At 51.7% G+C, this 57,671-nt stretch carries 55 protein-coding genes and 1 pseudogene (1 of these 56 running past the window's edge); 26 read left to right on the forward strand and 30 right to left on the reverse strand.

From position 1 onward, the window contains the following. Nucleotides 1-348 (forward strand): 2OG-Fe(II) oxygenase family protein (locus tag DB48_RS18235; RefSeq protein ID WP_041511623.1); only part of this gene is annotated, 348 nt, incomplete at its 5' end. A gap of 108 nt (nt 349-456) precedes the next feature. Then, on the forward strand, nt 457-1,398 hold the full coding sequence (ylqF, locus tag DB48_RS18240; protein WP_041511624.1) for a ribosome biogenesis GTPase YlqF: 942 nt from the start codon (nt 457-459) through the stop codon (nt 1,396-1,398). Between the two features lie 140 nt (nt 1,399-1,538). Here the strand turns inward: ylqF and DB48_RS18245 are convergent, their stop codons facing one another. Together DB48_RS18245 and DB48_RS18250 are read right to left on the reverse strand one after the other, a co-directional pair. Continuing rightward, complete coding sequence (locus DB48_RS18245) at nt 1,539-2,018, reverse strand: low molecular weight protein-tyrosine-phosphatase (protein ID WP_041511625.1); 480 nt, start codon at nt 2,016-2,018, stop codon at nt 1,539-1,541. A gap of 32 nt (nt 2,019-2,050) precedes the next feature. Next, nucleotides 2,051-3,061, reverse strand: a complete 1,011-nt coding sequence (locus DB48_RS18250) for a DNA ligase (protein ID WP_235375443.1) — start codon at nt 3,059-3,061, stop codon at nt 2,051-2,053. 226 nt (nt 3,062-3,287) lie between these two features. Between DB48_RS18250 and DB48_RS18255 the strand changes: the two genes are divergently transcribed. Together DB48_RS18255 and DB48_RS18260 are read left to right on the forward strand one after the other, a co-directional pair. Next, a complete protein-coding gene (locus DB48_RS18255) occupies nt 3,288-3,659 on the forward strand; it encodes a diacylglycerol kinase (protein WP_041511626.1) in 372 nt (123 codons plus the stop codon). A gap of 249 nt (nt 3,660-3,908) precedes the next feature. Continuing rightward, nucleotides 3,909-4,781, forward strand: coding sequence for a DUF481 domain-containing protein (locus DB48_RS18260; RefSeq protein ID WP_052813866.1), 873 nt, complete (start codon nt 3,909-3,911; stop codon nt 4,779-4,781). A gap of 359 nt (nt 4,782-5,140) precedes the next feature. Here DB48_RS18260 and DB48_RS18265 read toward each other — a convergent pair whose 3' ends face one another. Continuing rightward, the gene (locus tag DB48_RS18265) at nt 5,141-6,367 is read right to left on the reverse strand and encodes a nucleoside recognition domain-containing protein (RefSeq protein WP_041511628.1); all 1,227 of its coding nucleotides are present in this window, start codon (nt 6,365-6,367) and stop codon (nt 5,141-5,143) included. An 88-nt stretch (nt 6,368-6,455) separates the two neighbouring features. Here DB48_RS18265 and rsmF point away from each other — a divergent pair, with 88 nt between their 5' ends. Beyond that, nucleotides 6,456-7,895, forward strand: a complete 1,440-nt coding sequence (gene rsmF / locus DB48_RS18270) for a 16S rRNA (cytosine(1407)-C(5))-methyltransferase RsmF (RefSeq protein WP_041511629.1) — start codon at nt 6,456-6,458, stop codon at nt 7,893-7,895. Between the two features lie 559 nt (nt 7,896-8,454). Here rsmF and DB48_RS18275 read toward each other — a convergent pair. The 9 genes from DB48_RS18275 to apbC are packed head-to-tail and all read right to left on the reverse strand — an operon-like array spanning nt 8,455 to nt 15,391. Next, nucleotides 8,455-9,243, reverse strand: a complete 789-nt coding sequence (locus DB48_RS18275; protein WP_041511630.1) for a TatD family hydrolase — start codon at nt 9,241-9,243, stop codon at nt 8,455-8,457. 44 nt (nt 9,244-9,287) lie between these two features. Continuing rightward, nucleotides 9,288-9,614: a PilZ domain-containing protein gene (locus DB48_RS18280; protein ID WP_041511631.1), complete on the reverse strand. Its 327-nt coding sequence runs from the start codon at nt 9,612-9,614 to the stop codon at nt 9,288-9,290. A gap of 6 nt (nt 9,615-9,620) precedes the next feature. Next, a complete protein-coding gene (holB, locus tag DB48_RS18285) occupies nt 9,621-10,538 on the reverse strand; it encodes a DNA polymerase III subunit delta' (RefSeq protein ID WP_041511632.1) in 918 nt (305 codons plus the stop codon). A gap of 14 nt (nt 10,539-10,552) precedes the next feature. Further along, nucleotides 10,553-11,185, reverse strand: a complete 633-nt coding sequence (tmk, locus tag DB48_RS18290; protein WP_041511633.1) for a dTMP kinase — start codon at nt 11,183-11,185, stop codon at nt 10,553-10,555. Continuing rightward, complete coding sequence (mltG, locus tag DB48_RS18295) at nt 11,182-12,189, reverse strand: endolytic transglycosylase MltG (protein ID WP_041511634.1); 1,008 nt, start codon at nt 12,187-12,189, stop codon at nt 11,182-11,184. Before mltG ends, tmk begins: the two co-directional genes overlap by 4 nt. Further along, nucleotides 12,186-13,019 carry an aminodeoxychorismate lyase gene (gene pabC, locus DB48_RS18300; RefSeq protein ID WP_041511635.1) on the reverse strand — a complete coding sequence of 278 codons (834 nt, stop codon included), beginning with the start codon at nt 13,017-13,019 and terminating at the stop codon, nt 12,186-12,188. Before pabC ends, mltG begins: the two co-directional genes overlap by 4 nt. Beyond that, nucleotides 13,019-13,603, reverse strand: a complete 585-nt coding sequence (gene dcd, locus DB48_RS18305) for a dCTP deaminase (protein ID WP_041511636.1) — start codon at nt 13,601-13,603, stop codon at nt 13,019-13,021. Before dcd ends, pabC begins: the two co-directional genes overlap by 1 nt. Nucleotides 13,604-13,630: 27 nt before the next feature. Then, complete coding sequence (gene udk, locus DB48_RS18310) at nt 13,631-14,266, reverse strand: uridine kinase (protein ID WP_041511637.1); 636 nt, start codon at nt 14,264-14,266, stop codon at nt 13,631-13,633. Between the two features lie 12 nt (nt 14,267-14,278). Beyond that, on the reverse strand, nt 14,279-15,391 hold the full coding sequence (gene apbC, locus DB48_RS18315) for an iron-sulfur cluster carrier protein ApbC (RefSeq protein WP_041511638.1): 1,113 nt from the start codon (nt 15,389-15,391) through the stop codon (nt 14,279-14,281). A 159-nt stretch (nt 15,392-15,550) separates the two neighbouring features. Between apbC and metG the strand changes: the two genes are divergently transcribed. Next, nucleotides 15,551-17,572 (forward strand): methionine--tRNA ligase, encoded by a 2,022-nt coding sequence (gene metG / locus DB48_RS18320; protein ID WP_041511639.1) that lies wholly within the window; start codon nt 15,551-15,553, stop codon nt 17,570-17,572. Nucleotides 17,573-17,662: 90 nt separating this feature from the next. On the opposite strand, the gene DB48_RS18325 is transcribed toward metG, so the two are convergent. Next, the gene (locus DB48_RS18325; RefSeq protein WP_041511640.1) at nt 17,663-18,415 is read right to left on the reverse strand and encodes a Nif3-like dinuclear metal center hexameric protein; all 753 of its coding nucleotides are present in this window, start codon (nt 18,413-18,415) and stop codon (nt 17,663-17,665) included. 211 nt (nt 18,416-18,626) lie between these two features. Here DB48_RS18325 and DB48_RS18330 point away from each other — a divergent pair, with 211 nt between their 5' ends. After that, nucleotides 18,627-18,986, forward strand: a complete 360-nt coding sequence (locus DB48_RS18330; RefSeq protein WP_041511641.1) for a hypothetical protein — start codon at nt 18,627-18,629, stop codon at nt 18,984-18,986. An 80-nt stretch (nt 18,987-19,066) separates the two neighbouring features. On the opposite strand, the gene DB48_RS18335 is transcribed toward DB48_RS18330, so the two are convergent. Further along, nucleotides 19,067-19,558, reverse strand: a complete 492-nt coding sequence (locus DB48_RS18335) for a glycine zipper 2TM domain-containing protein (RefSeq protein WP_041511642.1) — start codon at nt 19,556-19,558, stop codon at nt 19,067-19,069. Nucleotides 19,559-19,610: 52 nt separating this feature from the next. Between DB48_RS18335 and aat the strand changes: the two genes are divergently transcribed. The 3 genes from aat to infA all read left to right on the forward strand — a co-directional run bounded on the left by aat (nt 19,611) and on the right by infA (nt 21,364). Further along, nucleotides 19,611-20,321 carry a leucyl/phenylalanyl-tRNA--protein transferase gene (gene aat / locus DB48_RS18340; RefSeq protein WP_041511643.1) on the forward strand — a complete coding sequence of 237 codons (711 nt, stop codon included), beginning with the start codon at nt 19,611-19,613 and terminating at the stop codon, nt 20,319-20,321. Then, nucleotides 20,311-21,015, forward strand: coding sequence for an arginyltransferase (locus tag DB48_RS18345; RefSeq protein ID WP_041511644.1), 705 nt, complete (start codon nt 20,311-20,313; stop codon nt 21,013-21,015). Before aat ends, DB48_RS18345 begins: the two co-directional genes overlap by 11 nt. A 130-nt stretch (nt 21,016-21,145) precedes the next feature. Next, nucleotides 21,146-21,364: a translation initiation factor IF-1 gene (gene infA / locus DB48_RS18350; RefSeq protein ID WP_011865366.1), complete on the forward strand. Its 219-nt coding sequence runs from the start codon at nt 21,146-21,148 to the stop codon at nt 21,362-21,364. Between the two features lie 329 nt (nt 21,365-21,693). Here the strand turns inward: infA and clpA are convergent, their stop codons facing one another. Together clpA and clpS are read right to left on the reverse strand one after the other, a co-directional pair. After that, nucleotides 21,694-23,952 carry an ATP-dependent Clp protease ATP-binding subunit ClpA gene (gene clpA, locus DB48_RS18355; protein WP_041511645.1) on the reverse strand — a complete coding sequence of 753 codons (2,259 nt, stop codon included), beginning with the start codon at nt 23,950-23,952 and terminating at the stop codon, nt 21,694-21,696. Between the two features lie 35 nt (nt 23,953-23,987). After that, nucleotides 23,988-24,296: an ATP-dependent Clp protease adapter ClpS gene (gene clpS / locus DB48_RS18360; RefSeq protein ID WP_011865364.1), complete on the reverse strand. Its 309-nt coding sequence runs from the start codon at nt 24,294-24,296 to the stop codon at nt 23,988-23,990. 244 nt (nt 24,297-24,540) lie between these two features. Between clpS and cspD the strand changes: the two genes are divergently transcribed. Next, nucleotides 24,541-24,747, forward strand: a complete 207-nt coding sequence (cspD, locus tag DB48_RS18365) for a cold shock domain-containing protein CspD (RefSeq protein ID WP_011865363.1) — start codon at nt 24,541-24,543, stop codon at nt 24,745-24,747. A 126-nt stretch (nt 24,748-24,873) separates the two neighbouring features. Here the strand turns inward: cspD and DB48_RS18370 are convergent, their stop codons facing one another. Continuing rightward, nucleotides 24,874-27,093 carry an NADP-dependent isocitrate dehydrogenase gene (locus DB48_RS18370; protein WP_041511646.1) on the reverse strand — a complete coding sequence of 740 codons (2,220 nt, stop codon included), beginning with the start codon at nt 27,091-27,093 and terminating at the stop codon, nt 24,874-24,876. 272 nt (nt 27,094-27,365) lie between these two features. Here DB48_RS18370 and rluE point away from each other — a divergent pair, with 272 nt between their 5' ends. The 6 genes and pseudogenes from rluE to DB48_RS18400 all read left to right on the forward strand — a co-directional run bounded on the left by rluE (nt 27,366) and on the right by DB48_RS18400 (nt 33,336). Further along, nucleotides 27,366-28,211, forward strand: coding sequence for a 23S rRNA pseudouridine(2457) synthase RluE (gene rluE / locus DB48_RS18375; protein ID WP_200890563.1), 846 nt, complete (start codon nt 27,366-27,368; stop codon nt 28,209-28,211). An 11-nt stretch (nt 28,212-28,222) separates the two neighbouring features. Next, entirely contained in the window at nt 28,223-28,672 is a 450-nt protein-coding gene (locus DB48_RS18380) for an NUDIX hydrolase (RefSeq protein WP_041511647.1), read from the forward strand. A 191-nt stretch (nt 28,673-28,863) separates the two neighbouring features. Next, nucleotides 28,864-29,979, forward strand: a complete 1,116-nt coding sequence (mnmA, locus tag DB48_RS18385) for a tRNA 2-thiouridine(34) synthase MnmA (protein WP_041511648.1) — start codon at nt 28,864-28,866, stop codon at nt 29,977-29,979. 3 nt (nt 29,980-29,982) lie between these two features. Then, on the forward strand, nt 29,983-30,600 hold the full coding sequence (hflD, locus tag DB48_RS18390) for a high frequency lysogenization protein HflD (protein ID WP_041511649.1): 618 nt from the start codon (nt 29,983-29,985) through the stop codon (nt 30,598-30,600). 32 nt (nt 30,601-30,632) lie between these two features. Continuing rightward, nucleotides 30,633-32,003, forward strand: coding sequence for an adenylosuccinate lyase (gene purB, locus DB48_RS18395; RefSeq protein ID WP_041511650.1), 1,371 nt, complete (start codon nt 30,633-30,635; stop codon nt 32,001-32,003). A 200-nt stretch (nt 32,004-32,203) separates the two neighbouring features. Next, nucleotides 32,204-33,336 (forward strand): annotated as a pseudogene (locus DB48_RS18400) (ribosomal protein uL16 3-hydroxylase). A 125-nt stretch (nt 33,337-33,461) separates the two neighbouring features. Here the strand turns inward: DB48_RS18400 and DB48_RS18405 are convergent. Further along, nucleotides 33,462-33,911, reverse strand: a complete 450-nt coding sequence (locus DB48_RS18405; RefSeq protein WP_041511651.1) for a DUF4826 family protein — start codon at nt 33,909-33,911, stop codon at nt 33,462-33,464. 256 nt (nt 33,912-34,167) lie between these two features. On the opposite strand from DB48_RS18405, the gene DB48_RS18410 reads away from it, so the two are divergent. Next, nucleotides 34,168-35,199: a Glu/Leu/Phe/Val dehydrogenase dimerization domain-containing protein gene (locus DB48_RS18410; protein ID WP_041511652.1), complete on the forward strand. Its 1,032-nt coding sequence runs from the start codon at nt 34,168-34,170 to the stop codon at nt 35,197-35,199. Nucleotides 35,200-35,448: 249 nt separating this feature from the next. Further along, nucleotides 35,449-35,793: a hypothetical protein gene (locus DB48_RS18415; protein ID WP_041511653.1), complete on the forward strand. Its 345-nt coding sequence runs from the start codon at nt 35,449-35,451 to the stop codon at nt 35,791-35,793. Nucleotides 35,794-36,238: 445 nt separating this feature from the next. Here the strand turns inward: DB48_RS18415 and DB48_RS18420 are convergent, their stop codons facing one another. The 4 genes from DB48_RS18420 to ppsA form a co-directional block, all read right to left on the reverse strand. Next, the gene (locus DB48_RS18420; RefSeq protein ID WP_041511654.1) at nt 36,239-36,655 is read right to left on the reverse strand and encodes a MarR family winged helix-turn-helix transcriptional regulator; all 417 of its coding nucleotides are present in this window, start codon (nt 36,653-36,655) and stop codon (nt 36,239-36,241) included. A 123-nt stretch (nt 36,656-36,778) separates the two neighbouring features. Further along, nucleotides 36,779-37,228 (reverse strand): DUF1285 domain-containing protein, encoded by a 450-nt coding sequence (locus tag DB48_RS18425; protein WP_041511655.1) that lies wholly within the window; start codon nt 37,226-37,228, stop codon nt 36,779-36,781. Further along, nucleotides 37,221-40,274, reverse strand: a complete 3,054-nt coding sequence (ydiJ, locus tag DB48_RS18430) for a D-2-hydroxyglutarate dehydrogenase YdiJ (RefSeq protein ID WP_041511656.1) — start codon at nt 40,272-40,274, stop codon at nt 37,221-37,223. The genes DB48_RS18425 and ydiJ overlap by 8 nt, the downstream gene beginning before the upstream one ends. A 109-nt stretch (nt 40,275-40,383) precedes the next feature. Next, on the reverse strand, nt 40,384-42,753 hold the full coding sequence (gene ppsA / locus DB48_RS18435) for a phosphoenolpyruvate synthase (RefSeq protein WP_041511657.1): 2,370 nt from the start codon (nt 42,751-42,753) through the stop codon (nt 40,384-40,386). 126 nt (nt 42,754-42,879) lie between these two features. Here ppsA and ppsR point away from each other — a divergent pair, with 126 nt between their 5' ends. The 4 genes from ppsR (at nt 42,880) to DB48_RS18455 (ending at nt 46,506) form a co-directional block, all read left to right on the forward strand. Beyond that, entirely contained in the window at nt 42,880-43,692 is an 813-nt protein-coding gene (ppsR, locus tag DB48_RS18440) for a posphoenolpyruvate synthetase regulatory kinase/phosphorylase PpsR (RefSeq protein WP_041511658.1), read from the forward strand. Nucleotides 43,693-43,858: 166 nt separating this feature from the next. After that, nucleotides 43,859-44,920 carry a 3-deoxy-7-phosphoheptulonate synthase gene (locus DB48_RS18445; protein WP_041511659.1) on the forward strand — a complete coding sequence of 354 codons (1,062 nt, stop codon included), beginning with the start codon at nt 43,859-43,861 and terminating at the stop codon, nt 44,918-44,920. Nucleotides 44,921-45,072: 152 nt separating this feature from the next. Next, nucleotides 45,073-45,498 carry an acyl-CoA thioesterase gene (locus DB48_RS18450; RefSeq protein WP_041511660.1) on the forward strand — a complete coding sequence of 142 codons (426 nt, stop codon included), beginning with the start codon at nt 45,073-45,075 and terminating at the stop codon, nt 45,496-45,498. 348 nt (nt 45,499-45,846) lie between these two features. Continuing rightward, a complete protein-coding gene (locus DB48_RS18455; protein ID WP_041511661.1) occupies nt 45,847-46,506 on the forward strand; it encodes a response regulator transcription factor in 660 nt (219 codons plus the stop codon). A gap of 181 nt (nt 46,507-46,687) precedes the next feature. On the opposite strand, the gene DB48_RS18460 is transcribed toward DB48_RS18455, so the two are convergent. After that, nucleotides 46,688-47,287, reverse strand: a complete 600-nt coding sequence (locus tag DB48_RS18460) for a TetR/AcrR family transcriptional regulator (protein ID WP_041511676.1) — start codon at nt 47,285-47,287, stop codon at nt 46,688-46,690. A gap of 182 nt (nt 47,288-47,469) precedes the next feature. On the opposite strand from DB48_RS18460, the gene DB48_RS18465 reads away from it, so the two are divergent. Together DB48_RS18465 and DB48_RS18470 are read left to right on the forward strand one after the other, a co-directional pair. Then, the gene (locus DB48_RS18465; RefSeq protein WP_235375444.1) at nt 47,470-48,471 is read left to right on the forward strand and encodes an HlyD family secretion protein; all 1,002 of its coding nucleotides are present in this window, start codon (nt 47,470-47,472) and stop codon (nt 48,469-48,471) included. Next, complete coding sequence (locus DB48_RS18470; RefSeq protein ID WP_041511662.1) at nt 48,468-50,000, forward strand: MFS transporter; 1,533 nt, start codon at nt 48,468-48,470, stop codon at nt 49,998-50,000. Before DB48_RS18465 ends, DB48_RS18470 begins: the two co-directional genes overlap by 4 nt. Here the strand turns inward: DB48_RS18470 and fghA are convergent. Both fghA and DB48_RS18480 read right to left on the reverse strand, forming a co-directional pair. Continuing rightward, complete coding sequence (gene fghA, locus DB48_RS18475) at nt 49,997-50,833, reverse strand: S-formylglutathione hydrolase (protein WP_041511663.1); 837 nt, start codon at nt 50,831-50,833, stop codon at nt 49,997-49,999. The two genes, DB48_RS18470 and fghA, sit on opposite strands and share 4 nt — an antisense overlap. 59 nt (nt 50,834-50,892) lie before the next feature. Next, entirely contained in the window at nt 50,893-52,023 is a 1,131-nt protein-coding gene (locus DB48_RS18480) for an S-(hydroxymethyl)glutathione dehydrogenase/class III alcohol dehydrogenase (RefSeq protein WP_041511664.1), read from the reverse strand. A gap of 199 nt (nt 52,024-52,222) precedes the next feature. Here DB48_RS18480 and DB48_RS18485 point away from each other — a divergent pair, with 199 nt between their 5' ends. Beyond that, nucleotides 52,223-53,092, forward strand: a complete 870-nt coding sequence (locus DB48_RS18485; RefSeq protein ID WP_041511665.1) for a LysR substrate-binding domain-containing protein — start codon at nt 52,223-52,225, stop codon at nt 53,090-53,092. A gap of 144 nt (nt 53,093-53,236) precedes the next feature. Here DB48_RS18485 and DB48_RS18490 read toward each other — a convergent pair whose 3' ends face one another. The 5 genes from DB48_RS18490 to DB48_RS18510 all read right to left on the reverse strand — a co-directional run. Then, nucleotides 53,237-53,482, reverse strand: a complete 246-nt coding sequence (locus DB48_RS18490) for a YdcH family protein (RefSeq protein ID WP_041511666.1) — start codon at nt 53,480-53,482, stop codon at nt 53,237-53,239. Between the two features lie 429 nt (nt 53,483-53,911). Then, nucleotides 53,912-55,201, reverse strand: a complete 1,290-nt coding sequence (locus DB48_RS18495) for an NAD(P)/FAD-dependent oxidoreductase (RefSeq protein ID WP_041511667.1) — start codon at nt 55,199-55,201, stop codon at nt 53,912-53,914. Nucleotides 55,202-55,463: 262 nt separating this feature from the next. Beyond that, nucleotides 55,464-56,090: a type B chloramphenicol O-acetyltransferase gene (gene catB, locus DB48_RS18500; RefSeq protein ID WP_041511668.1), complete on the reverse strand. Its 627-nt coding sequence runs from the start codon at nt 56,088-56,090 to the stop codon at nt 55,464-55,466. A gap of 89 nt (nt 56,091-56,179) precedes the next feature. Next, on the reverse strand, nt 56,180-56,791 hold the full coding sequence (locus DB48_RS18505) for a fumarylacetoacetate hydrolase family protein (RefSeq protein ID WP_041511669.1): 612 nt from the start codon (nt 56,789-56,791) through the stop codon (nt 56,180-56,182). A gap of 94 nt (nt 56,792-56,885) precedes the next feature. Beyond that, a protein-coding gene (locus tag DB48_RS18510; protein ID WP_041511670.1) for a hybrid sensor histidine kinase/response regulator crosses the window boundary here: on the reverse strand, nt 56,886-57,671 show its 3' portion. It continues 2,637 nt past the right edge of the window; only the last 786 of its 3,423 coding nucleotides appear in the window; the start codon falls outside the window, past its right edge; its stop codon occupies nt 56,886-56,888.

Below are 57,671 nucleotides of genomic sequence, written 5' to 3' on the forward strand. Positions count from 1 at the left end.
CTAGGTGCCATTCGCGCCGCCGCCCACGAAGATATCAACCTGCTGACCGTGCTGCCGGCCGCGAACGAACCTGGCCTTCAGGTGAAAACCAAATCGGGCGAGTGGTTGGACGTACCAAGCGATTTCGGCAACCTGATCATCAACATAGGTGACATGCTGCAGGAAGCCTCAGGCGGCTACTTCCCATCGACTACCCATAGAGTGGTCAACCCGGAAGGCGCCGATAAGACGCGTTCGCGTATCTCCCTGCCCCTCTTCTTACATCCTAAGCCAGAGGTGGTTCTATCGGAGCGCTACACAGCAGACAGCTATCTGATGGAGCGTCTGAGAGAATTAGGGGTTATCTAACCGCTTAGACTAAGATAAAAAGCGCCCGTGGGCGCTTTTTATTTATGATTTTTAAGCCATATCAGGGTAAAATCCCTCCCCAAATTTGCACAGAGACAGAGTACAGAGATGGCAATTCAGTGGTTTCCAGGCCATATGCACAAGGCGCGCAAAGAGATAGCAGAGGTGATGCCTCAGGTCGATCTGGTGATCGAGGTGCTCGATGCCCGCATCCCCTACAGCAGCGAAAACCCTATGGTCACCAGTTTGCGCGGTGACAGGCCCTGTATCAAACTGCTCAACAAGTCAGATCTGGCCGATCCCGAAGTAACCCAGCGCTGGATTGAGTATCTGGAGCAGGAGCAAGGGGTTAAGGCGATGGCCATCACCACGCTGCAGGCCGCACAGGTGCGCAAGGTCCCCGAACTCTGTCGTAAGCTGGTGCCTGCCCGCGACAAGATAGAGAAAGATATCCGCACCATGATCATGGGCATTCCTAACGTAGGAAAATCAACCATTATCAACACCTTGGCTGGCAGAGTCATCGCCAAGACGGGCAATGAACCCGCCGTCACCAAGACCCAGCAACGTATTAACCTCAAGAATGGCATAGTGCTGTCCGACACCCCAGGTATTCTCTGGCCAAAGGTGGACAATGAGGCCAGTGGCTATCGCTTGGCGGTTACCGGCGCTATTAAAGACACGGCGATGGAGTATGAAGATGTGGCCATGTTTGCCGCCGAATATTTCCTCAAGGCCTATCCCGATGCCATGCTAGAGCGTTATAAGCTGAAAGAGCTGCCGAATGATGATATCGGCCTGCTAGAGGCGATTGGCCGTAAGCGCGGCGCCCTAAGACCGGGTGGCAGAATCGACCTGCACAAGGCCTCTGAACTGTTACTGCACGAGTTCCGCTCGGGTAAAATAGGTCAGTTGTCACTGGAGACCCCAGAGATGGCCGCAGCCGAGAAGGCCGAGGTGGCGCGTATCCTGGCCGAAAAAGAGGCTGAGAAACAGGCAAAGATCGAGGCAGAGCGCCTCAAACGTTCGGGCGTTCGTCATAACGACTAAGCCCGTCATAACAATTCAGCGCTTCATCGTTAGCCATAGCTAACGGATTAAGATAAGCGCTTACCACTATGCCGCTTGCAACATGACACAATCGATGACACTTAGATAAAGGCCTGTTGCAAGCGGTTTAACCAAAGCCCCTATTTCGCAATCTGCACCAATAGCTTTTCACAGCTCTGTTGCAGTAGGTCTAACACCAGCTCGAAGCCTTCATCGCCACCGTAATAAGGATCTGGCACCTCCCGCTCCCCCTCTTCTAGAAACGAGAGCATCAAGGTCAGCTTAGACTGATGCTGAGCCGGACAACGCGCTCGCAACTCACGCAAGTTAGCCCTGTCGGCCGCCAGGATCAGATCGAAACGTTCAAAGTCTTCATCTCTAACCCCTCTGGCGCGAATGCCACTAAAGTCCAATCCGCGGCGCTCGCCCGCCAAGCGTGCACGCCTGTCAGGTCCCTCCCCCTCATGGTAGCCAGAGGTGCCCGCCGAATCGCAGTCTATCGACAAGCCGCGGTCCCTTAGCAGCCCTCGAAACACCGCCTCGGCCGTCGGGGAGCGGCAGATATTTCCAAGGCAGACAAACAAGACTGAGTTGATCTTCGACGGGTTGATCTTCGACATAATTATCCTTTCGTACATGTTTTATGCGCTTTTTAAAGCGGCTCTCGTTGCCGCTTGAAGCTGGCAAACCTAGGCACGCCATTATGGGTCAGGCCATAATACTTGTAGGTTACCATGCTGCCAATGGCCGGAGGATGGCGACGCTGCTCATCAGTAAAACCTGTCCCCAGCTTAAAACGTATGCCTTCTGGCGTCTCGACCTCCAACGCGCCCATCATCCCCTGATATTTTCCTTTACCCGCAAGATAGGCGATCACCTTGGCTTCGGCATCTTGATAGCGCTTGAGCTTCACCAAATCACTATTTCGTCCGGCGTGGTAATGGGCACCTTGGTGATGCAGCATCAAACCCTCGGCGCCCTCGGCCACCCACTCGCCCAACGCGGCATTCAACGCCTGCCTATCTTGAATGTGCCACTGGGGAATAATTTGCAAAAACGGCGACAGGTTAGCATAACGCTTGACGGCCAAGGCGTAACGCTCGCCAAAGGGGCTATCTATGGCAGGATAGTCGAAGACCATAAACCGAACGGCGCGCCAACGCGCCGGGTCGGCGTCTTTATCACGTACCAAGGCAGAAATGGCTTCAAACTGCTGACGGCCGATCCACAGCTCACCATCTAAGGGGTCCGTGGGAAAGCCTTTGGAAAACCAAGCAGGCAAGTTAATCGGCTGACCGGAGCGGGTAAGCATACGTGTGCCGGTCCAGCGTCCCCTGACGCCATCGAACTTTTCGCTCACCAGATACTCAGATATAGGCCGGTCGGCCTCGAGGCTACCGGCCAATTGCAGGTCGGGCAGTTGCCGGCGCGTCAGCTTCGAACGTTTTGAGCTCAACTGGTTGACCTCGGCAACTAAGGAGCCAACCGTGCCGGGGGACTTAGCCGGGCTAATTGGGTTAGTTGGGTTAGTCGGGTTAGCTGCCTTATCGGGTTTATCGATATTAGGCAGCTCGCTGGATTCGGCGACCAGCGCCACTGGCGATAGCCAACTCAGGAACAAGACAATACTGCCGACCACTATAGACCTGTTGTGACACAACATAGGCTCCTCCTTGAGCAACATGATGATAGCTAAGCGGTAAGTTTAGCTCAAAGCCCTTCATGCAGATGTTATGGTGGTAACTAGAGTGTTATACTGGCGCGCAATTTGTAACTAGCCTGCCGGCGTCAGAGCAAGGCAAGCAGAGAGACTAAAACGATACTAATGCAATACAAATGCAATACTAATGCGATTCTATCGCGATACTAACGAAAGAAATGGACACCTAATGAAACCGGAAAATAACCACGGTATTAAACGCATCTTCAGAGCGACAGGTTTCTCTATGCAGGGCCTTAAGCTCGCCTGGCAATCTGAGGCCGCCTTTCGCCAAGAGTTAATCTTGGTCCTCTTCATGCTACCGATAGCCCTGTTGGTAGACGTGCCTATGGTTGAACGCATCCTGCTCATCATGACGCTGATGATAGTGTTAATCGTCGAGCTACTTAACTCGGCCATCGAGGCTGTGGTCGACCGTATTGGCCACGAGATCCACCCCCTCAGCGGACAGGCAAAAGATATCGCCTCGGCGGCGGTCTTTATCGCGTTAGCCCTGTGTGGCATTACCTGGCTACTTATCCTCTGGCCACTGTTTTTCTAACCCGCCAAAGACTGAATGATAAGGCTCTCGATAGGCTATCGGGAGCCTTCTTATTTGTGTAATTCAGCTCTCAATATCAACAAAAATGCCGCAACCCTGACATTTTTTGATACAAATCATTCACAATTTTAAATATCCTGCTAGAATGGTAGCGTAGTAAAAAAGTCTTACTAAATAAATCAATAACTTATAATAATTATTAATTGATAGAGGTTGTAGTTAGTGATTAAGTCGGTCGCCATATTTAGCTTGGGTCTCTTAAGTTCTTCGGTTTTTGCCGCAGGAGCTGCCAATTCCTATTCGGTATCAGCACCGGTAGAGCCCAGTGAGATCGTTCTAAAACTCGGCGGTTTCTACTCAAACTCTAACTCCAGCATGGATGTCACCAATCCGGTTCTGGGTAATAATTTCAAGCTTGATTTCGAAGAAGACTTAGCGTTGGAAGAGTCGCAGTTTCTGCCATTCTTCGAGGCTAGCTACCATTTCAACTCGCGCCACAGCATCTATTTCGACTGGAAACAGCTGCACCGTAATGCGGAAGTACAAAAACTTACCGTGCCGTTTCAGGTCACCCTAGACGATCAGGTTTACGACATTCAGTCCGGAGCCCGTCTGGAGACCACGCTTAATATCGATATTGCACGCCTGGGCTATGGTTATAACTTCTATCAGGGTAATAACTTCAACCTAGGACTGTCTCTGGGCATCCATGCCATGTTTATCAAGACCGCCTTCAACGGTGAAATAGGTGTCTGTGCCAAGGGCGAAACGCTGCAACAGTGCGCGCAAACCGCCACACCTAGAATTGTCGATGAAGAGGTTACTGCGCCTTTGCCGGATGTTGGCCTGTATGGCGACTATGAATTCAGCCCTGGTTTCAAGTTCAACGCCCACGCACAGTATTTCTACATCAAGCTCGATGATATCAGGGGCAGCCTGGTAGATATTCGCGCCGGTGTCGAAGCCGAGATCACCAAGAACTGGCACATGTCAGCGGCCTTTAACTACTACAAGGTCGACGTTGACTTTAAACACGGTATTGCCGATGAACTCAATGTGGCCGACTACAACCTGTATTACAGCTTTATCGGCCCTATGCTGTCGGTAAGCTATCGCTTCTGATTTTCTCAATATCGCCTTTATACACGGTTTAACGCTTCTCGCCCTAAGCGAACGCTTGTGTGACCTCTTAACCGCTCGAACTAACGTTTGGCTGCCTGTATATCGGCTTGCCTATCAATGGCTTTGCTCCCCATGGCTTATACCAATCGTAGTAAATAATTAATCATTCTAGCTTGTTAAAACGCTCAATAACTGTATTAGTATTTTTAATTGTAGAATAACTACTTATCTAAAAATCCTGCTTTGTTCTCAAGCGTTTTTCCTGCGCTATTTCTGATCACATATTTGCTGTGATTGGTATTATCTATCCATACTCGCCTATCCATGCTTGCCTTTGCACGCGTCCTTTTCGGTACCAATCAACCATAAAACTGGTAGCAGACCCAGATAGCGGCACAGATCCCCGCAAGATCCGCAGTCAAACCACACACCAGGGCATAACGGCCGTTGCGGATCCCCACGGCGCCAAAATAGACGGCCAGTACATAGAAGGTGGTCTCGGTACTACCCTGCACTACAGCCGCCAAGCGGCCGGCAAATGAATCGACCCCGTAGTGTTGCATCGTCTCCAACATCATGGCGCGGGCGCCTGAGCCGCTAAAGGGTTTCATCAGCGCCGTAGGCAAGGCGTCGACGAACCGGGTATCTCCGCCAAGCAGATTCACCAGGGCGGCGATGACGCCAAGCAGATAATCGAGCGCACCCGAGGCACGCAGCAAGGCGATGGCCAGCAACATGGCGAGTAAATAGGGGATTAGCTGCACCGCCTGGGTAAAACCTTCTTTGGCGCCGCCGACAAACTCATCATAGACAGCCACCTTACGCAGCCCAGCCACCAGAATAAAGCTGAAGATCAGCAGCACTAAGATGCCGTTACCCAGGGCAGTGGAAAACTCGCCGATGGCAGTTACCGTCAAGGTCCCCAGATAAAACACCAGGGCCGATACCGCCGCCAACATCAGGGCGCCATAACCGAGTAGGACGCTATTGAGTAGGGATATACGCTGGTAGATGGCCACGACCAATACCCCCACCAGCGTCGAGGCAGTGGTGGCCAGCAAGATAGGCAGGAAGATATCCGCCGGCGACTCAGCGCCTTGCTGGGCGCGGTAGAGGAAGACGGTCACCGGCACTAAGGTGACCGAGGAGGTATTAAGCACCAAGAAGAGGATCTGGGCATTAGTGGCCACACTCTTAACCGGGTTCAGGCTCTGTAAATCTTGCATCGCCTTAAGCCCCAGTGGCGTCGCGGCGTTATCGAGCCCGAGCACATTGGCCGTCAGGTTCATGGTCACACTGCCAAAGGCGGGATGGCCTCTGGGCACCTCGGGCATCAAACGGCTGAGCAGAGGCTCGAACAGGCGAGCAAAGACGCCGACAACGCCAGCCTTCTCACCCACTCGCATCAGCCCCATCCACAGCGAAAGCACGCCGATCAGCCCCAAGGCGATTTCAGCGGCCAACTTAGCACTGGCAAACAGGGCATCGACCACGGCTGATAAAATCTGCCACTGCCCCTGAAACAGACTAATACTAATAGCGACTAAGGCGGCGACAAAAAAGGCAAACCAAACGCGATTTAACACCCGAGACTCCTTTCACCCCAAGCTTTGCTCAAGGCCCGATAATGGATGTGATATACTGGCGACTAACGATATCTCTATTCTGTTACCTATGGTTCAACTAAATCAAAATTTTATCAATAGCATAGCGAAAGATATGCCGGATCATCTCTCGATGGACGAATTTATAAGCTATTGCGCCAAGCCTTTACGCCCCTCCATTCGAGTCAATACCCTCAAGATAACGACCTCTGACTTTATCGCCATGATGAGCGCCAAAGGCTGGCAGTTTGAACCTATCCCCTGGTGTGAGGAAGGCTTCTGGGTCAAGGTGGATGACTCGATTCAGCTAGGCAATACGGTAGAGCATATTCAGGGGCTGTTTTATATTCAGGAGGCCAGCTCCATGCTGCCACCTAAAGCCTTATTTCCTGCCTCAATCGAGGATGCCGCCTCCCTGAGTCTGCTGGATATGGCCTCGGCGCCGGGGTCTAAGACCACCCAGCTCGCCGCCATGATGAACAACCAAGGCTTGTTGGTCGCTAACGAGTACTCCTCCAGTCGGGTCAAGGTGCTACACGCCAACGTGCAGCGCATGGGCGCCAGTAATCTCGCCCTCACCCACTTCGACGCCAGGGTGTTTGGCGAGTACCTATTCGAGCGCTTCGATGCCATACTGCTCGACGCCCCCTGCGGCGGTGAAGGCACGGTGCGCAAAGACCCCGATGCCCTTAAACATTGGGATGCAGAGGAGATAGAGGCCATTGCCAGCGTGCAGCGCGACCTGATCGAATCGGCCTTTCTCGCCCTCAAGCCAGGTGGCAGCCTGGTCTATTCCACCTGCACCCTCAATCGCCGAGAGAATCAGGATGTCTGCCTGCACCTCAAGGCCACCTATGGCGACGCGGTGCAGTTTGAATCCCTTGCCGACCTCTTCCCAGGTGCCGACAAAGCCTGTACCAGAGAGGGCTTCCTCCATGTCTGGCCGCAGATCTTCGACAGCGAAGGCTTCTTCATTGCCAAACTGACCAAGCTTGCAAAGGTTCCCAGAAATACAGAAGAGCCGCGCAAACAGAAAAACTTCCCCTTTCGCCCGATCGACAAGAAGTCCCGCCAGGCCCTCTGCGACTACTTCGAGACAAGTTTCGGCATCAGACTCGACAGCCAGGGAATCTTGATGCAGAGGGACGATGAGTACTGGTTGTTCCCCAGTAATGTCGAGCCGCTCATCGGCAAGATTCGCTTTCAGCGGATCGGCATCAAACTGGCCTATGCTCTGAAGAAAGGCTTCAAACCTAGACATGAGGCGGTGATGGCACTGGCGGACAATACGCGAGGTATTGCGCTGGATGAGGCACAGGCTATTCAATACCTGATGGGACGCGACATAGGATTAGCCACAAAAGAGAAGCCTCAGGGCGAGCAGCTGGTCAGCTACCAAGGCACACACTTGGGCTTGGTGAAACACCTGGGCAATAAACTCAAGAATAGCCTGCCTCGTGACTTGGTGCGGGATAAAATCTGCTCATCCTCTACCATTGCAGTGGATTAAGCGGGCATCAGTGAAGGTCTAAGCAAAAGCCACCGAATTAGAGCGAGTGGTTTTTCATTAACATTTTGTTACATTTTAATCTGAGATTTGCCTAGACGAGCCCGGCAGTGAGGTGGAGTTTGACTACACTATAAGCCTGAGACAAATTCGAGGCAATCTCAAACAGTAGCGCACGGCTCTGCAAAGAGCCATTCCCCTAGACCCAGAACAATTGGAATAGTTTTGGGTCTTTTTTTGTCTGTTTCTCTTAGGGCCTGTTTATCTTTCTCGTTCATTTTTGCAGCATTCTGTATCGCTTTTATACAAGGTAGAGCGATTGTCATGTAGTGCACTACATCAATGAGCGATAACGCAGTAAAAAAATGATACAGACGCTGCCCGCAGGGTTCGTCTTGAGCACGTTCAACGCTTTGTTACTCGGCTTTTATATAGAATAACTATACTCCAAGCCTCCTGCCGCGATTTGAACGTGCTCAATTAGAACAAAATTTGTTCTCAAAAGGTCAACAGGCCCTAGCTGTTTAACTCTTCTTTTAAATACCACCAAAGCGGCAAGGCATTAAGCCTGCACCAGTTTGGTCGCATCTTTAAACAATCTAAAGAAGTTGTCGCCTGTATATTGGGCCAGCTCTTCGTACTTTTCGCCACGCAGCTCGGCGACAAATTCCGCCACATCCCTTACAAAGGCAGGTTGATTCTCTTCGCCGCGATGAGGCACAGGCGCAAGATAGGGGGCGTCAGTTTCCACCAAGAGTCTGTCTCTTGGCACCTTACGGATCACCGAGCGTAACTCGCCGGCATTCTTAAAAGTTACTATGCCGGATACTGAAATATAGAAACCCAAGTCTATGGCGGCCTTCGCCATCTCCCAGTTTTCGGTGAAGCAATGCAGCACGCCCCCCACTTTATCGGCCTGACCGGCCTTAAGCATGGCGATGGTATCTTCTCGGGCATCACGGGTATGAACGATCAGTGGCTTATCCACCTCAACCGCCAGGGCGATCTGCTGCTCGAAACATTGCTGTTGCAGCGCCTTAGTCTCGCCCGAGTAGTAATAATCCAGGCCAGTCTCACCGATGGCGATCACCTTAGGGTCTTGCAGATAGCTGTGCAGCTGCTTTGTATCCAGCCCCTCCTGCACATCCAGCGGATGCACGCCCGCCGACAGAAATACCTGGTCGAACGCTGCCATTTTCGCCTGCATAGACGCAAAACCTTGCTGGCGCACGTTGACGCACAGGAAATACTCCACGCCGCGATCCTTGGCTTGGGCTAGCAATGTTTTCAACGAATCTTGATCGGGCGCCGCTTTCAGGCGATCGAGATGGCAATGGGAATCGATAAGCACGCAAAAATCCTAAGTCACTACAAAAGGAGGCAAAGGATAGCTATCTACATGGTGCAGGTCAAATCGCCTGAGGCGAGTTCACGGGAAAGTAGGTTTTCAATATGATGTTTATGGGTTGAGGCGTCGGTAATGATCTTCACCCCGATACCTGCCGGTCGCCCACCCGATGCCCCTAGGGGGTTGATCCACACCACCAGACCTTGAAACTCATGACGCACGGTCGAACCCGGCAGTTGATAGGCGATGGTAAGCTCTTGTCCTAGATAGTGGCTTTCGGTGGTCGCCACAAACAGGCCCGCGGGCTGAATAAAAGGCATGTAGGCTCTATATAGCTGATGTAATGTATCAAAATTAACCACGAGATCGACCATATTATTTTAACTTGTTGTTAGCGACTGATACTCTAAGATAAACGACTGAAAAACAGCCATAAAATTCACATTAGGCATCATACTCAGGCTATGATACGTGTCCATGACCTTGGCTGCAAATTTTGTTATCTTGATGTTAATTAATGCATCAGCATTTTTCTGCTTCACCAGTTTTTGTCGCAAGACAACATACAAAACTTTAAGTGCATCAGAAACTTGCTTTTCATCTATATTAGTTAAGTTAGCACACAGGTGCCCAGACGACAAACTTTGCACCCAGGCTTTTCTCAGGCCGATCAAGGCCTCGTATCGTCCGTCATTTAAGGCGATAAGCAGATCCACAGGGCCACCGACAACCGGCAGACACCAGGTCACATCGCTGCTCAAAGTAAACTGTGCTGCCAGCCAGTCTTGCACCGCTTCGCGGCTCGGTAGCTGGCAATGCAGGCGCTGACAACGACTGCTGATGGTGGCCATCAAACGGCTTGGGGTATCACTCTGCAGCAACAGCAGCGTCCCCTTGCCCGGCTCCTCCAGGGTTTTGAGTAACGCATTGGCCGCCGCGGTATTGAGGCGCTCACAGTTCTTAATCACGGCGACCCGCCTGCCCCCCTGCTGGGCGGTGGCTGTCAACTTCTGGCACAGTTCCCTGACTTGATCCACCTTGATCTGATTGCCGTCGGCCTCGACGAAATAACAATCTGGATGGTTACCTGCGATAAACAGCTGACAGCTCTTACAGACACCGCAGCCACCACTTTGGGTCGGCGACATACACAGACTGGCCTGGGCCAAGGTTTCCGCCAGCTGCATGCCGCCATAGCCCTGGTGGATCCCTAAGAGGTAGGCATGTCCCTGTTGGCCAGTCATCAACTGACCACAGAAAGATTCACGAACAGGCGTTAACCAAGGTAGCTCCATCATCAAGTCCGCCGTTGTTATGACCAATCTTGTTGTTGCAACACGGCCAAGATCTCTTTATGTACCTCGGCCATGGTCTGACTGGCATCGATCACTTTGATAGTCTCATCCTGCTCGGCCAGTTGCAGATAAGTTGCCCTGGCGCGCTCGAAAAAGCTCAGTGCCTGCTGCTCGATTCTATCCAGTTCGCCTCTGTCTCGGGCGCGCTGCAAGCCAAGTTGCGGGTCGATATCTAAGTACAAGGTCAGGTCGGGTTTAAAGTCTTTCAGTGTCGCCTGACTCACCGCCTCGACCAGAGGCATCAGTTGACGTCCGCCACCTTGGTAAGCCAGAGAAGAGAGGTTGTGACGATCGCCTAGCACCCAGTTGCCCTGCACTAATGCAGGTTTAATCACGTTAGCCACCAGCTGCGCCCTGGCCGCATAGATGAGCAAACACTCTGACTCATCACACAAGGGATCGCTAGGATCGGCAATCTTTACCAGATCCCTAATTCGCTCGGCGAGCGGCGTGCCGCCGGGCTCACGGGTACACACGGGCGCCAGGCCGGTATGCTTCTCGATAAAATCTCTTACCAGGGCAATGGCACTCGACTTGCCCGCCCCTTCCAATCCTTCGATAACGATAAATTTCGCGCTGTTTTGCTTCATCGATTTCTCTGATACTTGTCTACAGCACGATTGTGCTCGGTTAATGTTTTAGAAAATATATGGCTGCCGTCATTCTTCGACACGAAATAGAGATAGTCGACATCGGCCGGACGCGCCGCCGCCATCAAGGATGCGCCGCTCGGGGCCGCAATGGGGGTCGGCGTCAGGCCATGAATGCGATAGGTGTTATAGGGGGTCTGCTCGCGCAGATCTTTACGGGTAATGTTGCCCTGATAACGCTCTCCCATGCCATAGATCACCGTAGGATCTGTCTGCAAACGCATCCCCTTACGTAACCTATTGGTAAAAACCGCCGAGATCCAGGGGCGCTCGCTGGCCTTGCCTGTCTCTTTCTCGATAATCGAGGCCATGGTCAGCAGCTCATAAGGGCTCTTAAGCGGGATACTCTGATCGCGCTCCTGCCAGGCCTTGTCCAGCTCCTGCTGCATTTTCTGATAGCTCTGCTGCAGGATCACCTTAACCGTATCACCGGCGCCATAGTGGTAGGTGTCAGGATAAAACTTACCCTCGGGCAGCTTAGACTCATCGCCATTATCCTCGAGCACCTGCATAAAGGCCCCATCCTGCCATTTCAGGCGCGGTAACTGTTTGAGCTGCTCACGCCACTCTTTAATGCTCTGCCCTTCAACAAGCGTCACGGTAAAGACCATCTCCTTGCCCTGACGAAGCTTTTCGAGTAGCTCCACCACAGTGTCGTTGGGGGAGAGTTGATACAGGCCGCTGCGGATCTTGGCAAGCTCAGGGCGCAGCCTAACCAGCAGCTTAAGTTTCCAAAGCTCGTCCACCGCGCCGGTTTGCGCCAAGGCGGTGGCCATCTGTGAAAAGGAGGTGCCGCGTGCCAGCTCAAACTCGACGGGCGCATCTAGCTTGAGTTGTGCCTGGCCGTAGCTCACCACGCTCTGATAGACCCAATAGAGGCCAATCGCACTCACGGTAAGTAAGGTAAAGAGTGTGGCGAGCACACCTATGATCATTTTTTTCATAAAGTTAGTTTTAGATCGTGCAGCAATTGGGTTAGCAGTGGGCTGTGGCTAAAGTTATGCTCTGCGATGCCGGTCACGGCGACCACGCCAAACAGGCTATTACTGGCCAAGACGTGATCAAAATGAGCTAGCTCGCGAGGTAAGACGCTGCGCACCTCAAGATTAAAGCCAGCCTCAACAAACCACAGCATCAACTGCTCGCGCATCACACCGGCCACCCCGGCCTGTTGCAGACTAGGTGTGACGATAGTGCGCCCCTGAATAAAGAAGAGATTAGCCATAGAGGCTTCGATGATATTACCGGCCGTGTCGCAGACCAACCAGTCATCATAACCCTCACTCAGTGTTTGACGGCGAATCAACACCTGCTCGAGACGGTTAAGATGTTTGATGCCGGCAAGCAGCGGCTGCCGGGCCAGGCTTACCTGACTCATCTGTAGCCTGATCCCCTGAGTCTGCCAATCACTATAGTGACTTGGGATCTCGTGAAGTGAGATCACCTCAGTCAGCGTTGGCGCAGCAGGCGGTAGGTATCCGCGTCCACCACAGCCTCTGCTAATGAGTAACTTGAGGCAAAAATCCTGTGAGAAGGCGCTAACACCTTGCGCGCAAGCCTCTGCTAGCCGTTGGCGCAGCCCGTCGTCATCTAGCGTTGGCAAGCCTAATCTGGCGGCGCCTTGGACTAAACGCAACAGTTGACTGTCGAGGAAGCGCACCTCATTGCCACTGCAACGCATGGTGGCAAACAGGCCATCACCATAGGCGAGTCCCCTATCGAACGCCGAAACACTGTCCTCTTGCTGACCGTTTACCCAGATAGCCTTCGACATCACTTGTCCTGGCTAATGCGGCTGGCAAGGGCTTCTTGCTGATCCCTATATTTAGCGCTCTCGCGCTGATTATAGGGGCGCGCCACGGGCGAACTTAGTCGCTGGAAGTTGAGGGCACCTATGGTCATCATGGGCTTCAATGCCAGAGGAAGCTTGCCGCTGTTGTAGAACTCAAGCACTATCTTTCCCTGCCAACCTGGGTCGATACGATGAGCCGTGACATGCACCATGAGCCCGAGCCTTGCCAGGGAGGAGCGACCATCCAACCAGCCGACAATGTCGGCAGGCAGGGTCAGGCTCTCATGGGTCACCGCCAACGCCAGCTCACCCGGATGGAGGAAAAACGCTTCCCCTTCCGGGATCACTATCTTGTCGCTCATCACCCTGTCTAGAGCCGCCTGTACCTCGGCCTTAGGACCGCTGAGATCGATATAGGGCGCCGTATGGTCTTGAAAGACGCGGAACTGATCGCCGAGTTTTACATCGACGCTGACACCATTGATGGCATCATTGCTCGGACGAGGCTCAAGGATAATAGACCCATCGTCCAGACATGCTTCAATCTCTAAATCAGTTAAACGCATCTCAGCCAAACTCCCCGTAAACAGCGATTATTTTGCTAAAAGGTGCTGAATTCTCGCCTTTAATATATCGGTTGCGATGCGGTTTTTACCACCCCGCGGCACGATAATATCGGCGTATTGCTTTGAAGGATCGATAAATTGCAGGAACATAGGCCGTACCGTCTGAGTGTACTGCTGCATCACAGACTCCATGGTACGGCCACGTTCGGCCACATCGCGGGTCAGGCGGCGCATGAAACAGATATCCAGTGGCGTATCCATAAAGACGCTCGCATCCATCTGCTCGCGCAGATGAGGATCTGTCAGTAGCAAGATCCCCTCGAGAATGATCACCTTCTTTGGCGTCATGGTGACTGTCTCGGCCATACGGGTATGCTCGGTGTAACTGTACTGTGGGATCTCCACAGACTCACCATTCTTTAGGGCGCTAAGGTGTTCACACAAAAGCTGATGATCCAGTGCCTTAGGGTGATCGTAATTCGTCAGGACACGCTGGTCCATCGACAGGTGGCTCTGATCCTTATAGTAGGCATCCTCGGCGATAACCCCTATCTGATCTGTGCCTAGATCACGGCATAGCTCCTCGAAAATCGTCTTCGCGATTAGGCTCTTACCCGATGCCGATGCCCCTGCGATACCAATTATGACACATTGCGAATTCATGCTTTGTAAACCTTACTCATCATCTGAAATTGAAATAGATACGACACTCTGTGTCTGGCTCAGGGCAAGTTGTGCCCCCACCTTTCTGGCGATCTCCTTATACAACAAGGCCACCTGGCTCTCACCATCCGCCACTACGCTCGGCGTGCCTCTATCCACATCCTCGCGGATATTAAGTTGCAGCGGTAGCTGCCCCAATAGTGGTACATTATAACGCGCTGCCATCTTAAGGCCGCCATCCTCACCGAAGAGGTGCTCCTTATGACCACAGTCGCTACAAATATGGAAACTCATGTTCTCGACAATCCCTAGTACGGGAATGTTGACCTTCTGGAACATGCTGATCCCCTTCTTGGCATCGGCCAGGGCGATATCTTGCGGAGTGGTCACTACCACGGCGCCGCTTACAGGCACCTTCTGTGACAGGGTCAGCTGAATGTCGCCTGTGCCCGGTGGCATGTCGATCACCAGGTAATCCAACTCGGGCCACAGGGTCTCATTAAGCAGCTGCGCCAGTGCACCCGCCGCCATTGGGCCGCGCCATACGGCGGCCTCATCACCACTGACGATAAAACCGATAGACTGGGCGGCGATACCATGAGCCTCGGCCGCGGTCATCATCTTGCCGTCTGGTGAGACAGGGTTAAAATTGGGGACACCAAGCATTAAAGGAATAGAAGGGCCATAGATATCGGCATCGAGAATGCCGACCTTGGCGCCTTCTGCAGCGAGCGCCAGCGCCAGGTTAACCGAGGTGGTCGATTTGCCCACACCGCCCTTGCCCGAGGCAACGGCAATCACTTGCTTCACATTGGGTAGCGGCTCCACCGCGCCGGACGAGATCACCGCGGGTTGGAAATCGATTTCACACTCGACTTCGTCAATGGCATCGAGTACCGCCAGCTTGTTGGTGATTGCCATTACCGTATCACGATACTGGCTCTGACAGGGGTAAGGGTAACACAGCCCGAGTTGCAATCGCTTGCCTTCAATATCCAGCTTGGTAACACAACCTGCGCTGACGAGACCTTGCATTAAATAGGGGTCTTGATGGGCATCTAAAATGGCCAAAACCGGACCGAGCAGATCATGATGAAGATGATAATTCTGAGACGCTGAAGACAAAACGACTACCTCCAAAAATAAATTTGGCTAAGTGTATCAGAAAAACTCCTCATATTCGGATAGATTTAGTTCACTTAAAGCAGGTTTTGATGAAACTTTAGCGATGATCGGTTAGTATCTATGCCATTCTTTTTGGGCACTTACTGATTTAGAGACAAGATGGCAACTTCACAACGTAAAATTCTCGTGACCAGCGCACTTCCGTACGCTAATGGCCCCATTCATTTAGGTCACATGCTTGAGTATATTCAAACCGATATCTGGGCGCGTTTTCAAAAGCTACGCGGCCACGAGTGTCACTATATCTGTGCAGACGATGCCCACGGCACGCCCATCATGCTTAAGGCACAGCAACTCGGCATGGCGCCCGAGGAGATGATCGCTCAGGTACAGAAAGAGCATCAGCAGGATTTTGCCGACTTTAATATCCAGTTCGATAACTTCCACAGCACTCACAGCAACGAGAACCGTGAGCTGGCGAGCGAGATCTACCTGAAACTGCGCGATGGCGGCTATATCAAGTCTAAAACCATCTCTCAGCTGTTCGATCCAGAAAAGTCTATGTTCCTGCCGGATCGCTTCGTTAAGGGCACCTGCCCTAAGTGTAAGTCTGTGGATCAATATGGCGACAACTGTGACAGCTGCGGCGCGACCTACAGCCCGACGGATCTGATCGATCCTAAGTCGGCGGTATCCGGTGCCACACCTGTGATGAAGGAGACAGAACACTTCTTCTTCGACCTGCCTGCCTTCGAAGAGATGTTGAAAGAGTGGACCCGTTCAGGTTCCCTGCAGCAAGAGATGGCAAACAAGCTGGGCGAATGGTTCGAACAAGGCCTGCAGCAATGGGACATCACCCGTGATGCACCTTACTTCGGTTTCGAGATCCCCGATGCACCGGGTAAGTTCTTCTACGTCTGGCTGGACGCCCCTATCGGTTACATGGGCTCTTTCAAGAACCTGTGTAACAAGCGCGGCGACCTCAACTTCGACGAGTTCTGGGCAAAAGACTCTACCGCCGAGGTATACCACTTCATCGGAAAAGATATCGTCTACTTCCACAGCCTCTTCTGGCCAGCCATGCTCGAAGGCGCGGGTTTCCGTAAGCCAAACAGCGTGTATGCCCACGGCTATGTGACGGTAAATGGCGCCAAGATGTCAAAGTCTAAGGGTACCTTCATCAAGGCCAGAACCTATCTGGATAACTTAAACCCCGAGTACCTGCGTTATTACTACGCCGCCAAGCTCAGCAGCCGCATCGACGATCTCGACCTGAACCTGGAAGACTTCGCCCAGCGCGTCAACTCAGATCTCGTGGGTAAACTGGTTAACCTCGCCTCTCGCACAGCTGGCTTTATCAGCAAGCGCTTCGAAGGCAAGCTGGCCAAGGTAGCCGATAATAGCTTAAGCGAGACCTTCCTTGCCAAGGCAGATGCCATTGCCGAGTTTTACGAGACTCGCGAATTTGGCAAGGCGATGCGTGAGATCATGGCCCTGGCCGATATCGCCAACGCCTATGTGGCCGATGCCGCACCATGGCAACTGGTGAAGCAGGAAGATAAGCAAGAAGAAGCCCATCAGGTATGTAGCAATGCGCTGAATCTTTTCCGTATCCTGGTGACTTACCTCAAGCCTGTGCTGCCGAAACTGGCCCAGGATGTTGAAGCCTTCCTACAACTTGAGCTGACCTGGAATGATCTGGCCAAGGATCTGAGCGGCCATGAAATCGCGCCGTTCAAGGCCTTGATGCAACGTGTCGAGATGAAAAACATCGAAGCCATCATCGAAGCGTCTACCGAAAACCTGCAGGTCGCCGAGGCGCCGAAGAGCCAGCTGGATCTCGACCCAATCAGCGAAGAGATCAGCTTCGATGACTTTGCCAAATTAGATCTGCGTATTGCCCGCATCGCCAAGGCGGAACATGTGCCAGAAGCCAACAAGCTACTCAAGCTTCAGCTGGATCTGGGCGGCGAGACTAAACAGGTGTTTGCCGGTATCAAGTCTGCCTACGCACCAGAAGATCTGGAAGGCAAGCTGACCGTGATGGTAGCCAACCTGGCGCCACGTAAGATGCGTTTCGGCATGTCTGAAGGCATGGTGCTGGCCGCGGGGCCGGGTAAGAAAGACCTGTGGATCCTGGAGCCCCATGAAGGCGCGCAGCCTGGCATGCGCGTTAAATAAGTCGCTATGCAGATGATTGGTACACAACCGATATGACAAAAAGGCCGCTAATAGCGGCCTTTTCTTTTAGTTGAGTCGCTAAAAGATGCGTTACACCGGATTGTCGATATCCACAAAATGGTGAGTCAGGCCAAACTCATTAGCCAGGTGTTCACCCAATGCCTTGATGCCGAACCTTTCCGTGGCGTGATGGCCTGCGGCGTAATAGTGAATATCCTGTTCAATCGCACTGTGGAAGGTACGCTCAGATACCTCGCCACTGATAAAGGCATCGACGCCCAGTTCGACGGCGATATCGATATAGTCTTGCGCGCCGCCGCTGCACCAGGCCAGGCGATGAATCGGCTTATCACTCTCACCAAGGTGTAGGGCCTGACGACCCAGGACGCCAGCGAGATGCTCGGCAAACGCACTCGGCGCCATCGGCTCATCGAGACGCCCCTGCCAGACCAGCCCCTGGGCGACCCCTTCAATCGATTCGGCATCTATGATCCCGAGCTCGCGAGCCAACTCGGCGTTGTTACCCAGCATAGGGTGACCATCTAACGGCAGATGGTAACCAAAGAGGTTAATATCATTGGTGATCAGCGACTTGATTCGGCGATGCTTCATGCCGGTAATGGTTTCAGGCTCTCCCTTCCAGAAGAAACCGTGGTGCACCAGCAAGGCATCGGCTTTTAGCTCAACCGCCCTATCGATCAATGCCTGACAGGCGGTCACCCCAGTGACAATCGTCTTGATCCGCTCTTTACCCTCGACCTGGAGCCCGTTGGGGGCATAATCCTTATAGTTGCCTACCTGCAGAAATTCCGTGAGGTATCGAGTCAATGCTGTGCGATTCATCTAAGCTCCTCATATGAATCAGATAACTTTGGCCAATTCTCCGTTCAAAAACGTAAAAAATGGCCGTGGCGATAGCGCCTAGTTTAGCCATATCTGGGCCTCAGTTCATAGAAATACGTTGAATTTCTGTGAAAATTGGACAATTCAGGCCTTTGGACTATAAAATTAGGCCAAACCTTCAATTACACATTAAAAGAAATAGGTTAATACTATGTCAAAGTTGACCAAAGAAGAGGTGATCAGCGCACTCGAGTCTGCATTGAGCAAGGCGCAGGGTAAGAGTGTTACTATCGAGCAGAAAGGAAGCTGGTATAAGATCGATGGTGGTAAGTCTCTTCGCTTTAGTGATTTAGAAGCTATGTTGGCTGAACAAGGTGAGCAAGCTCCAGCAGCTAAGGCACCGGCAAAAGCGGAAAAAGCAAAGGCTGCACCTAAGAAGGCCGCGCCTGCGAAAGCAGCCAAGCCTAAGGCGGAAGCAAAAACCAACAAGTCTACCTCTGGTGGCATGACACCGAAAGAACTATGGCGTGCTAAGCTGGCGGGTAAAGGACAGCTTCCTCGCGGCTTCTAACCAAGCAAGATGTTGTTATAAAAAAGGAGCCTCAGGGCTCCTTTTTTATTGAATATAACTCTGCAATAGCTACACGCCTGCTACATCGCCAGATCGACGCGCACGCCTCCCTGAAGATAAACCACGCGTACCTCGTCATCGACGTTGAAGATCATGCCGGGATCTAAGTCTTGGATCACCATCACCTCCTGGCCATCTTCATACCGTATCATCAGCTCGACCAGCTTTAGTTGCTGATAATAGTCGCCGCCGGCACTATGCCCTATACCGCCCCCTATCAGGGCGCCCAACACTGTGGCCACATCCTGACCGCTGCCGCCACCAAACTGATGGCCTATGACACCGCCTATCAAGGCGCCACCAAAAGTACGCCAACCTTGGTTACGATCTTCCACTAACTGAGTCTGAGTAATTTTACGTACCGAGGTGACATAACCATACTCAACCTTCTCGACAGGGACAGCTTGATTGCGCTCATAGGCCGCACTGGCACTAGTACTCAGTCCCAGGCTGGCAACCAAGATAAAAACTGACCAAATGAAGCGAAAGAGGCTGGGTGTAGGTTTCAACATAAGAGGTTTTCCGCTAACTTATAAAGAGGCCGATAACTAATTTTACGCAATTGTGAACTCACTGTCCTATTTAAATCATGAGCTGGCAAAGTTCCCTTCTCCGGAGTTTGCCCTGACCGATCCAAACGGACTCTTGGCCATCGGTGGCGATCTACACCCCAAACGCCTCATCAATGCCTACTATGAGGGGATTTTCCCCTGGTTTAACGAAAGCGACCCTATCCTCTGGTGGTCGCCCGACCCAAGAGCCGTGTTCGTGCCCGGCGCGCTCAAGGTGAGTCGCAGCTTGAAACGTGATATTAAACGCCGTCAATGGCGCTTTAGCGTCAACCGCGCCTTTAATCAGGTGATAGAGCACTGTGCCCTCACCCGCCAGGGCAAGGAAGGCACCTGGATCACCTTAGAGATACAGCAAGCCTATAAGGCATTGCACCAATATAACAAGGCCCATTCGGTCGAAGTGTGGGACGGCGATAAACTCATTGGTGGCCTCTATGGAGTAGCGGTTGGCCAGGTATTTTGTGGCGAATCCATGTTTCACCTGCAAAGCAATGCCTCCAAGGCGGCTATGGCCATGTTGCATCAGCACCTGTTGTCACACAGGTACCGATTAATCGATGCCCAGGTCATGAATCCTCATCTGGCCTCACTGGGCGCCAAGGCATTAAAACGCGCAGACTTCATCAATTTATTGAAGCGCTTTCGCGATACCGAGGTCGCCAGCGACGCCTGGCACCCACAAGAGGTGCAGATTGAACTCTAGATCCGACACCATACAGGTGGGTATGACACATACCTTCGACTGCAGCTACCTGCCCAATAAACAGGAACAGCTATTGGTGCTGCAGGAGGAGTCGCTCGACTTGACCTTATTTGAGAAACTGCTCGCCCTGGGGTTTCGTCGTAGTGGTGAGACCATCTATAAGCCGCATTGCCCCCACTGTCAGGCCTGTCTGCCCATTCGCATTCCGGTCGATGCCTTTATCCCGTCACGGCGCCAGAAACGTACCCTGAAACAGAACAAGGACGTAAGTTGGCACTTAGTCGACAACTGCACCGACGAGCACTATGCGCTCTATGACAGGTACATCAAGGCGCGTCATCATGACGGCCCCATGTATCCACCATCGAGAGAACAGTACGATCATTTCGTGCAGTGTAGCTGGCACCCCCCAAAACTGTTGGAGCTTCGGCTGAACGACGAGCTGATTGGCGTGGCGGTCACCGACCTCCTACCCAACAGCCTGTCGGCCATCTATAGCTTTTTTGCGCCAGAATTAGACAAACGCTCTCTGGGTTCTTTGATGATCCTGCTGCAGTGCGAACTTGCCAAGCAGATGCGCAAGGAGTACCTCTACCTGGGTTATCAAATCCATGAGTCACGAAAAATGAATTACAAGACGGCCTATCATCCCTATGAGATATTGACCGCAAACGGTTGGCAACGAAGCGAATAACGGCATTTAATTAGAAAAAATAAAGCAAACAGATATTTGCCCAGATAACGAACACCTCTTTACAGAAGCGCTAATTTGCGGCATGATACGCCCGTTTTTAATATTTGAAGGCTAACAGGATAACTGATTAATGGCGAAAGAAGACAACATTGAGATGCAAGGCACTATTCTTGAAACCTTGCCAAATACAATGTTTCGAGTAGAGCTAGAGAATGGTCATGTAGTAATCGCCCATATCTCAGGCAAAATGCGTAAAAACTACATCCGTATTCTAACGGGTGACAAGGTCACTGTTCAGCTGACCCCTTATGATTTGAGCAAAGGGCGCATCGTCTTCCGTTCACGCTAAACGTTAGCTTACGAATGATAAAAACCGGCAGTGCCGGTTTTTTTGTTCCTAATAGATAACGATACCGGGCTAACGACGCGCAATATTAATGCGCGCCCTTATCGCCTAAGGCGAATGATAGCAATCACAGTAAGTGAGCAGAAATAGCGCAGGAAAAACGCTCGGGAACAAAGCAGGGTTTTTAGATAAGTAGTTATTCTACAATTAAAATTACTGATGCCGTTATTGAACGTTTTAACTAGCTTAAATGATCAGTTATTTATTGGGATTGGTATTAGCCAAATCATGAAAAAAGGCTGCAGATGCAGCCTTTTTATTACGTCTGTATATTATGCCTGTGTCAGCCGCTCCGACTGTTCGACCTTGATGGTCAACTTGTCGCCGTCGACATCCACATGGGCAATCCCCCCCTTCTCCAGCTTACCAAAGAGGATCTCATCGGCAAGTGGCCGCTTGATCATCTCGGTAACCACTCGAGCCATCGGCCGTGCCCCCATCGCCTTATCATAGCCCTTCTCGGCCAATAAGGTTCTGGCATCATCGCTAACATCCAGCACCACAGATTTCTCATCCAGTTGCGCCTGTAGCTCGACCAGGAATTTGTCGACCACCTTGGCGATGACCGTCATATCTAGATGATTGAACCAGATGATCTCATCTAAGCGGTTTCTAAACTCAGGCGAGAAGACGCGATTGATCTCCGACAGCGCATCCTGACTATGATCCTGCTGCTTAAAGCCGATAGATTTACGCACCGTCTCCTGAACACCCGCGTTGGTGGTCATCACCAGGGTTACGTGCCTAAAGTCCGCCTTGCGGCCATTGTTGTCGGTCAAGGTACCGTGGTCCATTACCTGAAGCAGCAGGTTATAGACATCGGGGTGAGCCTTTTCTATCTCATCGAGCAACACTACACAGTGTGGGTTCTTGATCACCGCATCGGTTAACAATCCGCCTTGATCGTAACCAACATAGCCTGGTGGTGCACCGATAAGGCGAGACACAGTGTGACTCTCCATATACTCGGACATGTCAAAGCGCACCAGCTTAAGGCTGAGACATGACGCCAGCTGGCTGGTCACCTCTGTCTTACCCACACCAGTCGGGCCTGCAAACAAGAAGCTCCCCACGGGCTTGTGGGCGCCGCTCAAACCACTGCGAGACAGACGAATCGCCGAGCTTAAGGCTTCTATCGCCTTATCCTGACCAAACACCACCATCTTGAGATTGCGCTCGAGATTCTTCAGCATATCCTTATCGGTTGCCGATACTGTCTTCTCAGGAATGCGCGCCATCTTGGCAATAATCGACTCGATCTCCGCCTGACCTATGGTCTTCTTGCGTTTACTGACCGGCTGCATCGCCATGCGCGCGCCCGCCTCGTCGATCACATCGATCGCCTTATCCGGCAGGTGCCTGTCGTTGATATGCTTATCCGCCAAACGCGCCGCTACCGACAGGGCCGCTAGGGTATAACGCACCCCGTGATGCTCCTCGTACTTGCTCTTGAGACCCTGCAGAATCTTGGTGGTTTCTGCCACCGAAGGCTCGTTAATATCGACCTTCTGGAAACGCCTTGCCAAGGCACGATCTTTCTCGAAGATGCTCTGATACTCCTGGAAAGTGGTCGAGCCCATACAGCGAAGATGACCGCTAGAGAGCAAGGGTTTTAGCAAGTTCGAGGCGTCCATCACACCACCGGACGCAGCTCCTGCGCCGATAATGGTGTGGATCTCATCGATAAACAAGATCGCATGTTTGTCTTGCGAGAGCTCTTTAAGCAGGCTCTTAAAGCGTTTCTCGAAGTCGCCACGGTATTTGGTTCCCGCCAACAGGGCGCCGAGATCCAGCGAGTAAACCGTGGCATCGGCCATCACCTCGGGCACTTCTTCGTTGACGATACGGTAGGCAAGCCCCTCGGCGATCGCCGTCTTACCGACACCGGCCTCCCCCACCAGCAATGGGTTATTCTTGCGGCGACGACAGAGGATCTGAATCGAACGCTCGATTTCATCGCTGCGGCCAATCAGGGGATCTATGTTGCCCTTACGCGCCTCTTCATTCAGGTTTGCGGTAAATTGCGACAGCTTGCTACGTTCTTCCGATTCGCTGTGATCTTCAATCTGCTCAGGTTCCTGGGCATTATCCAGCTCATCACGCGCTACGCCATGGGAGATGTAATTCACTACATCTAGGCGGGTGATCTCGCCGTTGCGCAGCAGGTAAACCGCCTGAGACTCCTGTTCACTGAATATGGCCACCAATACGTTGGCACCAGTGACTTCGTTACGCCCAGAGGATTGCACATGAAAGACGGCGCGCTGCAGTACGCGCTGAAAACCTAAGGTGGGCTGGGTTTCTCTGTCGTCGTTAGGATCGCTGATGATAGGTGTGGTCTGTTCGATAAAACTCGACACCTCTTCTCTTAACTTGTCGAGGTTTGCACCGCAGGCGAGCAGCGCCTCTTGCGCCGCTGGATTATCGATTAACGCCAATAGCAGATGCTCTACGGTCATGTATTCGTGTCGCGCGTCTCTGGCTTGTTGAAATGCCAGATTCAAGGTGACCTCTAAATCTTTATTTAACATAAGCACCCCCTAAAATAATCACAAAACTTCGATATTCAGGCTTTCTCTAATGAACACAGTAACGGATGTTGGTTTTGTCTTGCAAACTGATTTACCTGTGCGACCTTGGTTTCTGCAATGCCGAAAGGGAAAACGCCGCAAATTCCCTTACCCTGATGATGAATTGCCAACATGATATCTGTGGCTTCTTGTTCATTTTTATTAAAAAAGAGTTGTAACACCTCGATGACAAAGTCCATCGGGGTATAGTCATCGTTGTTTAAGATCACTTTGTACATCGAAGGCGGCATGAGTTCTGTTTCCGCACGCTCTTCAATATGCTCAATATTACCTACTTTACCCATATTTCAATATTAGCCTCTAGTTTTGGCTTCTTCCAAAAGTTGCTGACCAGCCGGGATAAACCTGTTACTCATCCGACCATTAGAACCAATTGCTGACGAATATAACGCAAATGTTGCCTTTTTGTTAAATTGGTCTTGACATCCGCTTTTACTGGTTTCATTCTGTTCAACGAGCGGTGAATTTACCCCGTCTCATAAGTTTTACTATCTTACTGGTCAGTAAACAACAGAAGGAAGTGGAAGTATGGCAAACGGAACTGTGAAATGGTTCAACAACGCCAAAGGATTCGGGTTTATCTGCCCTGAAGCTGGTGGTGAAGACGTTTTCGCACACTATTCTACCATTGAAATGGAAGGCTATCGAACTCTAAAAGCAGGCCAATCAGTCCAATTCGAGGTGGAACAGGGGCCTAAAGGGATGCACGCGTCAGCGATATCGCCCACTAAATAGTTAGTGGGGCCAAAACAAAAAAGGCAGGGTTATCCCTGCCTTTTTTATTGCATTTTTAAACGCCCATCAACACCTAAAACAAGCAATAAAAAAGGGCGCCATGGCGCCCTCTTTATTTAGCTTTTATTAGCTCAGCAACTGATTCAGCGTTGCGCTCGGGCGCATCGCCGCTTCGGCCTTAGTGACATCCAGGCGATAGTAACCACCTAAATCAACCGCAGGACCCTGAGCACCATTTAACTCGGCAACTATCTTAGCTTCGTTACTGGTCAAGGCTTCGGCTAGCGGTGCAAACTGCGCTTTTAGCTCGCTATCAGTCTCCTGAGCGGCCAGCGCCTGTGCCCAGTACATCGCCAGGTAAAAGTGACTACCACGGTTATCCAGCTCACCCACGCGACGTGATGGTGAGCGGTTTTCATCGAGGAACTTACCGATTGCGTTATCCAGCGCATCGGCCAATACCTGTGCCTTAGGGTTGCCATAGTTCTGGCTTAGGTGTTCGAGTGACGCACCCAGTGCTAGGAATTCACCTAGAGAGTCCCAACGCAGGTGACCCTCTTTCTCGACCTGCTGAACGTGCTTAGGCGCGCTGCCGCCTGCACCGGTTTCAAACAGTCCACCACCACTCATTAGCGGCACGATAGAGAGCATCTTGGCACTGGTGCCCAGCTCAAGAATTGGGAACAGATCCGTCAGGTAGTCACGCAGTACGTTACCCGTTACCGAGATGGTATCCAGACCCTGCTTGATGCGCTCTAGCGAGAAGCGTGTTGCGGCCACAGGCGCCATGATGTGGATCTCTAACCCATCTGTATCATGCTCTGGCAGATATTTGTTGACCTTGGCAATCAGCTGCGCGTCGTGGGCACGGTTCTCGTCTAACCAGAATACGGCAGGTGTCGATGACAGACGCGCACGGTTAACGGCAAGCTTAACCCAGTCACGGATAGGTGCATCTTTAACCTGGCACATTCTCCAGATATCACCGGCTTCGACATCGTGAGACATCAACTGATTACCGGCGGCATCGACAACCTTGACCACACCGTCAGCGGCGATCTCGAAGGTCTTGTCATGGCTACCGTATTCTTCGGCCTTCTGAGCCATCAGGCCCACATTTGGCACGCTGCCCATGGTGGTAGGGTCGAAGGCACCATTCTCTTTACAGAATTGGATAGTTTCCTGGTACACGCCAGCGTAGCAACGATCTGGAATAAGCGCCTTAGTATCCTTCAGCTTACCATCTGGGCCCCACATCTGACCGGAAGAGCGAATCGCCGCCGGCATAGAGGCATCGATGATTACATCGCTTGGTACATGCAGGTTGGTGATACCACGGTCTGAATCGACCATAGCCAGGGCTGGACGCTCGGCGTAGATAGCCGCGATATCGGCTTCAATCTCGGCCTTCTTGTCTGCAGGCAGGCTAGCAATCTTGGCATACACGTCACCAAAACCGTTGTTAACATCCACGCCGAGCTCTTCAAACAGCTCACCATGCTTGTCAAACAGCGACTTGTAGAACACCTTAACGGCGTGACCGAACATGATAGGATCTGACACCTTCATCATGGTGGCTTTTAGGTGCAGCGACAGCAGCACATCTTCGGCCTTAGCCGCCTCGATTTCACGCTCCATGTAGGCAACTAGGGCTTTCTTGCTCATGGTCGATGCGTCAATCACCTCACCGGCCAGTAACTTAAGGCCTGACTTCAGAGTCTTAGCGCTGCCATCTTTACCTTCAAACAAGATATCTATGCTAGTCGGCTCGTTGATGGTAACCGATTGCTCGCTACCATAGAAATCGCCCGCTTCCATGTGCGCAACATGAGATTTAGAGTCACGGCTCCAGGCGCCCATTGAGTGTGGGTTCTTCTTGGCGTAGTTTTTCACCGACATTGGCGCGCGGCGATCTGAGTTACCTTCACGCAGCACAGGGTTAACGGCACTACCTTTGATCTTGTCGTAACGAGCCTTGATATCGGCTTCTGCGTCATTTTGCGGCTCATCAGGATAGTTAGGCAGTGCATAACCTTTGTCTTGCAGCTCCTTGATACAGGCCTTCAGCTGTGGGATCGAGGCGCTGATGTTAGGCAGCTTGATGATGTTGGCTTCTGGCTTAGTGGCCAGTTCACCCAGCTCGGCAAGGGCATCAGAGATCTGCTGTTCTGGGGTTAAGAATTCGGGGAAATTGGCAATAACGCGTCCAGACAAAGAGATGTCGCGTGTCTCGACGCCGACACCTGCAGCTGCGGTGAAATGCTTGATAATAGGTAACAGAGAGAGGGTCGCGAGAGCCGGAGCTTCATCTGTCTCCGTATAGATGATCGTTGGATTATCGTTCATTATTACTTCCTACGTTTTTGTAAAATAAATTGTTTATGAATCAAACAACTATGATGTCATTATTATAATTTTACGATGGCGAATGCGAGTCATGAAAAGGAGAAACTGTAAGGGTGAACGCCCTGGGGCCATGCCCTGACACTTAAACCGATTTAATGCAAAACAAAGCGCGTTTAACATCTCAAAAGCTGTTCACGTTTTGCTATCGATCACATTTAGTTGGCCGACATCATAAATCATTCACGCCAATATTCAAATTCCACTAATGGCCAATGCACAGTACAATGTCAGCATTAGCATACACTCAGCCAAAAGTTTGTCTCGTGACCCAAAAAACACCCGGAGCCAATCAGCCAGTAAATAAACGTAGGGGCGCAAGAAAAGACGCCACATCGTCCAAATCCCCATCCTCCCTGACGCCTGCCTCCCAATCTCCTGACTTCAATGCCAAGGGGAATCATCGCCAGCACAAGCAGGGCTCGGCAGCACCATCGGCAAAAGGCGTTAAGGCTAAAGGTCACTATAAGCCCCGTCCCAAAGGCAAGCCAGGGACTAAGCCGAAGCCAAGGCCGCAAAACCCAGTTATAGTGCTATTTAACAAGCCCTTTGATGTCTTGTGCCAATTTACCGATGAACAGGGACGTCAGACATTGAAGGATTTTATCCCGATTCAAGATGTCTACGCCGCCGGCAGACTCGACAGAGACAGCGAGGGGCTGCTACTGCTCACCAACGATGGTCAGCTCCAATCGCGTATCACAGAGCCTAAGAAGAAAACCGACAAGATCTACTGGGTGCAAGTCGAAGGCATTCCCAGCGATGAGGCGCTCAAAGCGCTCAGAGAGGGGGTTAGCCTAAAAGATGGTCCGACCCTGCCCGCCAAGGTCGAGCGCATCGACGAGCCGAACATCTGGCCCCGTAACCCGCCGGTGAGAGAGCGTAAACAGATCCCCACCAGCTGGCTGGCGATCACCATCTGCGAGGGACGTAATCGTCAGGTCAGGCGCATGACCGCCCACGTGGGCTACCCGACCCTAAGATTGATTCGTTATAAAATAGGTCAATGGAGCCTGGATGAGATCGCAAACGGTGAATATAAGGTGCTGCCCCAATCCTAATGAGGTAATAGATGGAACGTTATAAACCCAATGTCACCGTCGCCTGCGTGATCGCCAGTGAAGACAAATACCTGATGGTCGAGGAGTTAATCGACGGCAAGCTCACCTACAACCAGCCCGCCGGTCACCTGGAAGCCTTTGAGAGCCTAAACCAGGCCTGCGAACGCGAGGTATGGGAAGAGACAGGCCTGACTATCAAGGTACGGTCGCTCATCAACATCTATCAGTTTCAGGCAAATGAAGGCCTGGCCTTTCTACGCTTCACCTATGCTTGTGTCCTTAATGAGCAGCTATCGCCCACCCCGCAAGATAGCGCTATTCGCCGCGCCCTGTGGATGACATATGACGAGATAGCCCAGCGTAAGACGCAGCTCAGAAGCCCCTTGGTATTGCAATGTATTGACGACTTTCGTCAGGGAAAACTCTTTTCGACAGAGGTGGTCAATAGCCGCTTTCTCTAGTTAGCCCAAAGTCACAATGCATGATAGAATATGCCCCCGCATATTATGGTGGCGGTTTTCCCAGCATGTAGTGCGCAATTTACTTGTAATAAGGCACTCAACTAAGCAGGCAAAAGAGCGCAGGCAAATGAGCTTGCTCAACCACGGAAAACGTCACCATAGCTACACGAATTTAATGGTTTTTAGGATTTATGGCAGCAATCGAACCCAATCCAAACGGTAAAAAAGTGATCGTCGGTATGTCCGGCGGTGTCGACTCATCTGTTTCGGCGTATCTCCTCATGCAACAGGGCTATCAGGTCGAAGGCCTGTTCATGAAAAACTGGGAAGAGGACGATACCGACGAGTATTGCGCCGCCGCCGAAGATCTTAAAGATGCCCAAGCCGTTTGTGACAAACTCGGGATCAAGCTGCACACGGTCAACTTTGCCGCCGAATACTGGGACAATGTGTTCGAGTACTTCCTTGCCGAATACAAGGCAGGCCGTACCCCTAACCCAGACATCATGTGCAACAAAGAGATCAAGTTTAAGGCATTTCTCGAGTTTGCCGACGATATCTTAGACGCCGACTACATCGCCATGGGCCACTATGTACGCCGCAGCGATGCCTCGGGCCAAAGCCAGATGCTACGTGGCGTCGACAGCAACAAAGACCAGAGCTACTTCCTCTACACCTTGAGCCACGAGCAGATCGCCCGCTCCCTGTTCCCTGTAGGTGAACTGGAAAAGGGTGAAGTGCGCGAGATAGCCAAGAAGATGGGACTGGTTACTCACGACAAGAAGGACAGCACAGGTATCTGCTTTATCGGCGAGCGCAAGTTCACCGATTTTCTGCGCACCTTCCTGCCCGCGCAACCCGGCAAGATAGAGACAGCCGAAGGCGAAGTCATCGGTGAGCATCAGGGCCTGATGTACCACACCCTAGGCCAACGCAAGGGGCTGGGGATCGGCGGCATGAAGAACAGCAATGACGATCCTTGGTATGTGGTCGATAAAGATCTCGAGCGCAACGTGCTGGTTGTCGGTCAGGGGGGTAAGCACCCTCGCCTCATGTCCGTTGGTTTCTATGCCGATCAGCTACACTGGGTCGACAGGAAAGGGCCAAAAGATGGCGCAAAAATCACGGTCAAGACCCGCTACCGTCAACAGGATGTGGCCTGTACCCTCACCTATGAAGGGGAAGATCGCATCAAGGTGCTCTTCGACGAGCCCGTTGCGGCCGTGACCCCGGGTCAATCTGCCGTCTTTTACGACGGCGAGGTCTGCCTGGGCGGTGGCATCATAGACAGTCTGATTAGAGAGTAAGCCGTGAGCGAACCGATATTCGACAGAACCATGGCCTTTGCCGGCATACTGCAGGCGATTGGTCAGGTACAAAAGGTTGCCAGACATGGCCAGGCTGACGATGAGATGCTTGGTGCCTGTCTGGGTACCATCATGGTCACCAATCCCGACTGCACTGCCGATGTCTATCAAGACAAGGTCGCACTGAATCGCGGTTATCAGCTGATTTTGAATCAGCTGGGCGATGACAAACAGAAAGATGTCGAAGTGACCCGCTATCTCATCGGTATCCTGGCGCTGGAGCGTAAGCTATCACGCAACTCAAATGCCATGGGCATGTTGGCCGAGCGCATCAATCAAGTACATCGCCAGCTGCACCACTTTGCCATTACCGATGAGCAGGTGGTTGCCAACTTCGCCGGCATCTACAGCGATATAATCAGCACCTTAGGCCCCAAGATACAGATCTCGGGCAATCCCGAGTACCTGAAACAACCTATGGTGCAACATAAGATACGCGCCCTGCTGCTCGCTGCCATGCGCAGCGCAGTCTTGTGGCGCCAACTTGGAGGCAAGCGCAGGCACCTTGTCTTCTCGCGAAAAACAATAGTTGATACAGCTAAGAAAAGCCTCACCCTATAAATAATAAGTTAAGTTCATTAAAGGAGCTTCTAATGGAACTTTCCGCACTAACTGCTATCTCTCCGGTAGACGGTCGTTATGGTAGTAAAACCGCCTCATTGCGAGGGATTTTCAGCGAGTACGGCCTGACCAAATACCGTGTTCAAGTCGAAATCAACTGGCTAAAGCTGCTGTCCAGCTGCCCAGAAATTGAAGAAGTTCCTCCTTTTAGCGAAGCCGCATTGGCCTTGCTCGACCAGATCAAAGACAACTTCAGCGAAGAAGATGCCCTGCGCGTTAAGACCATCGAGGCCACCACTAACCACGATGTGAAGGCTGTAGAGTACTTCATCAAAGAGAAGATCGCCGATAACAGCGAACTTACCGCCATCGGCGAGTTTGTTCACTTCGCCTGTACCTCGGAAGATATCAACAACCTGTCTCACGGCCTGATGCTCAGCGAAGCCCGCGAGCAGGTGCTGGTGCCATACTGCCAGCAGATCGTCGACGGCGTGAAGAAGTTGGCCCATGAATATCGTTCGGTCCCCTTGATGTCACGTACCCATGGCCAGCCAGCCTCACCCTCTACCTTAGGTAAAGAGATGGCCAACGTTGCCGTGCGTCTTGAGCGTCAACTTAAGCAGATCCAAGCCGTCGAGATCATGGGTAAGATCAATGGCGCCGTGGGTAACTACAACGCTCACCTGTCGGCCTACCCAGAAGTTGACTGGCACACGCTGTCAGAGCGCTTCGTGACCAGCCTGGGCCTTAACTGGAACCCGTACACCACACAGATTGAGCCACACGACTACATCGCCGAACTGTTCGATGCAGTTGCTCGCTTCAACACAGTGCTGATCGATTTCGATCGCGACATCTGGGGTTATATCGCCCTGGGTCACTTCAAGCAGAAGACGGTTGCCGGCGAGATCGGTTCATCGACCATGCCACACAAGGTTAACCCAATCGATTTCGAAAACTCAGAGGGTAACCTGGGTATCGCTAACGCCCTGATGCAGCATCTGGCAGCTAAACTGCCCGTGTCTCGCTGGCAGCGTGACCTGACCGACTCGACTGTGCTACGTAACCTAGGTGTCGGCATGGCGCACTCGCTCATCGCGTATCAGGCAACCCTGAAAGGGATCAGCAAGCTTGAGGTCAACGAGACTCACCTGCGTGAAGAGCTGGATCAGAACTGGGAAGTCTTGGCCGAGCCAGTACAAACCGTTATGCGTCGCTATGGCATTGAGAAGCCATACGAGAAACTCAAAGAGCTGACACGCGGTAAGCGTATCGACGGCGAGCAACTGGCGCAGTTCATCGACAATCTTGAGCTACCAAGCGACGTGAAGGTTGAGCTGAAGAAAATGACGCCTGCCAACTACATTGGCCGCGCCGAAGCGTTTGTGGATGACTTAAAGTAATCATCCCTTAACACCCAACAAGAGGCGGTAGGCAGCAGCTTACCGCCTCTATTATTTTGACAACAAGTAGTTTAAAAATAGCTAGTTTTTAAAGCAAATAGCTAGTTTTTAAAGCTAGTTTTTTAAGTAAGTAGCTTTCAGAAAAAGCTTATTTTTTGGCATATACTGCCCCCTATTACTCAGGCCTGACGACCGACCCCATGTATACTCCCAACTTCGATACGCAAGCATTTTTAGCCGACCACTGGCAGAAACAACCTCTGGTGATCAAGGGCGCCTTCGCGCACTTTCAAGACCCTATCGCCCCCGATGAACTGGCGGGACTCGCCTGCGAAGAAGAGGTCGCTTCACGCATCGTACTGACGAAGAAAGACAACTGGGAGATCATCCAAGGTCCAATAGAAGATTACGCCCCCTTCGGCGAGGCCAACTGGCAGCTGCTGGTACAGGCCGTCAACCATTGGTACCCGGATGTGGAACCACTCGTTAACGCCTTTCGTTTCATTCCCGACTGGCGCTTCGACGATCTCATGGTCTCTTATGCCACGCCAGGCGGCGGAGTCGGCCCCCATATCGACAACTATGATGTCTTCTTGCTCCAGGGCGAAGGCAAAAGGCGCTGGAAAGTCGGCGCCAAGGGGCAATACGCTCCCCGCGGCGGTGATACCCACACGGCGCTGATCGATGATTTTGAGCCTATCCTGGATGTGGTACTCGAGCCAGGCGACATGCTCTATATCCCGCCGGGCTTTCCCCCCGCGGCGAGACACTGGAAACCGCGCTAAGCTACTCCATAGGTTTTCGCGCGCCCAGCCAACAGGAGCTATATAGCAGCATTGCCGATCATCTCATCGACACCAACGGCGGCAACAAGCGCTATACCTCAAATCAAGAGCCGGCGAGCCCAGGCCTTTTGAGTATTGAGCAGCAACAAGGCATGTTAGCTCTGGTCTCTGAGATCTTATCTCAGCCCGATCACTACCAAACCGTACTGGGCCAAACCTTGAGCCAGAACCGCTTCGAGCTTGACCTGTGTGAGCAAGGAGATAACTACACCCTAGAAGAGGTGATGGGAGCATTAGAAGACGGCGCAACATTGCAGCGCATCGGCGGGCTTAAGGTGATTCGCCTCGAAGGCGATAAACAGACCAGACTCTTTATTAATGGCGAGATCTACGCCTTTAAAGAAGCCGATGAGTTGGATGATAAACTTATGCTGCTAGCCGATGCGTTCAGCTTCGAGGGCGAGCAGGCATTGAGTCTCTGCCAGCAGCAAGCCATTGGGCAATATTTTGTCTGGCTGCTCAACTCGGGTTATGCCTACCTAGCCTAAAAGCGCTTAGGGCATAACTGATACCCAGTAAATAATTGACAGAAAAGACCGAAAAGCCGCCTCAAATGGACGGCTTTTTTATTGCGCTAAAGGCTGTTGTGGCAAGCTTTGGCTGTTTAAAACGCCTAGCCTTCTTTCCACAATTTCTCGTCGTTTTGGATCTGATACAGACTCTCGGCGCGTGACACCAAGAGCTGGGCAAACTGCGCCTGAGTCTTGTCTTTTACGGCGCCAGATTTAATCAGGTTTTCCGCCTTAAGTTGCCACATCATAGAGAAATGGCGAATGGCTTCGCGAGCGGTGGCGGCCACCTTAACATCGACATAGTCTGAAGGCAGGTCGCCAGACATCACCCAGAAGGTCTGTGGCTTTGGCTGCTTAGACTCCATCTTCCATACCGCGAGGAAAGGCGCAAGGTAACGGCTCTCTTCGGCAATCACTTTACTTGGGATCACCCCTTTTTCTGCCAGGAAGCGATTTGCCTTCTGAAAATGCTCTTTAACCCATTGTTGTGTCAGGGCTTCTTGTTCTTCTGGAGTGAGCGTTTTGGTGTTTTCGACTGCTTGTTCCGTCATACTGCTTCCTATTGTTATAGTTATGCTGTGAAGGGCGAAATGGTGCTGGCAAGCCGCATATTGCGTGAAAACTCACACACAACTTTACGTTAACGTAAAGTGGAAAGCAAAATTGCCACGCCGATCACAATTAATACCAATCTTTGCTTTGTTGAGAGTATCGCTAAATGCTATCGTTCTGCAATAAATATAACAAGCCGTCGAAGCAGCCTCTCTGGCATTCGGCGTTTTAATTCCCAAGCGGAGAACTCATAAAGTGGCAGTATTTAATCATATCTCATTTGATGACCACGAACAGGTCGTATTTTGTCATGATAAAGAAAGTGGCTTACGTGCAATCATAGCCATCCACAACACCAACCTAGGCCCAGCTGTCGGCGGTTGTAGAATGTGGAACTATGAGTCTGATGACGAAGCGCTGACCGACGTTTTGCGTCTTTCTCGTGGCATGACCTACAAGAACGCCCTCGCCGGTCTGGCCATGGGTGGCGGTAAGTCGGTGATCATCGCCGATCCAAAAGTTGAAAACCGTGAAGCCCTGTTCCGCGCCTTCGGTCGTTGTATTCATACTCTGGGTGGCAAGTACTACTCTGCAGAAGATGTGGGCGTGTCGACCAGTGACATCATGATCGCTCACCAGGAAACCCCATACATGGCGGGTCTTGAAGGTCAGAGCGGCGACCCATCACCATTTACAGCGCTTGGCACCTACCTGGGTATCAAGGCCGCCGTTAAGCACCAGCGTGGTCTGGATAGCCTCAAGGGCCTTAAGATTGCCGTTCAGGGCGTTGGCCACGTAGGTTACTACCTATGTCGTCACCTGCACGAAGAAGGCGCCGAGTTGATCGTCACCGATATTCACCAGTCATCACTGGACAAGGTTGCCACCGAATTTGGCGCTACCGTAGTTGCTCCTCAAGATATCTACCATCAGGATGTCGATATCTATGCACCATGTGCCTTGGGTGCCACCATCAACGACACCACGATTCCGCTGCTGAAGGCCAAGATTGTCGCAGGTTGCGCCAACAACCAGCTTGCCGAACTACGCCATGGCGAGAAGCTCAAAGAGCTAGGCATCCTGTATGCGCCTGATTATGTGATCAACGCAGGTGGTATCATCAACGTCTCGTTCGAGAAAGATTATGACGCGCAGAAGTCTACCGCCAAGGTAGAAGAGATCTACAACACACTGCTGAAGATCTTCGAACTTTCTGATGCGCAAAACCGTACTACTGCCGATGTTGCCGATGAACTGGCCCGTGCCATCATCAATGGCGAAAAGTAATAGATAACGATTGCTGAATAGAAAAACCACCGACAAGTTCGGTGGTTTTTTATTGCCTGTAATTCATATCTTGCACAATGATATCCCCCTTCGACAGGCACCAAAATCCCGTAAAATTTTTCTGCTTAGATTTTTCTTTTACCGCCAAAGAGATAATTTTCAGACACAGATTTTTCACAGAGGCGTACTGGAAAATGTCATATTCCTCTGCTTGACTTAGAGGCTCATCATCTTCGCTAGGATTGCATTATGATTAGTTTCAAGTACCACTTTAATCAGGATTTGGTGGAGTTACAGGCCAGTAACTGGATAGGCCTTGAGCAGGTATTTGTTAACGGCAAGCGGGTGTCGCGTAAGCTTAATTTCGGCCCCAAGAGCGAACATGAGGTGAAACTGAACAGTGGCGTACCCTGTAAGTTTCAACTGTTAATCGATCCCAACAGCGAGCAGATGATCTGCCGCATCTACAAGCAAAACCGCCTGATCACCAGCATCAAACAGGGAAAGGAAAACCTGATGCAAAGTCGTATGCTGTTGCAATCTGTCATCATAGTCATGGCCGTATCTAGCCTAGGCATGCTATTGGCGGTGTGACCCCAAGTAACAATATTATTCGGCGCCTACAGCATCCGGAACACACTAACATGCGCTTGCATAGATAAACTGATTCGGGCCCACGGATAATGATTCAAGCCCACGGAGAATGATAAGTCACCCTTGACGCTCACGACACAAAGGCATAGCTCACCTGCTTACTAACTAAGTGCCTGGCTATCCTTCACTGCACAGGCTCCCTGGGAGCTCTGATAATCGATTATTGCCGCCTCTCAGCGAGTGACCACTAAATCCTGTTGCATTTGCCTATAATTCGCCTGTACGCTCCTTGAAATAGTGCCGTCGCATGCAAGCCCTAAGTGAGTCAAAGCCATCTCACCTTGAGATGTCGATACCAGCGAACAGACTCACCACCAATACCACAATTACTAAAGGTTTCGGCGCTTTACCATGTGTTGCAATGAGTGGAGTGAGATATTAGGCCCTAGGATAGGCCATTGATCTTATTGAGGAGGTAGATAAATTGCTGGGATTCGTCTTCAGACAGATTACCGAGAAACTGCTCGTTGACCCGTTCGGCCTCGCAGATAAGATCTTGCTCTAATGCCTTGGCACTGTCTGTAAGGAAAATTTTAAAGGCGCGACGATTGTCCGCCTCCTGATGACGGGTGATATAGCCCTGTACCTGCAACTGATCCAACAGGCGGGTCATGGTGTAATTAGCCACATCACAGCGCTTGGACAACTCGGTCTGGGTGATCCCCTCCTCCTGCCATAGGGCAAACAGGACAGGCCAGAGTTTAATGTCCAGCTCATAGCGCTTTAGCCTCTCATCCAAGGCCTTTTGAAGCTCGATATTAAGATGAGATACCAGGTATCCCAAGCTTTCATAGTGTTTCAATCAGCACCTCCAGATACAGCGGTCATGCATTAATACTAACATCTGGTCCTAAAGAAACTAGGGCTTGGCTTACGCTAATTCGTAACGAAAAACCAATTGTCTTATCTTAGAAAGGGTTAAGCATTACTTAACGTCGCCCTCTGGATTAAGCAGGTATTGCTCGATAAAGCGATAATAACAGGCTCTTCCAAGTTTAGCCGATAATCCCCTCCCTAAGGAGACAGATATTGCCGCCTCGTCCACCACAAAGGCATCACGCCCGGCCAGCTGGAACTGAGTGCCGATAGAGCTGATCAGGATAAAATTCCCATCTTGTGTCTCTTCATAATCATTGATAATAAAGGGAAACTCGGCGACGTCCACCCTCACCTTCTCAACCGGGGTCATCAACAGATATCCCTCAGGCGTTAGATGTAAAATGGTGGCAAACAGGCGACAAAATTTATCGGGCAGCGGCTCATTTCGGTAAAACCAACACCCCTGGCTATCGATATGAAACAGGGGGGCCTCATCACACAGGGGAACACCCTGCGTGAATTGCTGCAACGCCGAATCCGGCTGGTTATTAGCCATGGTCGATAAGACCCAGTAGCGCCTGCACCGGATGCTTAGGCTTGAAGCCACCGAAGCGTTTTACCTGACTACGACAAGAGTAACCCGAGATTAATATCTGCTCCTTGGGCATCGACGCTATGGCCTTCTCCCAAGACATCTCATACAGGGCCTTGGAGCGCTTAAGATTGTCGCTCTCATGGCCATAGGTGCCCGCCATGCCGCAACAGCCCAGACTGACGGTACTTAGCTCGGCGCCAAATGCGCTGAAGATCGCCTGCCACTCTTTAGCCGTATTGGGTTTGGCCGTCGATTCGGTGCAGTGGCTGAACCAGGTAAACTGCTTAGTCGACTCTTTCGCCTCACCCAAAGGAGCCTTGGCGTCAATCACCTTAAGCAGCCACTCATTGGCCAGCAGCACGTTAAAATCGCCACGACGCTCGCCCAGGATCTCTTTATATTCATCGCGATAACAGAGCACCATTGCAGGATCCACCCCGACCATAGGCATGCCCAGGGCGTGCACCTGATTTAAGAAATCGGCGCTGGACTGAGCCGTCTTGGCAAATTTATCCAGGAAGCCCTTAATATGAATCGGCTTACCATTTGGCTTAAAGGGCAGTAACACGGGCTTAAGGCCCAGCTTTTCGATCAATTTGATGAAGTGATAAACCGTCTCGGCCTCGTAGAAGCTGTTGAAGGGATCCTGTACCACGAGCACATATTGGTCGCGCTCGGCTTGTGGGATCTGTTGCAGCGCATTCAGATCATAGCCACGACAGGCATGATTCTCCAGACGCTGCTTGAGCGTCGGCACCGACAGCGCAGGCGCATCCACGTAGCCGATAGATTGCTTTATCACCCACTGACTCAGCTTGTTCTGTGAGGCAAAATTAGTCACCTGGGGCATCTTGGCCATCAGGGGCAGACTCTGCTCGATACCCGCGACCAGGTAATCTTTCACCGGACGCAGATAACGCTGGTAATAGATGTTAAAGAACTGCGCCCTAAACTTGGGCACGTCCACCTTCACCGGGCACTGCGACGAGCAGGCCTTACAGGCCAGACAACCCTTTAATGACTCCATCACCTCGTGGGAGTAATCATACTCGCGCTCTTTCTTCAGGGTGTTCTGGGTGCGCTGCAACCAGCCAAGGGGCTTGGCCTTCGCCAAGGCCTCGACATCGACCCCTTCGGCCTCCAAGAGACGCAGCCATTCGCGCATCAAACCTGCGCGTCCCTTGGGCGACTGCACTCTGTCTCCGGTCACCTTGAAGGAGGGACACATAGGCGAATAGGCACTGTAGTTAAAACAGAGGCCATTACCGTTACAGTTCATCACATCGGGGAAAGCCTCACGGGTTGTAACCGGGATCTGCCGATCAAAAGCGCCGCGCTTAACGCTGTCGACGTTATAGAGCAGCGGACCACTGCCTTTGGGCGCCACCAGCTTACCCGGATTAAGCTTGTTATGCGGATCGAAATAACCTTTCACCTCTTCGAGCAGACCAAACAGGGTTTCGCCGAAGACCGACGGGCCATATTCGCCTCGCACCCCTTTACCATGCTCACCCCACATCAGGCCGCCATACTTGAGGGTCAAGGCCGCCACCTGATCCGATACCGTCTTGAGCAGTCGCTCATCCTGCGGGTCGCACATATCCAGCGCCGGGCGCACATGTAAAACACCTGCATCCACATGGCCGAACATGCCATACTGCAGCTGATGACTGTCGAGCAGTTCCCTGAACTCCATGATAAAATCCGCCAGCTTCTCTGGCGGCACCGCGGTATCTTCGGCAAAGGCGATAGGCTTACGGCTTCCCTTGGTCGCGCCCAGCAGTCCCACCGCCTTCTTACGCATGGCGTAGATGGTGTTGATGCTCGCCTTATCGGCGGTAACCTGATAACCCAGCAGGCCAGCCTGGTTGTCCGCTAGCTGAGTATCTAGCATCGCCTGCAGCTGCTTAACCTTCCCTTCGACCTCCTCTGGTTCACCGGCAAACTCCACCATGTTAAGGCCATCGATTGAGGCACCTGGCACCTCTTCGATCAGCGATGACACCGAATGCCAGATGATATCCTGCTTGGCCAGATTCAGTACCTTGGAATCCACGGTTTCTACCACTGTCGCCTTGGCCTTAACCAAGTCCGGGGCATGGCGCAGCGCAGACTGGAAAGAGTCATACTTGATGTTGACCATCATGCGGGTGTTAGGCAGTGGCGTAATGTCCAGCTTGGCCTCGGTGATCACCGCCAAAGTGCCTTCAGAGCCGGTGAGGATACGCGACAGGTTGAACTCATCGAATGCCGCGTTCCAGACGTTTTTCAGGTCATAACCGGTCAAGAAACGATTGAGTTTGGGAAAACGCTTCTCCACCTCGTCGCGGTGGGTTCGGGTCATGGCTGCAATATCACGTTGCAGCGCCTCCCCTAAACTGGGCGATTCGAGCGCGTCGAGCGCCTCAAGCGATTGCAGGTCTAGTGGCTTGGTTTCCAATACACTGCCATCATGCAGCACGCTGGTCAGCTCGAGCACGTGATCCGACGTCTTGCCATACACCAGCGAGCCTGCGCCCGAGGCGTCGGTGTTGATCATGCCGCCCATGGTCGCACGGTTAGAAGTTGAGAGATCCGGACTAAAGAAGAAGCCATGGGGGCGCAGCGCATCGTTTAGCGCATCCTTGACCACCCCAGCCTGCACCCTCACCCAGCGCTCTTTCTCGTTAATCTCGATCACCTGATTGAAGTAACGGGACAGATCTAAGACCAAACCATGGGTCAGCGCCTGACCGTTAGTGCCGGTACCGCCACCACGCGCACTGAAGACCACCTTATCAAACTCTGGCTTGGTCGCCAGGGTCATGATCAGCCTGACATCGGCCTGAGTCTTAGGATATAGGACCGCCTGTGGCAGAAACTGGTACACAGAGTTATCCGTTGCCTGGGCGAGACGCGCACTGTAACGCTTATCTATGTCGCCACAATAATTGCTCTGAGCAAGGGCGTCGAGATACGCCAAGTAAACAGGCTCTAGGGTCTGTTGATGGGATAACTTTGGGAGCATGATGACTTCTTTTCAATTGATGTTTATTAAAATAATGTTGCCATTATAAACAAAAAAAAGCCGCTAAAAAGCGGCTTTCGTCAATTAGCTTATTCTATCTAAAGAATAATTAGGCGTGAGCTTCACCCAGGTATAACCAGGTATCAATCACTGTATCTGGGTTAAGCGATACTGTGTCGATGCCCTGCTCTACCAACCAAGCAGCGAAGTCGGCGTGGTCCGAAGGACCCTGACCACAGATGCCCACGTAAGCGCCTTTCGCCTTAGCGGCCTTGATAGCCATCGCCAGCAGGGCTTTAACGGCTTCGTTACGCTCGTCGAATAGGTGGCTGATGATGCCTGAATCACGGTCAAGACCTAGGGTTAGCTGGGTCAAGTCGTTCGAACCGATTGAGAAACCATCGAAGATCTCGAGGAACTGGTCGGCTAGCAGGGCGTTAGAAGGCAGCTCACACATCATGATGACGCGCAGACCATCTTTACCACGCTCCAAGCCTTGCTCTTTTAGCAGCTCGATAACCTGACGGCCTTCTTCAAGCGTACGAACGAATGGGATCATGATCTCTACATTCGTCAGGCCCATCTCGTTGCGTACACGCTTGATCGCTTCACACTCAAGGGCGAAACAGTCACGGAACGACTCAGAGATATAACGGCTCGCACCACGGAAGCCCAGCATTGGGTTTTCTTCTTCTGGCTCGTAACGGTCACCACCGACCAGGTTAGCGTACTCGTTAGACTTGAAGTCTGACATACGTACGATAACTTTCTTCGGATGGAAGGCCGATGCGATAGTCGCGATACCTTCAACCAGACGCGCCACATAGTATTCTACTGGTGACTCGTAACCGGCGATCATCTCATGGATCTCTTGCTGCAGCTCGGCGCTTTGGTCGTTAAACTCAAGCAGTGCCTTAGGGTGAATACCGATCATACGGTTGATGATGAACTCAAGACGCGCAAGGCCCACACCTTCGTTAGGCAGGCGAGCAAAGTCGAACGCTCGGTCTGGGTTACCCACGTTCATCATGATCTTCATCGGCAGTTCAGGCATGGCATCGACGCGAGATGACATGACGTCAAACTCTTGAATACCTTCGTAGATGTAACCTGTGTCGCCTTCGGCGCAAGAAACAGTCACTTCCTGACCATGCTTGATCTTGTCGGTGATGTCACCACAACCAACGACTGCTGGTACACCAAGTTCACGGGCGATGATCGCCGCGTGACAAGTACGGCCACCACGGTTAGTGACGATAGCGCTGGCGCGCTTCATGATTGGCTCCCAATCTGGGTCAGTCATGTCGGTAACCAGTACGTCACCTTCTTGGATCTGGTCCATATCTTCGATAGAGGCCAGTACCTTAGCGGTACCGTTACCAATCTTGTGACCGATAGCACGACCTTCGCCAATCACTTCGCTCTTGGTCTTAAGGTGGAAACGTTCGATTAGCTGCACGTCTTCACGTGAACGTACGGTTTCTGGACGCGCCTGTACGATGTACAGCTTGCCATCGTTACCATCTTTGGCCCACTCGATGTCCATTGGACGACCATAGTGTTTCTCGATGATCATGGCCTGCTTAGCCAGCTCCATCACCTCTTCATCGCTGATAGAGAATTGACGACGAGTCTCGGCTGGCACATCTTCAATCTTCACCTGCTTACCATGGCTCAGGTCATCAGAGTAAACCATCTGAATCAACTTGCTGCCGATGTTGCGGCGAACAACCGCCTTGTGACCGGCTGTCAGGCTTGGCTTATGAACATAGAACTCATCCGGGTTCACCGCGCCTTGTACAACCATCTCACCCAGGCCAAATGAAGAGGTCACGAAGACCACATCGTTGTTGCCTGATTCTGTATCCATGGTGAACATCACACCTGAAGCGGCGGCGTCTGAACGAACCATACGCTGTACGCCAGCAGAAAGTGCAACGCCTTTGTGGTCATAACCTTGGTGTACACGGTATGAGATAGCTCGGTCGTTAAAGAGTGAGGCGAATACATGCTTGATGGCAACCAGTACCGCGTCGAAGCCTTTAACGTTCAGGAAGGTTTCCTGTTGGCCGGCAAATGATGCATCTGGCATATCTTCGGCGGTCGCTGAAGAACGCACGGCGAACGATGCATCGCTAGTTTCTGAGGCAAGCTTGTCGTACGACTCGCGTACAACCTGCTCAAATTCGCTATGGAATGGGGTATCGATAACCCACTGTCGGATCTGTGCACCTGCGGTCGCGAGTGCATTCACGTCATCGACGTCTAGAGCTTCTAGCGTCTCGTATATCTTCTGGTTAAGTCCGCTTTGTTCAAGAAATTCATTGAACGCAAAAGAAGTGGTCGCAAAGCCACCAGGCACTTGAACACCTGCATTAGCTAGATTGCTGATCATCTCCCCAAGAGAGGCATTTTTACCGCCTACCTTGTTGACGTCACCCATGCCTAATTCTTGATACCAGAGTACATATTGCTGCACAGTTCTATCTCCGCAAGTTTATTTCAGTGTGGCCCCTTCACACGAGGGCAGCGGCATTTTACACTCCACAGCAAGACGCGTAAATCTATAATTTTATTTGTAATTTTATTACTACAAGAGGTCAAAATGTCACGTAAAGTCTTTTATATCTCAGATGGGACGGCGATCACGGCCGAGGTTTTTGGCCATGCGGTACTGTCTCAATTTCCAGTTGAGTTTGAAGCACTTACTATTCCATTTGTCGAGACAACCCAGAAAGCCGAGACGGTAAAAGCACAAATTAATGATTGTTTTATTACAACAGGCGAACGACCACTTGTGTTCCATTCCATCGTAAAAGCCGAGATTCGAGACATCATCTATAGCAGTGAGTGCATCGACTACGACTTCTTGAACACCTTCGTCGCCCCGCTGGAAGATCAATTGGGCGTCAAGGCGGTCCCGGTTACCCACAGAACCCACGGCAAGGCCAATCACAGTTATGAGGCGCGTATCGACGCCATCAATTATGCCATGGAGAACGACGACGGCCAGACCCTGAAACATATCGACAAGGCCGACATAGTGCTGCTGGGCGTGTCCCGTTGCGGCAAGACCCCCAGCAGCCTCTATCTGTCGATGCAGTTTGGTATCAAGGCTGCCAACTATCCTTTTATCGAAGATGACATGGACAACCTTAAGCTGCCCGAAGTACTCAAGAGAAATAAACACAAGCTGTTTGGCCTGACTATCGATCCGGTGCGCCTGCATGAGATCCGCCAGAGCCGCATGGAGAACAGTCGCTACTCTTCACTTAGACAGTGCCGTATCGAGGTGAAAGAGGTAGAGATGATGTATAAGCGCGAGCGCATTCCTTTTGTTAACACCACCAATCATTCGGTGGAAGAGATTGCCACCAAGATCCTGGATGTTACCGGCCTAGAACGTCATATGTTCTAAACAGACGGCCATAAAGGGCAAGCGAAAGGCCCCAAATGGCAAGCTAACTGCACAGATGTAGACAAATACTGGAAATTTTCATCTGTTTACCCCTGTGCAGCTAGCAACTATTCGTTATAATCCGAGGCAATCAGGCGAAAGCCAAGACAAACGCTCGGTATATTGAATGACCATTAAAACAGACGAACTACGCACCACATTACTATGTAAGGCCATTTCACCTGCTAAACTCGCATCTGAATACCCGCTTACTCAAGACGCCGCCGACTACCTGGTTCAACAGAGACGTGAAGTTGAAGCCGTTCTCACCGGTGAAGACAAACGTCTTCTGGTGATCATCGGTCCCTGCTCTATCCACGACACTCAGGCCGCCATCGACTATGCCAAGCGGCTGGCCGTGCTGCATAAAGAGCTTAAAGACTCACTCTGCATCCTGATGCGCGTCTATTTCGAGAAACCCCGTACCACTGTCGGTTGGAAGGGGCTAATTTCCGATCCGGATCTCGACGGTAGCTTCAATGCCAACAAAGGCCTACGCCTGGCTCGTCACCTGCTGCAAGAGATCACCGAGCTTAATCTGCCTATCGCCACCGAATTTTTGGATATGGTCAACGGTCAGTATATTGCCGACCTCATCACCTGGGGCGCGGTTGGCGCTCGCACCACAGAGAGTCAGATCCACCGTGAGATGGCCTCGGCGCTCTCCTGTCCGGTCGGCTTTAAGAACGGCACCGACGGCAACATCAACATCGCCATCGATGCGGTGCGTGCCGCCAAAGAGCCACACATCTTCTACTCGCCCGATAAAGATGGCGCCATGGCCGTTTACCGCACCAGTGGTAACCCTTATGGCCACATCATTTTACGCGGCGGTAAGCAGCCTAACTACCATGAGGCCGATATTCAGGCCGCGGCGCAGAAGCTAAAAGAGGTGGGCCTGTCTCACCGTATGGTAGTGGACTTTAGCCACGGTAACAGCCAGAAACAGCATAAGCGTCAGCTCGAGGTCGCCAAAGATATCATGGCGCAGGTAGCCTCAGGTTCGACGGCAATCGCCGGCATCATGGCCGAGAGCTTTATCGAAGAAGGCAACCAAAAGGTGGTGGCGGGTGAGCCGCTCACCTATGGTAAGAGCATCACGGATGCCTGCCTCGACTGGGCCGACTCAGAGCAGCTGCTAAGGGATCTTGCCAAGGCTTCTAAGGCCCGCATGGCAAAACTTGGCTAAGCGAATTGAGTACGCGATAAAAAGGCTTCCCCGTGAAGCCTTTTTTATTGCCATGAAAGGCGCCACATTACCAGGTTACAGCGCTGTCATTTAACCGCGATTGTCAGTATAATCCGCCGGTTTTTTTCAATGCATAACCTTAAGGTTGCCGTATGCCCCTAACCGATACAGAAACTCAGTATTCTGAGGCGATTCGCGCCCGCATCGCACAGTCAGAAGCCCGAGTGATCAAAGCGATATTTCCCTCTATCACCAACCACCACAATACGCTCTTTGGTGGCGAGGCGCTGGCCTGGATGGATGAGACCGCCTTTATCGCCGCCACGCGCTTCTGCCGTAAGACCCTAGTGACCGTCAGCTCAGACCGTATCGACTTCAATAAGTCGATTCCTGCCGGCACCCTGGCTGAGATCATCGCCAACGTTATCTATGTGGGAAATACCTCCCTCAAGGTTGAGGTCAATATTTTCGTGGAAGATATGTACCAGGATCATCGCGAGCACGCCATTCGTGGCGTCTTTACCTTTGTGGCCCTGGATGACGAGCGTAAACCCACTAAGGTGTGGAGCGAAGGCTAGCCTCCAAAGTGCTTTGTGTCGGTGGGCCAATGCCTGCCGACCTAGCTGTAAAACCTCTCAGGCTTCACGGCCCCAGCTCCAATTCTTCTGCTCCAGCTCCTGTTTCGCTTCTACCTCACCCTTTTTCTACCTCACCCTTTTTCTACCTCACCCTTTTTCGACTTCGCCTTTCTATTTCTCGAACGCCCAAATCATTGGCACGCCCGCATCCATACTAGACTTAAGTCTAATAATTGCTTGTAAAAACGAAAAAATCCCGCTGCCCAGGTACAAAAGCATTAGAATACTGAGTCATTTATCTGTTACATTGACTTTACCTTCAAGTGCAACAAAGATAATCAAAAAGCAATGAAGCTAGAAAATTTGCACATCATCATCGCCGATGATCACCCGTTATTTAGAAATGCGCTGCGCCAAGCACTGAGCGGCGCATTTGCCGACACCCAATGGTTTGAAGCCGATAGTGCCGAAGCCCTACAAAGCCTATTGGAACAGGGCGACACCGCCTATGACTTAGTACTGTTAGACCTGCAGATGCCGGGCTCCCATGGCTATTCCACACTGATCCACCTAAGAACTCATTTCCCCGAGCTGCCTGTTGTGGTGATATCCGCCCATGAAGATGCCATGACCATCAGCCGCGCCGTCCACTATGGCAGCGCCGGATTTATTCCAAAATCCGCCTCTATGGACACCCTCTCTGAGGCCCTCACCTCAGTGCTCTATGGCGATATCTGGCTGCCGAGCAACATCGAATTGCAAGAGATAAACGAAGATGCCACGGATCAGATGGCGGCCAAGCTCGCCGATCTCACGCCGCAGCAGTATAAGGTGCTACAGATGTTTGCCGAAGGTCTGCTCAACAAGCAGATCGCCTACGACCTGGGCGTCTCCGAGGCGACCATCAAGGCCCACGCCACCGCCATCTTTAGAAAACTTGGGGTAAGAAATCGCACCCAGGCGGTGATCGCCCTGCAGCAGCTAGAGATGGAAAAAGTCGAGCTTTAACCTAGGTGGAAGATCCTAGGATCTTCCCTTGGCTCCCTGCCAATTTGTCAGCGCAAAAAGATCTCAGCCAAAAGACACCCCCATTCCGCAAGATAACATAAGCGCCTAAGGCGAATAACCGAATCTGTTGCTAGCATTCGACAGCACCTTTCGACGGCATTCCACTCGAGATTGAAAGCATTCAAGATTGATAGCAGCGAATAAAGTTATCTACGGCATGCTCTGCGTAAATTTTTATTTCATCAGATGTAAGAATTTTTCCACCGTATAAGGCTTCGAAATGACGATTTCCCTTTAATGCACCAAGAAATTGTTCACTCGCTATGGCTAAATCTGTGATGACGAGTTTGTCCATCGCTTGTCGATGCATCAAATAATCCTGTAATGCCTGTTGAGAATGGCCTGAACTTCGCTCAAGAAAAAATGCCACTAGTTCCGGTGCGCTTTTTGTCTGCGTCATCAGTAAGCGCGCCAACTTCAAGAGCTCAGAGTGATAGATAAACGCCATATATTTCAACGCGAAAGACATTAACTCTTCCCTAAATGCTCTATCGGCATCTACGTCTATGCTTAACCCCAGTTGCAGGCGTTCGGTCAGCTCAACAACCACGGCTTTTAACAGGCCTTGCTTATCATTAAAGTAGTTATACAAGGTAAGCTTTGAGCCACCACAATGCTCTATCAGTTGATCTAGGCTGGTGCCTTCATAGCCCTGCTCTAAAAAGAGTTCTGCGGCTACCTGCAAATACTTCTGCCGCTTTTTCAAACTCGATGGTCGCATAGATGCCTCCTCTAACTTTTGATACCCCATAGTACACTTTTTTATAGGATAAGGTTGCATCCTTTTCGAACGACAGATATGATACTGAACGGTACAGTATTATATCTATGGTCGTCATCATGAAACAACTCCTTCGCAAAGCACAGAGCAGTAAAATCAAAAAAACATTAATTATCAGCACCATGATGTTATTTGCTTCCCTGTTTTATTATTACCAGTTCCCAAAAGCAGGCTTGATTAGCACAGATAACGCCTATGTTCAGGGGGAAATTTCGCAAGTGAGTGCCGAGGTATCGGGCATTATTAATCACGTCTACATAACCGATAACCAATATGTAGAAGCGGGTGAACTGCTGGCACAAATTGACGACAGAGATTATCTGGCGCAATACAATCAAGCCAAGGCAGGACTGTCCATGGCGCAGGCGGCAATTGCCAATATAGATGAACGTATAACGCTACAACAGATATCGATAAAACAGGTATCGACTCAGATAGACTCGACTATGGCCGATGCGGTATTTCATCGGGCAGAATGGGATCGACTGCAAAACCTGTTAGATAAGGAACTCATTTCTCAATCACAGTTTGAAGCGCAAACCAATAAGAACAATCAGGCGAAAGCCAAACTGGCGGCAAGTCAGTTGCAGTTGAGTTCAGCCAAGCAGCAACTCAATACCCTCAGGAGTGACAAGGCTCGTTTGGTTGCCCAAGCCGAGCAGGCCAGCGCCTTGCTGGCACTCGCCAAACTAAGGTTAGAAAATACACAGGTCAGAGCCCCAATTGCCGGCATCATAGGTAATCGTGCCCTGCGCGCCGGGCGCTTTGCCAGTAAAGGGGCCCCCCTGCTGGCTATCGTTCCTGTCGAAGCTATCTGGATAGAGGCTAACTATAAGGAAACCCAGATCACCGATATACTGCCGGGCCAGCTTGTGGAGGTGACGCTCGACAGCTTTCCCGAACAACACCTGGAAGGACGGGTATTGAGCATTGCGCCGGCGACAGGAGCACAATTTGGTTTACTGCCACCGGACAATGCCACGGGCAACTTCGTCAAGATAGTACAACGCGTTCCCATAAAAATTACCTTCGAGATCCCAGAGGCATTGCGGGGCCGTATAGTGCCGGGTCTCTCGGCAGAAGTGACGATAAATACCAAGCATCTCGACGGTAAGCCCTCATGAATAAACCCTTTATTACGATTCTGCTCTTAGCACTACTGGCGATTTTTCCCCAGAGTGTAACCAGTCAAATCTATAGCAACAGCGCCAGCCAGATAGCGGCGAGTATCGGCCTGTCGCTGGATGAAGCCAGCTGGTTTAACACACTCAATACCTTTGGTTTGCTGATAGCGCTTCCACTCGGTGCCTGGCTGGCTCGTCGTTTCGGCTATCGCCAGCTATTTCGCATCGGCGCGGTGCTAGGCCTAATCAGCACGCTCGTCAGCAGCCTAAGCATGCAGGCTGCCCCTCAGATGTTAAGTTGGTTTGGCCACGGCGTCTCGGCGAGCTTTCTCGTGCTGTTCGCCCACGCCATCATCTTAAAGAATCTCAGCTTCAGGGCTATCGCCTTGGCCGAGAGCCTGGTACTACTGTTGGCGGTATTAATTCCGCTGGGTATCTACCCATACCTGCTGTCTACCCTGGCAGAGAACAATCTGTGGCGGTGGGCTTTTTCACTACAGCTAGTGCCCTTCTTACTCATGCTCGGCTGGGCTCGGTATGGTCACTGGCCCCATCAGGAAGAGACACAGGAGATCGGCTTTAACTGGTTACAAGCCCTGTTGCTGACGATCGCTAGCTGTGGCATTGCCTACATACTGCTGCGGGGCGAACGCTTTGACTGGTTTGAGGCGCCTAGCATGGTCTGGATCGCGCTGCTCACCGCCTCGGCGATAGCGCTATTAGGCTTAGCAATAAGAAACCGCTGGGGACCTGGCCAATATCTAGACGCAAGTGTCTTGGCCAGCCGTATCGGCAAGCTGAGCATGTTACAAGCCGCCGTCGCGGGGTTTGTCGTATTAGCCATCTCCATGCTCACCTCTGTATATATGACGAAGATAATGCAATACAGCGCCGCTAACGCAGGCTATATCAACCTCATCGGCTTTATCGGTATGCTGGCCGGCCTTGGTATTGCATTCTTTGCCACCAGCAACCCCGACCGTGATCCCTTCAAAGTCGTCCCCATAGGGATCGTCATGATGATGGGGACCTGTATATGGCTAACGGGAAGCAATGCCTTTATAGGCCAAGCATACCTTTGGCCTGCAATATTACTTAAAGGCTTCGCCATTGGACTGCTAAACATCACGCTGACCATACATATTCTGCGTAGTTTACCTAGGCAGCACCTGCTCGAAACGATCGCCTGGTTCTATCTATTTCGTAATCTAGGGTCACTGTCTGCCATAGGCGAGTTTTCTCGTTTCATGACGATAGAAACCAGCAACGCCATGCAAAAGTTAGCCGAAAACTATGACCCTCTAAACGAGACATTCATCCACCACCAACAGCTGATCACTGCCAGCCTACAGCAGTCGACGCTGGCGCCGACGCCCGAGCGCTCGGCCCTGCTGTTGATGAGCCAACTTAAGACGCAAGCACTTTCTGTGGCCGGAGTGAACAACTATCAATGGTTAATCGCTACCACGCTGGTCATCATACCCAGCATGGTACTCACCATGAAATGGGCTAACCGCGCCACGACTTAACCTTGGAAGTACTTGGCATGAAACCTGAGGTGGTCTTCGATAAAGCTGGCGATAAAGTAATAGCTGTGATCATAGCCTTCCTGCATGCGCAGGATCAGGGGATACGCCTTCTCCTTAGCGACCGCAACCAAGGCTTCTGGCCTTAACTGCTCCTCGAGGAAATTGTCACTGCTACCTTGATCGATGAAGATCGGTAGATCGCAACTGGCTTGCTTCATCAACTCACAGGCGTCATAGGCCGACCATTCGTCACGGTTCTTACCTAAGTACTGACTAAAGGCCTTCTGCCCCCATGGACAGTTAATGGGGTTTACGATTGGGCTAAAGGCCGAAATAGACGTGTAACGTTCTGGATGCTTAAGGCCTATGGTCAGGGCGCCATGGCCGCCCATGGAGTGGCCCGCTAGCGCTCGCGCCTGGGTCACAGGAAAATGCGCTTCGATAAGCTCGGGCAACTCCTTCACCACATAGTCGTACATCTGATAATGGGCCTGCCAGGGTGCTTGCGTCGCATTGAGATAAAATCCGGCGCCTTGGCCCAGATCATAGCTGGCATCATCGGCCACCTCCATCCCTCTTGGGCTGGTATCGGGCGCGACAATCGCCATGCCAAGCTCTGCCGCAATACGCATGGCGCCGGCTTTTTGCATGAAATTTTCATCCGTGCAGGTCAGACCCGACAGCCAGTAAAGCACTGGCACCTTCTGTTCGCTGGCCTGGGGCGGCAGATAGATAGCAAAGCGCATGGCGCAATCTAGTACGCCAGACCGGTGCTGATACTGTTTATGCCAACCACCGAAACACTTGTTGCTGCTGATATTTTCTATGGTCATACTCTCATCCCTAAAGGGCACAGACGCTAGCGTCTGTGCCCTGTCTAAACCAACTAATGTTATCGATTGAAATGCACTACAGAACGGATACTCTTACCCTCATGCATAAGCTCGAAGGCGGTGTTGATCTCCTCCAGCGCCATGGTGTGGGTAATAAAGTCGCTGAGCTTAAACTCGCCGCGCAGATACCTCTCCACAATTTCAGGCAGTTCTGAGCGTCCTTTTACGCCGCCAAAGGCGCTGCCACGCCAGACTCGGCCGGTAACCAGCTGGAAGGGACGAGTCGAGATCTCCTGGCCTGCTCCGGCAACGCCTATGATCACAGACTCACCCCAGCCTTTATGGCAACACTCGAGCGCCGAGCGCATCACGTCCACATTACCGATACACTCGAAAGAGTAATCCACGCCGCCGTCGGTCAACTCGACAATCACTTCCTGAATAGGCTTGTCATAGTTTTTAGGATTAATGCAATCTGTCGCACCTAGCTGACGGGCCAGTTCAAACTTGCTATCGTTGATATCGATGGCGATGATACGACTCGCTCCCGCCATGGTCGCGCCTATGATGGCTGACAGGCCTATGCCACCTATGCCGAAGATGGCGACACTCGCTCCCGGCTCAACCTTGGCCGTATTGAGCACTGCGCCCATGCCAGTGGTCACGCCGCAGCCCAGCAGACACACCTCTTCCAGTGGCGCCTCTGGGTTTACCTTAGCCAGCGAGATCTCTGGCAGCACAGTATATTCAGAGAAGGTCGAGCAGCCCATGTAGTGGAAGATTGGCTGACCGTCCTTAAAGAAACGTGTGGTGCCATCTGGCATCAAGCCCTTACCCTGGGTCTCACGGATCTTCTGACACAGATTAGTCTTACCCGACTTACAGAACTTACACTCGCCACACTCTGGGGTGTACAACGGGATCACGTGATCCCCTACCGCCACACTCGTCACCCCTTCACCCACGGCCTCGACGATACCGCCGCCTTCATGGCCCAAAATTGCCGGGAAGACGCCTTCAGGATCGTCACCAGAGAGGGTAAAGGCATCGGTATGGCAGACGCCGGTGGCCACTATCTTCACCAAGACCTCACCGGCCTTGGGATACATCACATCCACCTCTTCTACCGATAGCGGCTGGCCCGGTCCCCAGGCGATGGCGGCCTTAGATTTAATAAACTTGTCTGTCATCTCGCTTACTCCAATTAGTGTCTGTATCTGTGTATCTGTCTGCCCACTTCAATGTAGTCGCTGACCATTACCTTGTCTCGCCAGCAGTTACATCACGGGGGATTTGATCATTTGAGTCCATTTTATTTATTTCACACAAGATGATAATCTCTATTTTTTACAAATGATTTTTACCATATCGTAATAATGGGTTTTAACCGTGCATGAGTGGGAAGGGGTAAGCGAGTTTGTCGCGGTGGCGGAGACCGAGAGTTTTACTCAGGCTAGCAAGCGCTTAGGGATCTCCACCGCCCAGGTGAGTCGCCAGGTAGGTTCGCTGGAACAAAGACTAGATACCAAGCTGCTGTATCGCACCACACGTAAGGTCTCTCTGACAGAAGAGGGTCACCTCTACTACCGACACTGTCGTCAGGTTCTCGATGGCTTGGAAGAGGCAGAGCGCGCCCTGAGTAGCCTAAGGGGCTTGCCCCAGGGGGTACTGAGGATGACGGCGCCCGTGGCCTATGGCGAAAAGTACATCATGCCTATCGTTAACGACTTCCTGCTCGCCTACCCCAACGTCGAGGTCGATATCACCCTCACCAACCGTCAGGTGAGGCTGGTGGATGCGGGCATAGATCTGGCCATTCGCATCGGCAAGCTGGCCGATTCCAGCCTGATCGCCAAACGCGTCAGCCAACGCATCAACTATGTCTGCGCATCGCCCGATTATCTCAAGCGCTTCGGTGAGCCCCATAGCCTATCCGAACTCAGTCAACACAACTGCCTTATCGGCAACCATGACTACTGGCGTTTCATCGAGCAGGGCCGCGAGCGTCAGCTAAAGATAAAGGGCAATCTCAGGTGCAATACCGGCCACGGTCTGAGAGACGCGGCGCTTAAGGGGCTAGGGCTGGTGCAGCTGCCCAACTATTATATCGGTCAGGATCTTAAAGCCGGGCTCCTGGTGTCTGTGCTCAACGCTTATCAGGAACCTAACGAAGGTGTCTGGGCACTCTATCCACAGAACCGCCACCTCTCGCCCAAGGTAAAATTGATGGTGGAGTTTCTCGGCCGCGCCCTGCCCTGAGTCTGCACTTTTTTAAGAGCATAAAAAACGCCCCTCCATCTGATATGAAGGTGCGTTTAGCTTGTTACAGCACTTAATTGAACTAACTTAGCGTCTAAAGTTAACGTCTTAAGTTAACATCTAAAGTTAACGTCTAGGCGGCGATCAGGTGCTGGCGTCGAGCAGGCGCTGATAGAGGGCATCTTTCAACTCGGCTCTATCGTGCTTAAGCTGATGCATGGCGCTATCATCAATAGGCGCATCGTTAAGCTCTAAGGTTCGGATCTCTTTGTCTAACGCACTGTACTTCTTGTTGTCTTGCGCGAATCCATCGTCGGATTCGGTGAGCTTGAGGATCAGGTCTTGATAATCTGGAAAATCGTTAATGAGCGAGTGGTTTTCACCTAGCATAAGGCCCCCTTTACTTGAGCAGATAAATGGATCAAATTTATGCCTTGTTCATAAATGTAGCACGCCATCATGGCACCGGTCAGCATCCACCTCACAAAATACTGCAAAGAGTTGATAATTTACGTTTTACCACCCGTTTGGTGAGCTTTTCACCTCATGTTAACTAGGGCCTGTTGATCTTTTGAGAACAAGTTTTGTTCTAATTGAGCACGTTCAAATCGCGGCATGAGGCTTGAAGTATAGTTATTCTATATAAAAGCTGAGTAACAAAGAGTTGAACGTGCTCAAGACGAACCCTGCGGGCAGCGTCTGTATCATTTTTCTACTGCGTTATCGCTCATTGATGTAGTGCACTACATGACAATCGCTCTGCCTTGTATAAAATCGATACAGAATGCTGCAAAAATGAACGCGAAAGATAAACAGGCCCTAGCGAAAATGCTCCATCATACGGTAGTAAAGCATCCCCAGCGCCATGCCCTGATTGCCCAGCCAATCCCCTACCGGCAGCCTGATCTGTTTCATCTGGGCAAAGAGGTCGAACTCCTCGAGTTGCCCCTGCACTGCATGGGCCATTATCTCCCCCATGATGTGGGAGGTTGCCACGCCATGACCCGAATAACCTTGACAATAGAACACCTGCTTGGACACCTTGCCCAGCTGAGGGATCCGGTTAACCACTATGCCGGCCATGCCAGTCCAGTCGAACTCGATTTCGACCCCCTTGAGACGGGGAAAGGTGCGCTCTATGGCCGGGCGCAGCTCGCCAGACACGTCTTTAGAATCCCGTCCCGAATAGTTGGTGCCGCCGCCAAACATCAGGCGATTGTCGGCGGTCATGCGGTAATAGTCGAGCACGAAACGGCTATCGTAAACGGCCAGGTCATGGGGGTTAAGCTGTTTAGCGACTTGTGGGTCGAGTCTTACGGTGGCGCAGTTACCCAGCGATGCGGGAAACAGCATGCCTTTTAACTTATTGCGCGCCAATCTATGGTAGGCATTACCCGCCAGCACGGCGCAGTTGGCGGTGATTCGCCCCTTGTCTGTGGTGACAGTGACTCGCTTATCGTCGCGAATATCCAGCACCTTCGAGCCCTCGAAGATCAAGGCGCCGTTGGCCTCGGCCGCCCTCGCCTCGCCAATACACAGATTCACCGAATGCAGGTGCATGTTGCGCCGATTGAGTAATCCACCGTGATAGAGCGGCGTATCGAGAAAATCGGGAATGTCAGATTTACCCAGCAGGGTTAGCTCATCACCCATGCCCCGCTTTAGCCCCTCTTCGTAGGTGGCCTGCATCTCCCCCATATGGGCGGGCTTATAGGCGGTGTGCAGATGGCCAAATTTAAGGTCGCAATCTATCTCATATTTAGCGACCCGTTTCTTGATGATCTCATGGCCGCGCCAGCGCAGGTTCCAGACAAACTCCTCCGCCTCATGGCCGATGCGGTTGCGTAGCTGTTTTACCATGGCGTTATCGCCTGAGAGGCTGCCGGTCACCTGACCGCCATTGCGGCCAGTCGCCCCCCAACCCACCTTATTTGCCTCCACCACGGCCACCTTCACACCTCGCTCGGCGAGCTCGATGGCTGTCGCCACCCCGGTAAAACCGGCGCCTATGATCACCACGTCGACATCCAGCTCGCCCTCGAGAGCAGGGTAATGAGTTTCTTGCTTGATAGTGGCATTGTAATAAGAGTGGCAGCGAGCGAGTGACATCCGACTTTCCTTAATAATCGTTAGGTTGCGCCGCCATAATGCGGCTTTGTTTTATATTTTTTACAACACGTTTGATATTTGAGTATACCTGGGTGCAGATTCAGGTCAACTAGTTAACGAGGAGCGCGCTTGAAAAATCAAACAAAGAAAAAAGGAATAATGAAGAGGCATTAAAGCTAGAGAGTAAAGATGATTATTTATATGAATTTAAAGGCAAATAGAAAAGCAGAGATGCGCCGCTGGCCGCGGCGCGCTGCAGACGTTAACGAATCTGCTGCCAGTAGGCGTACAGACTGGCAATATTCTTGCTGCAAAGTAGATGCATCGCCGCTTTCACCTTGTCATCACTCCAGTGCCACCATTGCATCTCCGTTAACATAGCTATCTCTTCATCTTGGAAACGATAACGGATCAATTTCGCTGGGTTGGCGCCTACTATAGCGTAGGCTGGCACATCTTTGGTCACCACGGCGCGACTCGCTATGACGGCGCCATCTCCTACCGTTACTCCAGGCATAATCATCGCTTCAGAGCCTATCCAGACATCATTACCTATCAGGGTATCACCGGCGCGGACAAAACCATCCTGGGCGCCCGAGAAGCAATCACCCTGTTGATAGAAAAAGGGAAAACTACTGACCCAGTCGCTTCTATGCCCCTGATTACCTGCCATCATAAACACGGCGCCAGAGCCAATAGAACAGTAGTTGCCTATGATAAGCTTGTCGACATCATCCCTATCGGGCGCCAGGTAGCGGGCGCAGTCATCGAAGCTATGTTGATGATAATAGCCTGAATAGTAGCTATGCTCGCCCACGATAATATTGGGATTGGTAACCTGTTCCTTTAGCGATTGACCGGCAAAAGGGCTGTCAAAATAATTTTTCATCTTAAAACCTATTGTTACTTATCCTCACACCTTCCCAAACTTGGCGTGCATTAGACTGTTCCAGAAGCTGGCACTAGGGCATTCACACTTTACTGTGCCACCCAGCTTTGGCTGACAAGCTGCTTTTCCCCTTGATAGAGCTCCAGGGTAAAGCGCTCACCCTTAACTATCTGCCCCACACCCTTGGGTGTGCCCGTCATTAGTATGTCACCATCATCGAGAGTCATGAAACTCGCGATCTCGACAAACATGGCCTCGGGGCGATTGAGCATCAATGCCACATCCCCCTGCTGACGCACCTCAGCGTCGACGACCAAATTAAACGACAGCGAATCCAGATCCCCGTCAAAAGGCACAAACTCACTAAAGAGAGCAGCGCCATCGAAGGACTTGGCCCGCTCCCAGGGAAGCCCCTTAGCCTTGAGCCGACTCTGTAGCTGGCGCTTGGTGAGATCCAGCCCAACACCAACCGCCTCGAAGCGCCCCGCCTTTACCATGAAACAGAGCTCAGCCTCGTAGTGCAGCGGCTCCTGAAGGCTACTGAGTAGCGTCTCTGAGATGGCCGAGTTGGGCTTAACAAACAGCACCATCTCTTCGGGCACCTCATTATTAAGCTCCTGAATATGCTCAGCATAGTTTCGTCCGACACAGACTATCTTACTCGGCGTCACCTGTTGTTCTAGATATTTAACCGACCCCAACCTTCACTCCTTGTTTACGCTTTAAAGGGCTATTTACTTTAAAGGCTATTGCTTTAAAGGCCATTACTTTAACGGCTATTGTTTTATAAATTCACTATTTTACCAAACTGGATATCAGCGCCCTTAGCGCCGCGGGTTTGACCATCTTGGCCATATAGTGATAACCGCGCTGCTGCACATCTTCCACCAGATCTTTACGGGTATTGGCGGTGATCAGGATCCCCGGCAGGTGGGCGCCATATAGGGCGCGGATCCCATCCATGGCATCGACACCGTTCTGGCCATGATCCAGATGGTAATCCGCCAGCACGATATCGGGCGCAACCCCTTTTAACCCAAGCTTGATGCGCGCATCGGCCAGGTCACTGGCGCAGATCACCTCGCACTGCCAACGACTCAGCAGGCTCTCGAGCCCTGCAAGAATCGCCTCTTCGTTATCGATACACAGCACCTTTACTCCGGCCAGTGGCTGCATGACAGGGTTGGCCTTCTTAGGCAGTGCCACCTTGGCCTTTTCGCCTAATGGCACGGTAATGGAAAACATGGAGCCCATGCCAAGCTTGGAGACCACTCTAATCTCATGATTTAGCACCCTTGCGATACGGTCGGCGATGGCAAGCCCCAGCCCTAAGCCGCTAACGCTCTTGCTTTCGGGATTCTCTAGACGCTTAAACTCCTTAAAAATTTCCCCTAACTCCTGCTCGTCGATGCCGCAGCCTGTGTCGATAACCTGGATCTCCAATGCCCCGGCGTGATGACGGCAGCCCAGCAACACACGATTGCCCTTGGCATAACGATAGGCATTGGTCAGAAAATTCTGCAGTACCCGCCTGAGTAGGCTGAGATCTGAGCTGATGATGCTGGAGCTGGCCACCATGGA

The organism is Shewanella sp. cp20 (assembly GCF_000832025.1).
Lineage (GTDB): Bacteria > Pseudomonadota > Gammaproteobacteria > Enterobacterales > Shewanellaceae > Shewanella.

Coding starts and splice junctions, on each gene's coding strand:
- ylqF (WP_041511624.1), top strand. CDS start 457: ATGGCAATTCAGTGGTTTCCAGGCCATATGCACAAGGCGCGCAAAGAG.
- DB48_RS18245 (WP_041511625.1), bottom strand. CDS start 2,018: ATGTCGAAGATCAACCCGTCGAAGATCAACTCAGTCTTGTTTGTCTGC.
- DB48_RS18250 (WP_235375443.1), bottom strand. CDS start 3,061: ATGTTGTGTCACAACAGGTCTATAGTGGTCGGCAGTATTGTCTTGTTC.
- DB48_RS18255 (WP_041511626.1), top strand. CDS start 3,288: ATGAAACCGGAAAATAACCACGGTATTAAACGCATCTTCAGAGCGACA.
- rsmF (WP_041511629.1), top strand. CDS start 6,456: ATGGTTCAACTAAATCAAAATTTTATCAATAGCATAGCGAAAGATATG.
- DB48_RS18280 (WP_041511631.1), bottom strand. CDS start 9,614: ATGGTCGATCTCGTGGTTAATTTTGATACATTACATCAGCTATATAGA.
- holB (WP_041511632.1), bottom strand. CDS start 10,538: ATGATGGAGCTACCTTGGTTAACGCCTGTTCGTGAATCTTTCTGTGGT.
- tmk (WP_041511633.1), bottom strand. CDS start 11,185: ATGAAGCAAAACAGCGCGAAATTTATCGTTATCGAAGGATTGGAAGGG.
- mltG (WP_041511634.1), bottom strand. CDS start 12,189: ATGAAAAAAATGATCATAGGTGTGCTCGCCACACTCTTTACCTTACTT.
- pabC (WP_041511635.1), bottom strand. CDS start 13,019: ATGTCGAAGGCTATCTGGGTAAACGGTCAGCAAGAGGACAGTGTTTCG.
- dcd (WP_041511636.1), bottom strand. CDS start 13,603: ATGCGTTTAACTGATTTAGAGATTGAAGCATGTCTGGACGATGGGTCT.
- udk (WP_041511637.1), bottom strand. CDS start 14,266: ATGAATTCGCAATGTGTCATAATTGGTATCGCAGGGGCATCGGCATCG.
- metG (WP_041511639.1), top strand. CDS start 15,551: ATGGCAACTTCACAACGTAAAATTCTCGTGACCAGCGCACTTCCGTAC.
- DB48_RS18325 (WP_041511640.1), bottom strand. CDS start 18,415: ATGAATCGCACAGCATTGACTCGATACCTCACGGAATTTCTGCAGGTA.
- DB48_RS18330 (WP_041511641.1), top strand. CDS start 18,627: ATGTCAAAGTTGACCAAAGAAGAGGTGATCAGCGCACTCGAGTCTGCA.
- DB48_RS18335 (WP_041511642.1), bottom strand. CDS start 19,558: ATGTTGAAACCTACACCCAGCCTCTTTCGCTTCATTTGGTCAGTTTTT.
- infA (WP_011865366.1), top strand. CDS start 21,146: ATGGCGAAAGAAGACAACATTGAGATGCAAGGCACTATTCTTGAAACC.
- clpA (WP_041511645.1), bottom strand. CDS start 23,952: ATGTTAAATAAAGATTTAGAGGTCACCTTGAATCTGGCATTTCAACAA.
- clpS (WP_011865364.1), bottom strand. CDS start 24,296: ATGGGTAAAGTAGGTAATATTGAGCATATTGAAGAGCGTGCGGAAACA.
- cspD (WP_011865363.1), top strand. CDS start 24,541: ATGGCAAACGGAACTGTGAAATGGTTCAACAACGCCAAAGGATTCGGG.
- DB48_RS18370 (WP_041511646.1), bottom strand. CDS start 27,093: ATGAACGATAATCCAACGATCATCTATACGGAGACAGATGAAGCTCCG.
- rluE (WP_200890563.1), top strand. CDS start 27,366: ATGCACAGTACAATGTCAGCATTAGCATACACTCAGCCAAAAGTTTGT.
- DB48_RS18380 (WP_041511647.1), top strand. CDS start 28,223: ATGGAACGTTATAAACCCAATGTCACCGTCGCCTGCGTGATCGCCAGT.
- mnmA (WP_041511648.1), top strand. CDS start 28,864: ATGGCAGCAATCGAACCCAATCCAAACGGTAAAAAAGTGATCGTCGGT.
- purB (WP_041511650.1), top strand. CDS start 30,633: ATGGAACTTTCCGCACTAACTGCTATCTCTCCGGTAGACGGTCGTTAT.
- DB48_RS18405 (WP_041511651.1), bottom strand. CDS start 33,911: ATGACGGAACAAGCAGTCGAAAACACCAAAACGCTCACTCCAGAAGAA.
- DB48_RS18415 (WP_041511653.1), top strand. CDS start 35,449: ATGATTAGTTTCAAGTACCACTTTAATCAGGATTTGGTGGAGTTACAG.
- DB48_RS18425 (WP_041511655.1), bottom strand. CDS start 37,228: ATGGCTAATAACCAGCCGGATTCGGCGTTGCAGCAATTCACGCAGGGT.
- ydiJ (WP_041511656.1), bottom strand. CDS start 40,274: ATGCTCCCAAAGTTATCCCATCAACAGACCCTAGAGCCTGTTTACTTG.
- ppsR (WP_041511658.1), top strand. CDS start 42,880: ATGTCACGTAAAGTCTTTTATATCTCAGATGGGACGGCGATCACGGCC.
- DB48_RS18445 (WP_041511659.1), top strand. CDS start 43,859: ATGACCATTAAAACAGACGAACTACGCACCACATTACTATGTAAGGCC.
- DB48_RS18450 (WP_041511660.1), top strand. CDS start 45,073: ATGCCCCTAACCGATACAGAAACTCAGTATTCTGAGGCGATTCGCGCC.
- DB48_RS18455 (WP_041511661.1), top strand. CDS start 45,847: ATGAAGCTAGAAAATTTGCACATCATCATCGCCGATGATCACCCGTTA.
- DB48_RS18460 (WP_041511676.1), bottom strand. CDS start 47,287: ATGCGACCATCGAGTTTGAAAAAGCGGCAGAAGTATTTGCAGGTAGCC.
- DB48_RS18465 (WP_235375444.1), top strand. CDS start 47,470: ATGATGTTATTTGCTTCCCTGTTTTATTATTACCAGTTCCCAAAAGCA.
- DB48_RS18470 (WP_041511662.1), top strand. CDS start 48,468: ATGAATAAACCCTTTATTACGATTCTGCTCTTAGCACTACTGGCGATT.
- fghA (WP_041511663.1), bottom strand. CDS start 50,833: ATGACCATAGAAAATATCAGCAGCAACAAGTGTTTCGGTGGTTGGCAT.
- DB48_RS18480 (WP_041511664.1), bottom strand. CDS start 52,023: ATGACAGACAAGTTTATTAAATCTAAGGCCGCCATCGCCTGGGGACCG.
- DB48_RS18490 (WP_041511666.1), bottom strand. CDS start 53,482: ATGCTAGGTGAAAACCACTCGCTCATTAACGATTTTCCAGATTATCAA.
- DB48_RS18495 (WP_041511667.1), bottom strand. CDS start 55,201: ATGTCACTCGCTCGCTGCCACTCTTATTACAATGCCACTATCAAGCAA.
- catB (WP_041511668.1), bottom strand. CDS start 56,090: ATGAAAAATTATTTTGACAGCCCTTTTGCCGGTCAATCGCTAAAGGAA.